At 59.1% G+C, this 43,982-nt stretch carries 39 protein-coding genes and 1 pseudogene; 28 read left to right on the top strand and 12 right to left on the bottom strand.

Annotated features, from left to right (window positions below):
• Window positions 1-542 precede the first annotated feature (542 nt).
• The 5 genes from HV744_RS32455 to HV744_RS32475 all read right to left on the bottom strand — a co-directional run bounded on the left by HV744_RS32455 (window position 543) and on the right by HV744_RS32475 (window position 4,707).
• Window positions 543-1,412, bottom strand: a complete 870-nt coding sequence (locus HV744_RS32455) for an amidohydrolase family protein (protein ID WP_175153405.1) — start codon at window positions 1,410-1,412, stop codon at window positions 543-545.
• A 116-nt stretch (window positions 1,413-1,528) separates the two neighbouring features.
• The gene (locus tag HV744_RS32460) at window positions 1,529-2,050 is read right to left on the bottom strand and encodes a cupin domain-containing protein (protein ID WP_175153406.1); all 522 of its coding nucleotides are present in this window, start codon (window positions 2,048-2,050) and stop codon (window positions 1,529-1,531) included.
• 69 nt (window positions 2,051-2,119) lie between these two features.
• The gene (locus HV744_RS32465; RefSeq protein WP_217469182.1) at window positions 2,120-2,854 is read right to left on the bottom strand and encodes a maleate cis-trans isomerase family protein; all 735 of its coding nucleotides are present in this window, start codon (window positions 2,852-2,854) and stop codon (window positions 2,120-2,122) included.
• Complete coding sequence (locus HV744_RS32470) at window positions 2,855-4,399, bottom strand: solute symporter family protein (protein WP_175153407.1); 1,545 nt, start codon at window positions 4,397-4,399, stop codon at window positions 2,855-2,857. It lies immediately after the preceding gene.
• On the bottom strand, window positions 4,396-4,707 hold the full coding sequence (locus HV744_RS32475; RefSeq protein ID WP_175153408.1) for a DUF485 domain-containing protein: 312 nt from the start codon (window positions 4,705-4,707) through the stop codon (window positions 4,396-4,398). Before HV744_RS32475 ends, HV744_RS32470 begins: the two co-directional genes overlap by 4 nt.
• A gap of 303 nt (window positions 4,708-5,010) precedes the next feature.
• Between HV744_RS32475 and HV744_RS32480 the strand changes: the two genes are divergently transcribed.
• Window positions 5,011-5,769, top strand: coding sequence for an IclR family transcriptional regulator (locus HV744_RS32480; protein ID WP_175153409.1), 759 nt, complete (start codon window positions 5,011-5,013; stop codon window positions 5,767-5,769).
• A 156-nt stretch (window positions 5,770-5,925) separates the two neighbouring features.
• On the opposite strand, the gene HV744_RS32485 is transcribed toward HV744_RS32480, so the two are convergent.
• Both HV744_RS32485 and HV744_RS32490 read right to left on the bottom strand, forming a co-directional pair.
• Complete coding sequence (locus HV744_RS32485; protein WP_217469183.1) at window positions 5,926-7,281, bottom strand: alpha-hydroxy acid oxidase; 1,356 nt, start codon at window positions 7,279-7,281, stop codon at window positions 5,926-5,928.
• A 49-nt stretch (window positions 7,282-7,330) separates the two neighbouring features.
• The gene (locus HV744_RS32490; protein WP_175153410.1) at window positions 7,331-8,296 is read right to left on the bottom strand and encodes a PDR/VanB family oxidoreductase; all 966 of its coding nucleotides are present in this window, start codon (window positions 8,294-8,296) and stop codon (window positions 7,331-7,333) included.
• 272 nt (window positions 8,297-8,568) lie between these two features.
• On the opposite strand from HV744_RS32490, the gene HV744_RS32495 reads away from it, so the two are divergent.
• The 8 genes from HV744_RS32495 (at window position 8,569) to nadC (ending at window position 18,426) form a co-directional block, all read left to right on the top strand.
• The gene (locus HV744_RS32495; protein WP_175153411.1) at window positions 8,569-9,906 is read left to right on the top strand and encodes an MFS transporter; all 1,338 of its coding nucleotides are present in this window, start codon (window positions 8,569-8,571) and stop codon (window positions 9,904-9,906) included.
• A gap of 43 nt (window positions 9,907-9,949) precedes the next feature.
• On the top strand, window positions 9,950-10,942 hold the full coding sequence (locus HV744_RS32500) for a PhnD/SsuA/transferrin family substrate-binding protein (protein ID WP_175153412.1): 993 nt from the start codon (window positions 9,950-9,952) through the stop codon (window positions 10,940-10,942).
• Between the two features lie 755 nt (window positions 10,943-11,697).
• Window positions 11,698-12,696, top strand: coding sequence for an ABC transporter substrate-binding protein (locus HV744_RS32505; RefSeq protein ID WP_175153413.1), 999 nt, complete (start codon window positions 11,698-11,700; stop codon window positions 12,694-12,696).
• A 22-nt stretch (window positions 12,697-12,718) separates the two neighbouring features.
• The gene (locus HV744_RS32510; RefSeq protein WP_246279298.1) at window positions 12,719-13,531 is read left to right on the top strand and encodes an ABC transporter permease; all 813 of its coding nucleotides are present in this window, start codon (window positions 12,719-12,721) and stop codon (window positions 13,529-13,531) included.
• Window positions 13,532-13,541: 10 nt separating this feature from the next.
• Complete coding sequence (locus HV744_RS32515; protein ID WP_175153414.1) at window positions 13,542-14,324, top strand: ABC transporter ATP-binding protein; 783 nt, start codon at window positions 13,542-13,544, stop codon at window positions 14,322-14,324.
• A 283-nt stretch (window positions 14,325-14,607) separates the two neighbouring features.
• Window positions 14,608-16,593 carry an ABC transporter substrate-binding protein gene (locus tag HV744_RS32520; RefSeq protein ID WP_175153415.1) on the top strand — a complete coding sequence of 662 codons (1,986 nt, stop codon included), beginning with the start codon at window positions 14,608-14,610 and terminating at the stop codon, window positions 16,591-16,593.
• Between the two features lie 181 nt (window positions 16,594-16,774).
• Window positions 16,775-17,365, top strand: coding sequence for a MarR family winged helix-turn-helix transcriptional regulator (locus HV744_RS32525; protein WP_175153416.1), 591 nt, complete (start codon window positions 16,775-16,777; stop codon window positions 17,363-17,365).
• A 203-nt stretch (window positions 17,366-17,568) separates the two neighbouring features.
• Window positions 17,569-18,426: a carboxylating nicotinate-nucleotide diphosphorylase gene (gene nadC, locus HV744_RS32530; RefSeq protein WP_175153417.1), complete on the top strand. Its 858-nt coding sequence runs from the start codon at window positions 17,569-17,571 to the stop codon at window positions 18,424-18,426.
• A 49-nt stretch (window positions 18,427-18,475) separates the two neighbouring features.
• Here nadC and HV744_RS32535 read toward each other — a convergent pair whose 3' ends face one another.
• The 3 genes from HV744_RS32535 to HV744_RS32545 form a co-directional block, all read right to left on the bottom strand.
• Window positions 18,476-19,651: a Gfo/Idh/MocA family protein gene (locus HV744_RS32535; RefSeq protein WP_175153418.1), complete on the bottom strand. Its 1,176-nt coding sequence runs from the start codon at window positions 19,649-19,651 to the stop codon at window positions 18,476-18,478.
• Window positions 19,652-19,671: 20 nt separating this feature from the next.
• Window positions 19,672-20,997 (bottom strand): Rieske 2Fe-2S domain-containing protein, encoded by a 1,326-nt coding sequence (locus tag HV744_RS32540; protein ID WP_175153419.1) that lies wholly within the window; start codon window positions 20,995-20,997, stop codon window positions 19,672-19,674.
• 474 nt (window positions 20,998-21,471) lie between these two features.
• Complete coding sequence (locus HV744_RS32545) at window positions 21,472-22,818, bottom strand: citrate synthase (RefSeq protein WP_246279299.1); 1,347 nt, start codon at window positions 22,816-22,818, stop codon at window positions 21,472-21,474.
• A 61-nt stretch (window positions 22,819-22,879) separates the two neighbouring features.
• On the opposite strand from HV744_RS32545, the gene HV744_RS32550 reads away from it, so the two are divergent.
• Window positions 22,880-24,691 (top strand): thiamine pyrophosphate-binding protein, encoded by a 1,812-nt coding sequence (locus HV744_RS32550; protein ID WP_175153420.1) that lies wholly within the window; start codon window positions 22,880-22,882, stop codon window positions 24,689-24,691.
• Between the two features lie 26 nt (window positions 24,692-24,717).
• Entirely contained in the window at window positions 24,718-26,217 is a 1,500-nt protein-coding gene (locus HV744_RS32555) for an aldehyde dehydrogenase family protein (RefSeq protein ID WP_175153421.1), read from the top strand.
• A gap of 473 nt (window positions 26,218-26,690) precedes the next feature.
• On the opposite strand, the gene HV744_RS36885 is transcribed toward HV744_RS32555, so the two are convergent.
• On the bottom strand, window positions 26,691-27,059 hold the full coding sequence (locus HV744_RS36885; protein WP_217469184.1) for a hypothetical protein: 369 nt from the start codon (window positions 27,057-27,059) through the stop codon (window positions 26,691-26,693).
• Between the two features lie 111 nt (window positions 27,060-27,170).
• Window positions 27,171-27,440: pseudogene (locus tag HV744_RS37815) on the bottom strand (DDE-type integrase/transposase/recombinase); the annotation flags it as partial.
• Between the two features lie 653 nt (window positions 27,441-28,093).
• On the opposite strand from HV744_RS37815, the gene HV744_RS32565 reads away from it, so the two are divergent.
• The 17 genes from HV744_RS32565 (at window position 28,094) to HV744_RS32645 (ending at window position 43,703) form a co-directional block, all read left to right on the top strand.
• Complete coding sequence (locus tag HV744_RS32565; RefSeq protein WP_175153422.1) at window positions 28,094-29,311, top strand: NAD(P)/FAD-dependent oxidoreductase; 1,218 nt, start codon at window positions 28,094-28,096, stop codon at window positions 29,309-29,311.
• Between the two features lie 64 nt (window positions 29,312-29,375).
• Window positions 29,376-29,786: a nuclear transport factor 2 family protein gene (locus HV744_RS32570; RefSeq protein ID WP_175153423.1), complete on the top strand. Its 411-nt coding sequence runs from the start codon at window positions 29,376-29,378 to the stop codon at window positions 29,784-29,786.
• 37 nt (window positions 29,787-29,823) lie between these two features.
• Window positions 29,824-30,627 (top strand): 2-oxo-hept-4-ene-1,7-dioate hydratase, encoded by an 804-nt coding sequence (gene hpaH, locus HV744_RS32575; protein ID WP_175153424.1) that lies wholly within the window; start codon window positions 29,824-29,826, stop codon window positions 30,625-30,627.
• 4 nt (window positions 30,628-30,631) lie between these two features.
• Window positions 30,632-31,438 carry a 4-hydroxy-2-oxoheptanedioate aldolase gene (gene hpaI / locus HV744_RS32580; RefSeq protein WP_175153425.1) on the top strand — a complete coding sequence of 269 codons (807 nt, stop codon included), beginning with the start codon at window positions 30,632-30,634 and terminating at the stop codon, window positions 31,436-31,438.
• Between the two features lie 227 nt (window positions 31,439-31,665).
• A complete protein-coding gene (locus HV744_RS32585) occupies window positions 31,666-32,610 on the top strand; it encodes a LysR family transcriptional regulator (protein ID WP_175153426.1) in 945 nt (314 codons plus the stop codon).
• A 265-nt stretch (window positions 32,611-32,875) separates the two neighbouring features.
• Window positions 32,876-33,199 carry a non-heme iron oxygenase ferredoxin subunit gene (locus HV744_RS32590; protein ID WP_246279301.1) on the top strand — a complete coding sequence of 108 codons (324 nt, stop codon included), beginning with the start codon at window positions 32,876-32,878 and terminating at the stop codon, window positions 33,197-33,199.
• Window positions 33,200-33,316: 117 nt separating this feature from the next.
• Window positions 33,317-34,177 carry a fumarylacetoacetate hydrolase family protein gene (locus HV744_RS32595; RefSeq protein WP_175153427.1) on the top strand — a complete coding sequence of 287 codons (861 nt, stop codon included), beginning with the start codon at window positions 33,317-33,319 and terminating at the stop codon, window positions 34,175-34,177.
• 16 nt (window positions 34,178-34,193) lie between these two features.
• Window positions 34,194-35,192, top strand: coding sequence for an ornithine cyclodeaminase family protein (locus HV744_RS32600; protein ID WP_175153428.1), 999 nt, complete (start codon window positions 34,194-34,196; stop codon window positions 35,190-35,192).
• A 46-nt stretch (window positions 35,193-35,238) separates the two neighbouring features.
• Window positions 35,239-36,336, top strand: a complete 1,098-nt coding sequence (locus tag HV744_RS32605; RefSeq protein WP_175153429.1) for a cupin domain-containing protein — start codon at window positions 35,239-35,241, stop codon at window positions 36,334-36,336.
• 6 nt (window positions 36,337-36,342) lie between these two features.
• Window positions 36,343-36,861 (top strand): aromatic-ring-hydroxylating dioxygenase subunit beta, encoded by a 519-nt coding sequence (locus HV744_RS32610; RefSeq protein WP_175153430.1) that lies wholly within the window; start codon window positions 36,343-36,345, stop codon window positions 36,859-36,861.
• Between the two features lie 19 nt (window positions 36,862-36,880).
• Window positions 36,881-38,131, top strand: coding sequence for an aromatic ring-hydroxylating dioxygenase subunit alpha (locus HV744_RS32615; protein ID WP_175153431.1), 1,251 nt, complete (start codon window positions 36,881-36,883; stop codon window positions 38,129-38,131).
• A 40-nt stretch (window positions 38,132-38,171) separates the two neighbouring features.
• Window positions 38,172-39,395 carry an ABC transporter substrate-binding protein gene (locus HV744_RS32620; RefSeq protein WP_175153432.1) on the top strand — a complete coding sequence of 408 codons (1,224 nt, stop codon included), beginning with the start codon at window positions 38,172-38,174 and terminating at the stop codon, window positions 39,393-39,395.
• 61 nt (window positions 39,396-39,456) lie between these two features.
• Entirely contained in the window at window positions 39,457-40,320 is an 864-nt protein-coding gene (locus HV744_RS32625; protein WP_175153433.1) for a branched-chain amino acid ABC transporter permease, read from the top strand.
• Between the two features lie 20 nt (window positions 40,321-40,340).
• Window positions 40,341-41,312 (top strand): branched-chain amino acid ABC transporter permease, encoded by a 972-nt coding sequence (locus HV744_RS32630; RefSeq protein ID WP_246279300.1) that lies wholly within the window; start codon window positions 40,341-40,343, stop codon window positions 41,310-41,312.
• Window positions 41,309-42,052, top strand: coding sequence for an ABC transporter ATP-binding protein (locus HV744_RS32635; RefSeq protein ID WP_175153435.1), 744 nt, complete (start codon window positions 41,309-41,311; stop codon window positions 42,050-42,052). Before HV744_RS32630 ends, HV744_RS32635 begins: the two co-directional genes overlap by 4 nt.
• On the top strand, window positions 42,052-42,747 hold the full coding sequence (locus HV744_RS32640) for an ABC transporter ATP-binding protein (protein WP_175153436.1): 696 nt from the start codon (window positions 42,052-42,054) through the stop codon (window positions 42,745-42,747). The genes HV744_RS32635 and HV744_RS32640 overlap by 1 nt, the downstream gene beginning before the upstream one ends.
• Before the next feature lie 281 nt (window positions 42,748-43,028).
• On the top strand, window positions 43,029-43,703 hold the full coding sequence (locus tag HV744_RS32645) for a carboxymuconolactone decarboxylase family protein (RefSeq protein WP_175153437.1): 675 nt from the start codon (window positions 43,029-43,031) through the stop codon (window positions 43,701-43,703).
• Window positions 43,704-43,982: the final 279 nt, after the last annotated feature.

Genomic DNA, 43,982 nt, shown 5'->3' on the forward strand with positions numbered 1-43,982 from the left:
TGTCTCCAGAAGTTGATGAACTGAAAATTAAACTTAACCAGCCGGAACATCTAATCCGTGGTGGCGCATGCGTTCTTCAAGGCGTTCGCAACGTCGCCGTGGTCAGGCGAGATCACGTTCGTGGGCGTTCGTTTTTATTAGATTGCTAATTATGAAGTCTAGTGTCGTTGCTCGGAGAAAACACTACGGTGAAACACTGAGACGGTGCACCACATGAACACGAGTTCGGTGAGTGGCACCGCAGGTCCGACGGAGTGCCAGATTTAAGATGGTGTACTTCAGGAGGGACCCGCCACCAGCGCCTCCATCTGATCCGGCGGAGTCGAGCTTGCGGGCAACCCTCAGGTACTCGAGGGCAAAAAGTTGGTGAGCCGTTGACAGTCGTAAGCGAAAAGGACCCGACAGTAAAAGATCAACCAAGCACTGTCGGGGGAGACAACACGCGCGGAAGGTTCTTCCTGAACACTTGCAGTCCGGGCGAGAAAGCTGGCGCGCGGCGTTGGTCAGGAGAACCCTGCCTTCAGTTGTCCAACGCGCTCGGCTCAAAATTTATAAAGATGCGCCGGGTTATCGACCAGGACCCCGGCCCGCTGCTCTTCGTCCGGTATCCACGTCAGCAGTTGATCGAGAAGGTCTGTCGTGTTGGGCATGTTTCCCCTGAACGACACGTGCGGCCAGTCGCTGCCCCATACCAGACGATCTGGTCGCACGGAGAGCAGCCTCTGTACGAAGGGAATCATATCGGCATAGGGAGGAGCGTTGGATACCCGGTACGCCCCAGACAGCTTTACCCAGCAACGACCCGTGTCGACCAGCCGCAACAGCGATTCAAAGCCCGGTTGCGACAGTCCACGGTCTGGGCGGATGGAGCCGAGGTGGTCAATAACGACTTCGGTTGCCAGTTCATGGAGTGTCGCCTCCATCTCGGTGAGCGGGCTGCCGCCACCATCGTTCATGACATGCAGTTGTACGTGCCACCCGTATTCGGCGATCCGTTTTGCGAGGACCGGCATTTCGGCCAACGGAGCTGCACCTGCGTGACCGATCGTATAACGGACACCCCGAACCCCGCATTCGTGCATCTGTCTGATTTCAGAGGTGCTTGTATCTGCACGAAGCGAAGCGATCATTCGAGCGGGTCTTCCCATTTCGCCGAGCGCCTCGAGGTGACGACGGTTGTCGAGACCGTATCCGCTGGGCTGAACCAATACGACCCGGTCAACCCCTAGTCTGTCAAGCGCGGAAGCGAGCGTTGTCGGCAGAGCTTCGGGCACGTCGAAAGCGCGCGTCGTCGCCACTGGGTATCTGCTATCTGGTCCGTAGACGTGGACATGGCAGTCCGTCGCACCGGAAGGCAGGCAGAACGCAGGCGGGCGGACAAATGGATTGGGAGGTTGGCAGAGTTCGGTCATTGGTATTCCATTTGCTGAACCAGTTAGCTGATCGAGTTCGCGGTTGAGCAGGGCGTGACGCGAACAGAGGTGTGAGCATGTCCGAACGCAATGGACCTCCGGACGCACTCAGGCGGTTACTCGAACCAGGCATTTTCGTGAAGCACGACCGACACTTCCTTGTTTTTCTCGGAATAGCCGTCAAACGGCTTACCGTGCTCGTCGATGCGGGCGAGGATATCAGTTGATGGATCAATTGCTGCGCCAACTCTCAGCATCACCAGCGGTTTGCCTTCGTTCGCGTGAAATGAATACAGTGCTCCAGCAGGAACCAATACGCAGTCATTTTTCGCGACGGAGCGCTCTTCGCCTCGCGGTCCGAAGAAGGTCGCTCCACCTTGCAGCACCACAAATACGTGGTCTTCGTTGGTGTGCGCATGAATTTCGTTCTCGCCGCCACTCGCGTACGTCTTTAACACCACGTTCATATAGGTGGATGCGCCCAGCACCTGGTTCGTGCGTCCCTGTAGCGGGAGTTGGGCGCGGATATGGAAGAAGCTTGGAGTCTTGCGCTCTGCCATTTTTGCCATTGCTTCGCGCCATTCCTTGGCGCTGTTCGCGATAGGTGCGACGTCCCGGGTTGACGTAGTTGATTGCATGTTGCCTCCTGTAAAAAAGGTTGTGTCGATATGGTGCTGCACTCTCCGTGTGGTCGGTTCAAATGGATATCAGGTCGCGGAGTTCAGGAGAAGCTGGCCAGCGCCTGCCACCGCTTCCCTAATCCCTGCGAGACGAAGCGCGTGCCAGGCCATTGTCTGGTTGCTGGTGAGGACAGGGCGTTGGAGCTTCTGCTCCAACTGCTCGATGACCTCGAGCGTGCGTATCGCGGTGCAACTAATCAGATATGCCTCTGCGTCGGGATGACGAGACTGCAGTGCGAGCTCAACCCACGCACGCGGATCAACAGCGAACATTTCGTGCGGACCTCGCAGTCCCAGGCCCTTGCAAACCAAAACGTCTTTGCCGTGGTGTCGCAGAAACTGGACTTCCCGATCATTAATCTCATCGATGTACGGCGTCAGAAGCACGATCTTCTTCGCCTCGAATCGTTGCAACGCCTGAATCAGGGCGGTGGCTGTCGTCGTGGTACGGATTCCCGTCGCCGCCTGGACGCGCTCGGAAAGCTGCACATCCGTCTGGGAGTCCCACGTCGAGACTGCGGTGCAATGGAAGACAAGAAGATCGGGCCGGACATCCTTGAGAAGCTGGCCGGCTACTTCAACCTGAACCGTCATGCCGAGCAGTTCGTCCTTGCTACTTCCCGCGAGGGGCAGGCGGGTTGTGCAGCACGCGACGCCGTACGGCATCATCGCAAGCAGCTCCGGCTCGGCGGCCATATTGCCCGAGGGCAAGAGCACGCCGATTCGGGCCCGTGTTCCGTAGTTTGGTATGCGACGTGACATTCAAGACTCCGTCGCGCCGAGAAGAATGCGCTGCTCGATCTGTTCATATCGGCGTGGATCATTACGCTTCTGCGAAAGAAGCGAGGCCGCAATGCTGACCACGAAGCTCAGCGGTACGCATACGATCGCAGGGTTGCGCAGCGGAATTGCCGCGCTGGCATGTTTGAACACATCGACCTGGATCGTCGGTGAAAAATAGATGAACACCAGGCTGGCGAACAGGCCCACGAGCATTCCCCAGATGGCACCTGTTGCCGTGTATCGCCTCCAGTAGATTGCAAGGAAAATCGCCGGGAAATTGGCCGCAGCTGCAACCGATGTTGCCAGGCCGACCAGAAACGCTACGTTCTGCCCGCGCAGCACCAGACCCAGCACGATCGCAATCAAGGCAAGCGTCACGGTTGCCGACCTGGCGACAAACATGATCTGTTCCTGGGAAGCGCTGCCTCGCTTTAAAACTGCATCGAACAGGTCGTGCGAAACCGTCGTGGCCCCTGTGATCAACAGTCCAGACACGACTGCCAGAATGGTTGCGAACGAGACCGCGCAGATGAATCCGAGGAAGGACTGACCGCCAAGTTTTTCGGCGAGAAGAGGGATCGCCATGTTGCCGCCTCGGTCCATCCCGGAGATCGCTGCCTTGCCGACCAGCTGCATCGCGGCGAAGCCGAGAATGAAAGTGAGCATCAAAAAGATGCTGATGATCGTGGTTGCGTAGACCAGCGAGCGTCGCGCGGCCCGGCCGTCAGGCACGGTGAAGAATCGCATGAGGACATGGGGAAGACTAGCCACGCCCAGCGCGAGTGCCAGACTTACCGAAATCGCGTCAAGCGGGTTTGAGATAAGTTTTCCCGGAGAAAGCACCGCTGCACCGTTTGTCGATGCGGCAACAGCAAACAGCTTGATTGGGCTCAGATCGAATTGTCGAAGTGCGAGATAGGTCATCGTTACGGCCGCCATCGACATTAATACGGCCTTGATAATCTGTACCCACGTCGTAGCGAGCATGCCGCCGAAGATCACGTAAACCAGCATGAAGCCACCGATGACCCAGATCGCGACGCCATAGTCGATGCCAAAAAGAAGATGCACCAGATCTCCTGCGCCAACCATCTGCATGACGAGATAGCAGATCGTGATGCCGAGCGTAGTTATGCCTGTTACGATCCGGATCCGTGGTGCATTGAGTCGGTAGGCCAACACGTCGCCAAAGGAGTATTTCCCGAGATTGCGTAGCGGCTCACCAAACAGGAAGAGCATCACCGGCCATCCGATGACGCCACCGATCGCATAGATAAGTCCATCGAAGCCGACTAGAGAGACAAGCCCCGAGATGCCGAGAAAACCTGCGGCTGCCACGAAGTCGCCTGCGAGAGCAACCCCGTTTTGCAGCGGGCTGATACTGCTACCGGCGGCGAAAAAGTCGTCTGAAGTCTTGGTTCGCCTTGCCGCCCACCAGGTAATGGCGAGGCTTGAGCAGAGAAACAGCACGAAGAACGTCATCGAGGCAAAGTTGGCCCGACTGGCGGTCAGAGCTGGATTCATTTGGCATCTCCTGCTCGCAGTTCCCGCACGGCCTTATCGTGTACGCGATCAACCCAGACCACGAAGCCGAACGTGAGAAAGAGGGCGAATGCAACTGTGAGAACGCCTGCGGCGATCGCGATCGACAGCCCGGGCGTCAATTGATACGCGAGCTGCGATTTGAAGAAGGCGATCGATACAACGAAGGAAAAATGCGCGGCGAGAAGCACTGCGGTCACGCCCAGAGAAACGCGTTGGCGACGTATGGCGATTGACCGTAACCGGCTGATTGCCGGACGGAGGACATGATTCGACGTGATTGCCTGCATGACGTGTCTCCTGTGAAACCTGGATATGTAATTTTTGATGCGTGCGCCTTCTTTGGCGCGTTACATACGAAGAGCAGTTCAACGCGATGGTGGGAGGTGAACCGCCGTGCTGCTTCAGAATCGTTAGCTCTCTAATTTAGGCTGTGCCTATTCTGGCTAAGGTCAGGTTGAAAACTCCAGAAAAACTTGCGCGTTGCACATATTGCAACGGGCTTGCGGCTGCTTGTGAGTGGCCGTGCCGACAGCTATAAAGGCTCAAGAGATGCCTTCAAAAATCACGTTGTTGCAATTAGAACAATTCTTATGAAAACGATTAAAACTGCTTTGCAGGTGCTTGAAGCGTTCAACGAAGGGAGTGAACGAAGGACTGTGGGAGAACTCGCGGAACGGTTCGGGCTTCCGCGAAGCCAGATATCAAGGATGCTGAGTAGCTTCAGAGATGCGGGATGGCTGGAACAGGACCCTCGGTCGCGTTCATACGCGGTGGGTTTGTCGGCGTACGTGTTCGGCGCGAGGTTCGTACAGTTCCATCCGCTCACGCGCCAAGCGTTCCCGATCCTGAGGGGTGTGGTTGATCAAAGCGGTTTTAACACGACGCTCTCGATTCTTGACCACTTAAAGCCGCTGTACCTCTTGGGGATCGCTGGCTCTGTCCCTGTGGATCTGGCGTCAAACTTCGGTTCTTATTTCCCGTTCCATGCCACCGCGGCCGGGAAGGTGCTCGCGGCATACTCGGATGAGGCGACTCGCAGTCGGATGCTGGAAGGCGGGCCTTTCGAACGGCTGACCCGTCGCACGATCGTTGACCCGGCGGATCTCAAAAAGGAACTCGACTCCGTTTTCCGGCAAGGCTATGGCACGTCAGATGGCGAGCGGGTCGCGGGAATCGGCGCACTCGCCGTTCCAGTCATCGGCCCGGAGGGGGAACTCGTCGCAGCACTGGGCATCGCATTTCCGGCGAAAATGGTCCCTCCCGAGGACTACGAGTACCAGGCTGCGATTCTTAAGAGCGGTGCATATACGTTGGCGGAGCGGATCAACGGGACGTCGGCGCGGCGCTAGGAAGACGGCTGGATTTAACTGAAGGTTGGCGGACCTAACAGTCCGATCGTTGCACCGCATTGCTGCGCGATACAACCCATCCGGGACGTATACGCCGGCGCGAAAATGATTGACATGTGCGCTGGGCGCTGCCGCGAGTGCTCTCGCGTGCCAGGCTTACAGCGTTGGCAAACCCGCATCTTCCGTGCAATGCCGTGCCATATCGCCGATGGCCGATGGAATGGATGTGTTCGCGACTTCTACATGGTCTCGCCCAATGTCCGCGGTCGTGCGCACGCCAATCAATCCCATGACGCGGTCGGTTTCCTCGCGGAGGATATCGAGGGTTCGCTTGATGCCCGCTTCTCCCCCTGCGGCCAGCCCAAAAAGTGCGGCGCGCCCGAGCAACACACCCGTGGCTCCCAGTGCGAGCGCCTTCACAATATCCGAGCCTCGCCGGAAGCCGCTGTCCACGAGTACGGTCTGATGTCTCGCCGCTTCGACTATCTCCTCAAGCACGTCCAGGGTGGCGGGCGCGCCGTCGAGTGCCCGGCCGCCGTGGTTAGAGACGACCACGCCATCGGCGCCGTTCTCGAACGCGAGGCGTGTGTCTTCGGCGGTGAGCACGCCCTTGATCAACAGCGGTCCGTGCCAGTTAAGGCGGACCCACGCGATGTCCGCCCAACTGTAGAACGGATTGCGTTGCGTGCGCGTATAGGCGGCAAGGGCGTATGCGCTGGAGCGTTCCGGCAGAAATTCGGAGATGTTCTCGAAACGCGGCATTCCGCGCGATAGCCATGTCGACATTAACCAGCTAGGATGCGTGAGTCCGTCCCACAATGTCCGCGGTGTTATGCGAAGCGAGTGGGCAAAGTGATTTCTCGTATCGCGCTCCCGGTTGCCCGGTATCAACGAGTCCACGGTTATGATCAGGGCGCTATATCCTTCATTGGCCGCACGCTCCATCAGTCGGGCCGACAGACTGCGTTCTCCCCACGGATACATCTGGAAGAACCGCGGTCCGCTCGACGTTCGCGCGACTTCTTCGATTGAATTGTTCGATGCTGTTGAAAGCACAAATCCGACACCAGCGGCCGCGGCAACTCGAGACAGGATCAGATCTGCGTCGGGCCAATAGATCCCGTTAAGTCCAGTCGGTGCAATGATGTAGGGGGCAGAAAGCTGCTGGCCGAACAGGGTGATGGACAGGTCGCGTCTGCCATTGCCTGTCACGACGCGCTGACGAAACCGAACGCGCTCGAACGCCTGACGATTCCAGCGCAGCGTCAGTTCGTCCTCAGCGCCCCCTTCCATAAAATCCCAGATGACTTTTGGCAAACGGCGCTTCGCCTTGACCGCCAGGTCCTGGATATTTACCGCTCTTTCAATTTGCATTTTGATACCGTCTTGCCGGAACTCTGGAAGGGATACGAATCCTGAGGTGTCCACCGGTTCAGCAGCGGAATGCGACAGGCACACAGCATTCTGGCGGCAGAACGATGAACTGACCTGTGCGGGCTCGGCGGCGCACATTGTCGCGTTCTTTCGAGGGACAGCGGGACGCAACTGATCGGCGATGCTCTTACAGAGCAAGCACCAATTCGCCTGACGACGCGCGCGAAACGCAGACCATGATCTGGGTAGTTCTTTCGTCTTCCTGCAACACGAGGTCGCGATGATCGGCGGTCCCAGCGCACAATGTGGTCCGGCAGGAGCCGCAGGTGCCGCTTTCGCACGAGCTAGGCACCTTCACACCAGCGTCGCGCAACACCTCCAGAATGGTTCTTTCTGCCGGGATCTCGAACGAGGCTCCGCTTTGTTTCAACGTGACCTTGAAGGGCTTGTTCTGTTTAAGAACGGATCCGGCGATGCCGAAACTCTCAAAATGGACGCTACCGGGGGGCCAATGGCCGGTCATGTCTTTCACGCCATCCATTAGCGGACGCGGCCCGCAACAATATATGTGGGCCTTGGTCGGACGCTCGAAGACCGGCCAGAAGTCGAACGACCTGGACAGATCTCCGTAGTCGTGGTGAATCTTCACGGAGCTTCGCCAGTCGTCGCCAACCAGTTCCTCCAGAAAGGCTGTTGCCTCCGGGTGGCGGGAGACATAGAACAGCTTGAACTTGCGCGTGCCTTCCGACCGGAGGTGTCGCATCATCGACAGGATAGGGGTGATGCCTATGCCGCCCGCGACGAAGATGAATTCTTTCGCGCGCTCGTCAAGCGGGAAGTCGTTCTTCGGCGGCTCGACGACGATTTCACTACCTTGCCGTGCGTCGTCGGCCATGCTCATGGAGCCGCCGCGACCCATCGCATCGCGCTTGACTGCGATGACATAACGGTCCTGCTCTGCAGGAGCATTACACAGGGAATAGCGCCGGCGTGCGCCATTCGGTACGTGCACGGTGAGATTCGAACCCGCTTCGAACGCGGGAAGGCTTTTCCCCTCCGGATCGCGGAGCTCAAACCGCCAGATGTCGCGAGCGACCTCATTTTTCTCACTGATAACGAGCCGCAGTTGGGTGTCGTCTTGAGGGGTAGCCATCAATGTCTCCAGTTCGCGCGGTTCTGTGTTCGAACAACGCATGTGAGTAAAATACTATTAGATATCTAATTATACAAGTCCGGGCCATGGCTTGTCGGACGTGCGTGCGTCAGTACAAACCCTTGGTTGCCATTCCGGCTAAGGTCCCGTAGTCTAATTATTAGACGTCTAATTATGAGCAAGGCGATCGGTCTGATTATTCGACTGCATCGTTGCGAGAGTCAGCATGCAGTTCGATGGACTGCCAGGACGAGACCCCCACGGAGACGTAAATGACAGATTCCGCGCTTGGCATCAGCCAGCCATCATCGAGAAGCGAAGCAGAGGAAGTGCTCGTGGAAGCGACGTACCGAAAGGTGACGTGGCGCCTGATGTCGTTCCTTTTCGTCTGCTGGGTATTGAATTACATTGACCGGGTGAACGTCAGCTTTGCCCAGCTCCAGTTGAAACACGATCTGGGCTTGAGCGATGCGGCGTACGGCCTCGGTGTGAGTCTGTTTTTCATCGGGTACATCCTGTTCGAGGTTCCGAGTACGTTGCTGCTCAAGCGCATTGGCGCTCGCAAGACAGTCACGCGGATTATGATGCTGTGGGGCGGCATCACGGTATCGATGGCATTTCTCACGTCGCCCTGGCAGTTCTATCTCGCCCGGATTCTCCTTGGTGCCGCTGAGGGTGGGTTCTGGCCGGGCATTATTCTTTTCCTCACGTACTGGTATCCGGCGGCGCGGCGGGCACGCATTACATCCCGTTTCCTGCTTGCTATTGCTGTTGCAGGCATCATTGGTGGCCCGCTCTCCGGATACATCCTGCAGAATTTTTCCGGCGTTCTCGGCTTTCGTAATTGGCAGTGGCTGTTTTTTCTGGAAGGCCTGCCTGCAGTTGTAGCAGGCGTGGTTGCATTTTTCTATCTGACCGACAAGCCGCAGCACGCGAAATGGCTGAGCAATGATCAAAAGAGGATCATCCTGCAGGCACTGGAAGCTGACGAAAGGCAGAAATCCCTCCATGCACCGAGCAGGCTTCTGGCAGCCCTGTGCGACGTTCGCGTCTACATTCTTGCGGCGGGTTGGGCAACGGTGCCGCTATGCGGCACCATCCTCAACTACTGGACCCCAACGATCATCAAGCAGACCGGTGTCACCGACATCCTGAATATTGGCCTGCTTTCCGTGCTGCCTTATATCGTCGGCGCTGTCGCGATGCTGGTCATCGCCCGCAGCTCCGACCTCACCCTCGAGCGGCGCTGGCACTTTGCGGCGTCAACCACCGCAGGCGCTGCGGGAGCCGCGCTGTTGACGCTGGTTACCGGCGAGTGGCCAGCCGCGATTGCCTGCCTGAGTCTTGTTTCTATCAGCTACTTCGCCGCCGCCGCGATCATCTGGTCCATTCCGCCATCGTATCTGTCAGGAGACGCGGCAGCGGGCGGCATCGCCGTTATCAGCGGCCTCGGGCAAGTGGGGGCGTTCTTCGGCCCGATCATGCTTGGTTGGGTAAAGACATTCACCGGGAGCTTCTCGACCGGCCTGCTCGTGGTTGCCGCGTTGGTGCTGACTGGCGGCGTCCTGGTGTTGCTGGGCGTGCCGCGTCCAGCAGTCCGCCGGCAATGATCGTCGTCAGAATTCGTCCCACCTGTTTTCGAAAGGAAGCGTTATGAGCAAACTTCAGCTTTCCATAGCTGTCGGCCCCTACGACCGTATGCGACCACTGGTTGACGGCGAGGTACAGATCGACGGCGTGGACCCGATCTTCATGCTGCAGGAGCCCGAGGAGATTTTTTTCAGGGCCTTCCGGCACGCGGACTACGATATCTGCGAACTGTCGCTGAGCAGTTATTCGGTCAAAACAGCAGCAGGTACTTCACCGTATATTGCTGTACCGGTTTTCCCGTCTCGGGCCTTCCGGCACACATCGATCTATGTCCGCACGGATCGGGGTATCAATTCGCCCGAGGATCTGAAAGGCAAGCGTATTGGAGTGCCCGAGTACCAGTTGACGGCCAATGTCTGGGTCCGTCTGTTCCTGGAGCAGGAGTATGGCGTCCGACCGTCGGATGTTACGTGGATTCGGGGTGGCTACGAAGATGCAGGTCGCGTCGAAAAGATAACACTGAAGCTTCCAGACGGGGTGCGGCTCGAAAATGCGCCTGAAGGTAGGACTATTTCCGGGCTGCTCGAGTCTGGCGAAATCGATGCTGTCATCGGCCCGCGCGCACCGTCGTGTTTTGACCGTGGGCACCCGCAGGTGAAGTATCTCTTTGATGATCCGCAAGCCACTGCCGCGGCGTGGTACCGCCGTACCAGACTGTTCCCGATCATGCATACCTTGGGTATCAAGCGGGAGCTGACAGAGCAGCACCCGTGGTTGCCGGGAGCCTTGACCAAGGCCTTCGAAAAATCCAAGGCACTCGCGCTGGCGCGACTCACCGATACTTCCGCGACAAAGATCACATTGCCATTCGTGGAAGAGCAGTTACGAGCCGCGCGCCAGCTGATGGGGCATGATTTCTGGTCGTATGGCTTCGCCGAAAACGAACACGTCCTCAATCGCTTTCTGGTACAGCACCATAAAGAAGGGCTCTCCAGTCGGCAACTGGAAGCGAAGGAGCTTTTCCATCCCGCGAGTCTCGAGAGCTTCAAGATCTAACAGCAGTTAGAGGGGCGTTTGCTCCACCATCTGATGCGCATGGCAGACGCGGTTCCGGCGTCTGCCATGTGCGCGCAAAAAGAACACTACGTGCCACGCACGCTATCTCAAGTGTGTAGTCCTGTTGCCGTCTTCGGAATCGGGGGGCGGACGTATCGAGCGACGCGACGATGGTCAAATATCCGCAATGCCCCCGGACGATGCCGCCGACGCCGGACCTCCGCCCTGCTTCGCAGCGAAACGATCTGGCGCGAGCTTCAGATTGATCAATACTGTAGGCGCGTTAGAGACCGCTGCACGGGCTTCTACCGCCAACTGACTCCGACAAGGCGGCCGCGGCTCTGTCAGAGACTGCAGGCGATGGCCATCGCATCAGCCGGCGCGATTGCCTGTCATCTGCCAGACGTGGCGCACTAGCCGCCTGTCGTCGGAAGAGTAGGCGCAACTCGAACTCTTGTCCGTCTTGCCTGGCCTCGACAAACGCGTCTCGCCCACACGAACAGCCCTTGCGGCACAGCCGTGTCGCCACCAATGCTCGCGTCGCCGCAATGGCTCTCGCGTGGCGTAACGCGGTATTCACGGGAGGGGGTGCTATCGGTACTTCTCCTAGGCCGATAACATTAGACATCTAATCATGCTTTGACTATAGTCAAGACGTCGGTGGAAATCAGAAATCATTCGCCAAGGGCGCGGTGGGGTATAACGCCAGCGCGACAAGAAGCACAAATCCTATTTATATATTTGGAGACCTTACGATGACGGGTCAAAGAAGCTTGCTTCCCAATGCGCTTCGCGTAGCAAGCGCTTTGTTGTGTGCTGTCGCCTTCAGTTCGTCGGCCTTCGCTGACAACACGCGAATCCGTGTCGGGTACACGATTACGACCGATATTGCCTCGGCCGCATTGTTCAGTGCTCAAAAGAAAGGTCTGTTCGCAAAAGCCGGACTCGATGTAGAGGCACAGCCATTTGTTCAGGCCAGCCAGAAGTACGACGCATTCAAAGGCAAGGCAATCGATCTTGATATCAACGCGGGCGGCATAGAAGTAGGGCAGCTTTTTTCCGCGGGTGTCCCGATCGTCGTACTGAAAGCGATCCAGCCGGCTGATTTCTGGGCGGTCGTTGTCAAATCGACCTCTACTGCAAAAGCGCCGCTGGACTTTAAAGGCAGGCCTTACGGGGTGGTGTCGCTCTCCGGGACGAACTTTGGTGCGACGTATCTTGCCTTCAAGATAGAGAACATCGATTTGATGCGCGACGTGAAAGTGTCAGTGTTGCCGCCGGCGGGCCTGATTGCCGCTTTGCAGAGTGGCTCAATTGAAGGAGCGACGCTTTATGAGCCGTATCTGAGTCAGGCGCTTCGATCTGGGACTATGAAAGAGATCTTTCGCCCGATCACGCTTTATCGCCGGCACTATGGCACCACGTTATTTGCACTCAATGTGACGGCCCGCAAGGACTTCCAGGGCGAGAACAAAGCGGCCGTCGCCAGGTTCATGTCGATCTTGCAGAGCGAAGCAAAAGCGCTGCCACAAAACCTGCCGCAGGCCTCGCAGGCGTTGTCGGAGAGCGTGCCTGCACTCAAAGAGACACCACAGCAGGTTGAGACGCTCCTTAAGCCCTACGCGAAGGATTACATCGCCGATGAAAACGATCCGGCGTTCCTGAAGCAGGTGCAGGCGTACTACGACCGGGTGTACGAGATCAAGCAGATCCCGCGTCAGCTCAACGTGGCAGATTTTTGGATAAAACCGTAGTGGCGTATCAGGAGACAGCCTCGTGAAAGTAGCACTGAGTTCATTCAACGGTATGGGCGCCGCGTTCCGCAGAGGGTGCGGAGGCGCAAGGTACGGCCGGCTAGTTGCGGCCACGGCGTCATTTGCGGTGCTTCTGCTTGCATGGCAGCTTTTCTCGCTGACGCAGCCGTCGTATGTGTTTCCGTCGATACCGCATATCTTTAGCGATATCGCGGCGTTCGCGGCGGACGGTACCTTGGCTCGGGCAACATTCGCAACCGTTAAATCGGTCGCGGCGGGGGCGGCCTTATCGCTGATCGTAGGCACGCTTGCCGGCTTTGCGCTCTGGAGATTCGAAGCCTTCTTCGCGCCTTTGCTCAATTTCGCCCAAACAGTTCCGTATGTGGTTTGGGCGTTGATGTCGATGATCTGGTTTGGTCTGACGCAAGTGTCGGTCATCTTCACGATCTTCATTGCCGGCTTCACTGTCATTGCCTTCAATGTCGCTGCGGGCCTTCAGCAGATTGACCAGCAACTCATTGAAATGACTGAGTCGGTCCGCGCAAGTCGGTACATGACGTTCCGGCACATCACGCTTCCTAGCCTGACACCCTACCTTGTCAGCGGCTCACGCACGATGATCGCGGTGTGCTGGAAGATCGTCGTGCTTGCGGAGCTGTTCGCCGGCGGAGCCAGTGGCGGCGGCATCGGATACAACCTCTATGTCGGGTGGGAGTTCAATAGGACCAACGAAGTGTTCGCCTGGACGGTCTGGCTGGTCGTTCTGATGATGCTTACCGACTGGCTTGTGATTGCGCCGATCGAGCGTTACGCGACGCGGTGGAAAAGGAACTGAGGATCATCCCATGAGTAACATCATTATTTCGGGTCTGACGAAGGTGTTCGAGACAGCCGGTGGACCCATCAAGATCCTCGATAATATCGACTTGACGGTCGGAGAAGGGGAGTTCGTCTGTCTGCTTGGACCGTCCGGCGCTGGCAAGTCCGTCACGCTCAACTGTATTTCCGGTTTTCTGACGCCGACGGCCGGCAACATCGCCGTTGATGGGTTTCTTGTGACCCAGAAACGGCCACACTATGGCTATGTGTTTCAGCAGCCCCGCCTGATGAAATGGCGGACCGTGGAAGAAAACCTGCGGTTTGCTCTCCGCGCGGAAAGTGGCAAGCGCGTCAAGGACGAAGACACGCGTATCAAAGACGTGCTTGAGCTCGTGAATCTGACCGGATACGAGAACTTTTACCCGCACCAGATCTCCGGGGGTATGCAACATCGTGTCGGGATCGCCCGCGCCTATATCCGGGACCCAGGTCTGCTGCTCATGGATGAACCGTTCGGAGCCTTGGATGAGATTACCGCGCGCCGGCTGCGTGCCGAACTTGTGAATACCTGGATGCGTGATCGCCGCACCGTGGTATTTGTCACGCACGACATCATTGAAGCCTGTTATCTGGCCGACAGAATCGTCGTCTACACACCAAAGCCGACCCGGATTGCATCGATCATCAACGTCGACCTGCCTCGTCCGCGGGAGTATGGCAGCCCCGAGATGCATGAAGTCGAATCACGCGTGCTCGCGGTCTTCGAGCAGAGCATGAAAGACTTTCTTGACGCGGAACAGCCTGCGTAATTCGTCGGCACTGGCCCGCGATTAGGGAGATGGCGCCGTGCCTGCCTTTCAAGGATGGTCGATGCCATTCTTCATCTAGACAGAGAGCCGTATGGCGGCAGGGAATGGTATGTCATGGACGCAAATCTTGTGTCGCGCGGCATCGTGCGACCTTCCGTGGTACTGAACCGGACCTGCATCTGTGGTACTTGGTTGGTCGACCCGCGCTGCATGCACCTGGAGTTTCGTTTAGGACAGTGAATCGCAGCCGCAGGTCTATAAATCAATAATCAAAGGATGGTATATGCAGATGTCGCGAAAAGTTCAAAAGAGGCGTGCGAGCAATATCATCCTCGCGCTAGCGACGTTACTCGCCTTTCTGTTGCCCATCGGCGCTCGAGCGGAAGCAGTCAAGATTGCGATCGTCTCACGAACGGTCTTCTACGTTCCGTTATGGATTGCCGACGAACACGGCTTTCTGAAAGACGAGGGTATCGACCCGACGATCGAGGTGTTTGACAGCGCAGAAAAGATCAACGATCAGCTACATGCCGGACAAACGCAAATCGCAATTGCAACGCCTGAGAGCGTGATCCTCGACGCCTACAAGGGCGGTCCATTGCGGATCGTCGCCGGCAACGCGAAAAAGCTACCGCACTTCATCATTACGAAGCCGGAGATAAAGACTCTGGCGCAATTGCGTGGCGCCAATTTCGGCGTTCTTTCGATGCAGGAAGGAACGACGTATCTGGTCAATGAGGTGGCGAAGGCGATTGGACTGTCGAAGGGGAATTACATCGTTACTGCGGTAGGCGGCGCACCGACCCGATGGAAGCTGCTGAAGGAAGGAAAGATTGACGTAGGACTGCAGCCGTTTCCTTTGACTTACGAGGCGGAGGCGGCAGGCTTCTCGAATCTGGGGCCCGTCTCGACCTATGTGCCTGATTGGCAGTTCACCAGTGTCAACGTTGACGATCATTGGGCACATTCGCATCGTGCCACGGTAGTCGGCTTCTTAAGAGCGCTGAAGCGCGGGCAGGACTACATGGCAGCCCATCCCGACGAAGCGGCCCGTATCGCGGCAAAGGAATTGCGCACTGACGTTCCCCTCGCTCGCCGTGCGCTAGCTGACACGGATCGGCTTGGAATCCTCGATCCGAATCTGGATGTTTCGAATCCGGGCATGGAGCGAGTCTTCGACTCGTTGATTAAGACCGATCGGATCCCGGCGACCGATCGGTTCGACATGGGGAGGGTTGTAGACGAGACATTCCTTCGCGAAAGTCGAGATCCCGTGGTGCGGGACATCGGCAGCTTCTTCGTTGGGGGTGACCAGGTGGAACTGTCTGGAATGCCGACGAGCGAAATCAAATACGCGAAGGACGCACCGCCCCTAAAGCTTGATCCGAACGGGACATACGAGACGGGACAGGTGTATGTGCAGTTCATCCGGCTCGCGCACGCGAGATCCCGGTGGCCCATGCTGTTTCTCAACGGGGGTACGAGCACTGGCGCCATGTGGGAAACGACCCCGGACGGAAGGCCGGGATGGCAATCTTTTTTCCTGCATGACGGCTACGACACGTTCCTGACCGATGGCGTAGGGAAGGGCAGGGCGTCGTGGTCCCGGTACCCAGACATATTCAGGGTTCAGCCTGCGTTTCGCCCCAACGAAGAGACCTGGACATTGTTCCGGATGGGCACACACTACGACCGGGATCCGTCAAGGCGCGAGGCATTCCCCGGCGTGCAGTTCCCGGTCACCAGTTTTGACGAGTTTGCCAAGGCTGGCGTGCCCCGCTTTCCCGGGCAGGACGGGATCGAGCTCAAAGCGTACGAGCAGCTTCTATCGAGGATCTGCCCATGCGTGATAGTGGCGCAAAGTTCAGGTGCGTATTTCGCTATGCAACTCGCCGCAAAGCATCCCGATCTGGTGAAGGCGATCGTATCCGTGGAACTGACTGCCGCGCCTCCGCTCGAAACGATCGATGTTGCTGCACTCAAAGAGGTGCCGCAACTGCTGCTCTGGGGGGATAACCAGCAGCAGTCTGGAAGCTGGAGGAAGATCCGGACGAACATCGATAAATACGTTTCAGACTATGCCCGGCAGGGCGGAAGGATCGACGTGATCGATTTGCCTGCGCGTGGGATCATCGGCAACACCCATCAGATGATGATGGACAGAAATAGCGATCAGCTTGCCGGGATGGTCGCCGACTGGCTGGACAGACAGTTCAGCGTGACAACGGCGAAACAGGTGGCATCGACGACCGCAGAACCGCGACCCTGAGCCGCGCGAAGCGACCCCGGGAACCCGGGCAGCGAGGCGGGGGCTGGGTATTGAGGCGGCGACAAGTCAGTCGATCAAGCTCCCGGGAAAGAATTCGCCCGAAATATGCAACATGTAAAGGTTGTAAGATCCGCGGACGCGATATCATCGATGCATCGTGATCTCTTAAAAGGCTTACCAAATGGCGTCGACACGTTCGTCAGCGAAGAGGGGCGATCCGAATTCCGACCCCATACTTCGACATTGGCGTGAAGCTGTCCCCCACGACCGTCTCGCTCACCTTGTAAAGGACGCCGCGCGGGCGATGGTCCGTGGTCTGCAACTGAGATTGACGCAATATAACGTGTCTTTTGGACACTGGGCTTACCTGCGTATTCTTTGGGAAAGAGACGGTCTGACGCAGAAAGAACTGAGCGATGAAGCCGGAGTCATGGCGCCGACCACGTTCACCGCGGTGAGCGCAATGGAGAAGCTGGGCTATGTGGTCCGGCGGCAGTCTCCCGAAAACAAGAAGAATACTTACGTTTACCTGACCGCAAAGGGTAAAGCTCTGAAGGGAAAGCTCGTCCCGCTGGCAGAGGAGGTCAACGAGATTGGCGTTCGCGGCCTGAAGCCTTCGGAGATAGCTGTTGCGCGAAAAGTGCTCATAACGCTGATTGAGAACATGGCGAAGGACGAGGCAGATTCCAGCGATCCCGCGCGAAGAATCCCGTCGACGCGGGAGCTTGGTAGCCTGATCGCAGCGCGCGGTGAAGAGTACGAAAACAGTTAGGCGGCGGGAAGTCCGCGAGCACAGAGCGCGTCGCCACCCGGGGAGGAGGCACGAATAAGGTGGCTAAAATATTATATATCTAATAATATTGAAGGCGCTCACATTGCCGGGTTCGCATTCTGCGGCCTTCCTGATACTCCTGGTCGAACGGCGGGGCGTCGCACTTCCGCGCGCTGCCTTGATCAATAACCTTTCCCATACATATGGACGCAACGCTACTCGCTGCGGTATCGCGCAATGTGCGCGACGCGCTCGACGAGGATCGAGGAATCATTGACTGGACGTCCCAGTTGATCAACGCGGATACCGAGGCGCACGCCACGCTGATGGTAAGGCAGGAGGCCACATTGTGTGGCAGACCGTGGTTCGACGAGGCGCTATTGCAGGTCGACGACCGGCTTGAGGTTAACTGGTTTGTTGGCGAGGGTGCACCGATGGAGCCTGGCGATGCGGTATGTGAGATCGCCGGACCTGCTCGGGGCATCCTCACTGCGGAACGGACGGCGTTGAACTTCATTCAGATGTTGTCTGCGGTGGCTACGGCGACGAAGTTGCTTGTTGAGCGGATTAGAGGGACGAGGGCTCGCGTATTTGACACGCGCAAGACGCTGCCAGGGCTTCGACTGGCGCAGAAGTATGCTGTAGGAGTGGGGGGTGGTTCAAACCATCGTCTAGGCCTGTATGACGGGATTTTGATCAAGGAAAACCACATCCATGCTAGCGGCGGGATCGCGGCGGCCATCCGTGCTTCTCGAGCGCTCGAAGCGGATGTACCGATTCAGGTCGAAGTTGAAGATCTCGGTGAGCTCGCAGAGGCGCTTGCGCACGGAGCAACATCCATTCTGTTGGACAATTTTTCGCTTGAGCAAATGCGGGAGGCCGTGATGCTCAACGGCGGAAATGCTGAGCTCGAAGTGTCGGGGGGCGTTTCTGATCTGACGATCCTTGCAATCGCACAGACAGGAGTAGACCGCATCTCGGTCGGTGGGCTAACCAAAAACATTCAGGCGGTGGACTTTTCGTTGCGATTCGCGGATACGCCGGAGGCGTCACGACCGTAACCGGTAACCGGCGACGGGCGGCGCCCGTTGCTTCGAATCGCGCAGCACACTAAAGAGCAATGTCCGATCGTTTCTCGCTTGACTCAAGGATGGCCAGGCAAATTTTCAACGTGTCTTTTGCCCAGCGGCCATCGTGCAAAGGTGCTTGACCGAGCACAGCCGCTGCGTAAAGCTCGTCGATGACTTCCGCGCGGGGAACCGCTGGAAGCGCAAGAGGTCGCCGCTCTTTCGCCTCGTTTCCATAGACGTATATCGCGTCAGGTAGCGGGCGCAGATCGGCGTTCTCACAAGACACAACGACAGGACCAAAATGTTGATGCTTGTGGGCGGCACCAACGCTGTTTCGCGGCAACGGTTTATAGGTGTCCCCGCCGTAGGTGCCTGAGGCTTTCAGATGCGCCTCGTCTGCAGCAGATTTTAAGGTATTCAGGCGTCGACGCGCACCGCCGTAGCTCGACGGATCCTTTTGATCGCCCATCTCCCCGGTCCAGTCTGTCCACTCATCCGAGTCGAAATGGCCGTAGCCGTTATACGACAAAGATGCGAACGCACCGTTAGCGAACCAGAGTAGCGCGGAGTATGCGCCCTCTGTCGGACGTGCCGAATCCCACCTTCCGACCTCTGCGCGGAGTCGAATGGCGGGGGCGCCGGCCAGCATCCGGACAATATCAACCTGATGCGCCGCCTGACTGAAAACTGCGCCTCCGCCTTCCGCGGTCGACAACTCTTCCGGGCGGCGGGGGCGATACAGGTAGTCGGTGAAGTTAATCGCCTGAATCATTTTGACTGCACCGAACTGACCGCTCTGGATAAGATTTTTCGTGCTCAAGTAAGGGGTGTCAAAGCTGTGGCAATGGCCAACGATCAAGGATACGCCCGCGGCCTTGCACGCGTTGATCATCCGTTCGCACTCTTCCAGCGTGAGGGCCATCGGTTTTTCGACCAGTACGTGTTTTCCGTGGGCGGCCGCAATTTCTGCGTGTTCCGCATGGAACTGGTGCGGACTCGCAATATAGATCGCCTCGACCCTTTCGTCGGAGGCGAGACCTTGAATATCCGCGTATGTTGATGCGCAAAAGTCGATGGCGAACTGCTGTCGAGCCGCTTCACGAGGATCACACGCCGCGACGAGTTCAACGCGGTGATCGCCGAGAAAGGTCGGCAACATCAGGGAGAACGCGCGGCCCAAGCCTGCAATACCCACGCGTAAGCGGCGCTGTTCCATGCTATCGGCTCGCAGGGTCATCACTGGGAAATCTGATAGTTCGTTTCCACCTGCGGCTCCTTCAACTCCTGAGCGTCACCCCAGACGTACCTGGCTTGATACGCGCGCCAGTCGGTTTCCTTCGGCACGACTGCCTGATACGCGCATACGCTGGAAGGAATCGCGAATTCCCCAGTGCCGACTGCGGTTGATCCATTCTCGAAGTCCTTGAGCGCGTCCAGCATCCGTTTCCGGAACTCGACGATCGCGACGTCACTTGCACCGAGTCGTTCGTCGGAGCGGTTGGCGATTGGTCCCATTGTCACCCACATGGCAATGTCCTGATTCGGGAACCCTTTAATGCCAGTAAAGTTTCCTGCCGTCATTGACGCGCGGTCCTGCCAGAACCGGTTTTCGTGATTCCGCAGGGGACGGTAGCGCTCGTCGAGATCGACGCCGACCTGTTGGCCGAGGAATTTGCGCCACGTCTCCGTCTCTGGCGTGGTGTTGGGGTCGCCCCAGGCGATGAAATAGAATGCCGTGTTTTCATCGTCCATCGGAACGTTGACGTTTGCTACGTTGTACAGGTTGTTCGGAGGGATCAGGACCGTGGCTGGCGCGACAAAGACTGTTGAGCGAATGTAGTCGTGCGTATTGGCGTTGAAGATTGGCCTGCGAAGAGCAGCGTATCGGAAGCCATATTCTGTGCTCTCAACCACCAGCCGCGGTGCCTTATCAGTCGACGGACGAAGCCAGTTTTTCGAGTTCGCTTCGGCGCCGCCGACGCGAGCAGGCACGAAGTCTGACGAGTGCAGACTGGAACTGTGCGCCGAATCGATCGCGCCCTCCAGTATCTGGGCCCAATTGCACGGAAGCAGTGCTTTCGCGATGCTCACGCGCGTCTTGGCAGTCGGCGCCCACGCTGGAGGCGTGAATTCCGGGATGGCATCTTGGGGGCCCATGTAGGCCCAGACCATCCCGCCCCACTCTTTGGTTTGATATGCCTTGTGCTTGACCTTCTGGGCCATTGAGCTTGCGGCTGGCTCGGACACCATTTCGATGACGTTCCCCGCAACGTCCATTTTCCAGCCGTGGTAGAGGCACCGCAGTCCGCAATCTTCGTTGCGACCGTAAACCAGCGACACGCGTCGATGTGGACAGTACTCGTCCATCACGCCGACTCGTCCTTCGGTGTCCCGGAAAACAACCAGGTCTTCGCCAAACACACGTGCTTTTACAGGTGCGCCGTCGGGCTCACTTACTTCTTCGATGAGGCAGACTGGCGTCCAGTGTCGACGCATTAACTGCCCCATAGGCGCATCACCGTCAACTCTGCATAGCAGTTCGTTTTCCTGATTTGTAAGCATCTGAAGTCTCCTCACGGCAAAAGACGGACAACGTAGATCGTTGGGTTATTGTATTAGATATCTAATAATATTCCAAGATCGCGTGGCCCTGTGAGGGTAGGTACTTGCCCTACCCTGTCGGGTGGGGCGGCGAATGCTGCAAGCGATATTGGTCCAGCGGGCCCGCTGATGGCGGGCGTGTTCACACCGAGAATATTAGCGGCGGTGACGAGGCAAAAACTGAAGGCCGGATTTCAGTCTCTCTTCGTTGCCGTCAGACGGGCAACCGCCAGAGTCCGCTCCATTATTGCCTGCGCGCGGCTTTCGCCATGCTCAAGACTGTAGCCACGTTACGAAAGCGAGGGGTCCGACAGCGCAGCCGGGCCGAGTGCCGAATCCGAGTGCTCAGTTGACGCGCGAATTTGCCGTTTTCGAAACACTCACGTCTCCAACAGCCCCAATGATTTCCCAGCACGAGCGATGATGTCGCATCAACTATGGCAGGATCTGAGAGGCAGCCGCGCTAACAAATCGAGCACGGGGCCTCAGTAGGGAGCCGGAGAGCCGTTGCTCCTGAACATGTGCAATCCAGCCGACAACTCGAGCCATCACAAAAAGGACGGCTGAGACGTGCTTTGGCAACCCCATCGCCCGAACGAGAGCGACGACCGCAAGCTCGTGTCGGGGAAAGATTGAGTCGTTCACTTCCACGTTATTGACAAATGCGTAAATCGCCTTCATTGGTGCCGTCTGGACGGTACGGCGCTTGAGAACGTCGAGCAAGTAAGCCGCACGCGGATCGCCGCGTGGATATAGCGGGTGAACGAATCCGGGGATAGCGACTCCGCGGGCCCGAAGCTTCTTCGCGCGATTGACGAGCACGCTCGCCTTGTTGGCTTCGGCAATGAAATCGTCGATGAGCTCATAGAGCAGTCCGGTTTGCGCGCCTGAACTCGCGCACATCGCTGCCGCGATACAGCTATGCAGGCTGCCGCCGCTGGACGCACAGACCCGCGCAGCCAACGTGCCTGGAGAAAGTTCGTGATCTGCGAGCAAGGTAAGTGTCGCCTCTATCGCCTCGTAGTTTTCGTCGGTGACAGGGACGGATAATGCCTGCAGGAGTCCTGTTACGATCGTCTGACCGTCACGGAGCGGTGTGTACCGGCCTCGCTCCGTGGCGAGGCCGCAAAATCCAACCAGCGTCTGAATGATCTGCCGGCCGGCGTCGACAGTACGTCCGCCGCGGACGCGCTCTGCCACCGATCCACGCAACAAGCCGATCTGCAACGTCACAAGCGCAAAGACTTCAATGATCTGGTCGTACGAGTGAAGGGAGGTCAGCGTGCGGATCATCCGTTTCTGTTCCGCCGGAGCATGTTCAATCGTCCATGCAGGTGCCTTGTCATCCCAAGCGGCGGTCCAGATCAGGTCAGCAACGGACTCGAACGGGGCGCGCATTCTCGCCAGATCGACCGCCAGCCGTCCGCGATAGCGCGGGCCTTCTGCCGTGATTTCCGTGATGGATGTGGGAATAATGGGCTCGCCCCAGTTCATGGCTGACGCTGCCGCGGGGCCGTGCCCTGCGCGGGCCCGAGACCTGTCGGCAATGCGCCTCAGGTCGTCGCGCCAATACAGCCGTTCTCTGCGACCAGGTTGACGGACGCTTCGAATCAGCCCACGGCTGACGTAGGCGTACAGCGTCTGGAGGCGAACATTCAGGATGGCCATGGCCTCATCCGCGCTTGCGAAATCGATGGAAGGGGTAGGGGAGGTATCGTTCATATCGATGGCAGGAGTATGGCAGCCGGCTTTCACATTGATTGTAGATTCAAGATTGATCAATGTGACATCGGAAATTATAGTGTCTCCACAGTTTAGATATCTAATCAGATGGAGCAATTCAATGAGTGGTGAAAAGAGCGCGCTTGTTCGCAGAGATGTTCCGGTGCCCTATGAGGACCAGGGCGTCGTCTGGGGTAGTGATGCGATCGCGCTCGTATTGCGCGCGTTGAAGATCCCCTACGTGCTGTTGAATCCTGGCGCTAGCTTTCGCGGGCTTCACGACAGCATCGTGAACTACCTCGGCAACGAGAAGCCCCAGATGATCGTCGTGTTGCATGAAGAGCATGCCATTGCAATTGCTCATGGCTACACGAAGGTCTCCGGGCAAATGCTTGGTGCGATCGTGCACAGCAACGTCGGGTTGATGCACGCATCCATGGGGATCTTCAATGCCTGGGCGGATCGTGTACCGGTGCTGGTAATGGGGGCGACCGGGCCAGTGGACGCGGCACGTCGCCGACCGTGGATCGACTGGCTGCACACCGCGCAAGATCAGGGCGCGCTGGTCCGGAATTTCACTAAATGGGACGCCCAGCCGGCATCAGTCCCCGCGGCGTTTGAGGCGCTGCTCCGTGCCGCCCAGATCTCCCGTACTGCGCCGTGTGGGCCCACATATGTTTGTTTTGATGTGTCTATCCAGGAAACGCAACTCTCGGAGCGACCATTCCTTCCGGACGTGTCGCGCTATTTACCGGCCGCGCCGTCGCGACCGTCTGACGCAGACGTCGCGACGGCAGCGGAGTGGCTTTCAAACGCAAACCGGCCAGTTATCCTGATGGGCAGGGTATCGCGTGGAGAACAGGAGTGGCGCGATCGTGTCGCGCTAGCGGAGGCATTGGGCGCACGGGTATTGACTGATCTGAAGCTTGGCGCAGCGTTCCCTACCGATCATCGCTTACACTCGGCCGCGCCTGGCTTTTTCCTCTCGAAGGCCGCCGCTGAGGTGCTGAGGTCCGCTGACGTGGTGCTAAGTCTCGATTGGGTTGATCTCGCCGGAACGCTTAAGCAGGCGTGGGGTGGCGACACCGTGGACAGTCGGATCATTCAGGTTTCAGTTGATCAATATATTCATAATGGCTGGTCAATGGATCATCAAGAGCTGCCGCCCGTCGATCTATATCTTATGTCAGAGCCGGCACCGGCTGTCGGAGCGCTGATCGAGTTGGTGCAGGAAAAATCGAAGGCCCGGCCGGAGACTTCCGTTTCTACTGCATCGAATGCTGCTGTCTCCAGCGGTCTCCCGGCATCTGACACAGGCACGATTAGTATTGCGAACCTTGCCCGAACGTTGCGTTGCGCAACGGAGGGTAGCGACGTTTGTCTTATCCGTTTGCCGTTGGGGTGGAACGGCGAAATGTGGGACTTCCGCCATCCGCTTGACTATCTCGGCTATGACGGCGGCGGCGGTATCGGCTCGGGACCCGGAATGGCCGTCGGTGCTGCTTTGGCGCTGAAAGGAACAGGCCGCCTTCCGGTGGCCATCATTGGCGATGGCGACTACATGATGGGCGTGAGCGCACTCTGGACAGCGGCAAACGCACGCATTCCGCTTCTGATCATCGTCTCCAATAATCGGTCGTTCTTTAATGACGAGGTTCATCAGGAGAGGGTTGCAAAAGACAGAAGTAGACCGGTCGAGAATCGCTGGATCGGCCAGCGCATCGCAGATCCTGAGCCAGACCTTGCAACTATCGCGAGAGGTCAGGGGTTAGTAGGGATTGGTCCCGTCGAGCAGCCTGAAGACCTCGACGCGGCGATAGCCGAAGCCGTCGACGCGCTTAGGGGCGGCAAAACTGTAGTGGTGGATGTGCGCGTTACGCCGGGCTACAGCGCGTCGATGTCCACTGGCATGACTCGCTCGCATGCCGCCTGAATCGAATTTCTACAGGGGACAACGCAATGACAATCGAAGCAAAGGACACGAACGATCTCTCCGCTCTTATTGCAGACGTGCTGCCGAAGTCGAGTGGCCTGTACTGGGGAGGCGAGTGGCACTCGCCGGATGGTGCTCAGAAGTTGACAACGGTTAATCCGTCTACCGGCGAAGCTTTGGCGGAAGTCCTGGTCGCTGGGGCGGCAGAAGTGGATGCAGCAGTCGCCGCGGCGAAAGCAGCCGCCGCTGCATGGGCAGCCGTTCCTCCACTGGAGCGAGGTCGCCGGCTGCGATTGGCGGCAGCAAGAATTCGGGAAAATGCACTTGATCTGGCGCTGCTTGATTCGGCAAACTGCGGCAATCCGGTCAGCGCGATGATCGCCGATGCGGAGATTGCAGCGTTCCAACTGGAATACTTCGCCGGGCTCGTACTCGAATTGAAAGGCGAAACAATTCCAACGGGGAACGGGTCGCTCAACTATACGAAGCGTGAGCCACTGGGAGTGGTAGCCCGTATCTTTCCGTTCAACCATCCATTCATGTTCGCGGCGGGGAAGATCGCGGCGCCGCTCGCGGCGGGTAACGCGGTGGTTGTGAAACCACCTGAACAGGCGCCCCTATCAACGATACGTCTGATGGAACTCCTGTCAGACCTGTTCCCTCCAGGCGTCCTCAATTGTTTGGTCGGCGGCCGGGAGACCGGTGCTGCGTTGGCCTCTCATCCGGATGTCGCTGCCATCGCCTTGATAGGCAGCGTGCCCGCGGGCAAAGCTGTACTACACGCCGCGGCAGATAGCCTCAAGCACACGTTGCTCGAGCTCGGCGGCAAGAACGCAATGATCATTTATCCGGACGCCGATTTTGAGAAGGCGGTCAACGGCGCGGTACGGGGTATGAACTTCACGTGGTGTGGCCAATCCTGCGGTTCGACCAGCCGTTTGTTCGTCCACGAGTCGCTTTATGACCGGTTTGTAGCTGCTGTCGCTGCACGCACCCAGGCTGTTCACCGGCCAGGCATTGCAACGGACAGGCGCACCACCATGGGAGCCCTCGCGAGTCAAATCCAGTATGACAAGACGCTGCGGTATGTGCAGGCCGGTCTCGAGGAAGGCGCGACGCTGGTATGCGGTGGGAAACACCCCATCGACCCAATCCTCGTTAAAGGTTTTTTTGTTGAGCCAACCATCTTTGCGGATGTTAAGCCATCTATGACCATTGCCCGTGAAGAGATATTCGGCCCGGTGCTGTCGATCTTCCGGTGGGGTGACGAGGGCGACCTGTTCGCGGCCGTAAATGGATTGGAGTTCGGTCTGACTGGTTCAATCTGGACGAGAGATCTGACACGCGCCCACCGAGCCGCCGCACGCCTCGAAGCCGGATATATTTGGATTAACGATTGCTCCGCACATATTCCCGGTGCCCCATTCGGAGGTTACAAACAGTCTGGGATCGGACGTGAGGAATCGAAAGAAGAGTTATTCGAATTTACCCGAATCAAGAACATCAACGTCGCCCTGAGCGAATGACCAGGCAAGCGGTTATGCAAAATCCACTTTTCGAGAGGTTGGCCCACGCGAAGCATATGTGTCACCGGGCCGGAGCGGCGAAGACGTCGCCTCCGAGATGTTTGGCGACAGCGGCGATTAGGGCGCTTTACGTCGACCGGCGCAGCTTCTCCGCGAGCGCCGGGTTGTCCGCGTCGATGACTTTGGCCACTTTCGCAGAGTATCGCCGCGTTGTGTCCCTAGCCGGACACCGCGGATGCCTGCCGTGCTGTCCTCCCCGAGGCTGCCGACGAGCGGCGTGTCGGGATGCCACCGTGTCGGCGTGACCAGCAGTCTCGTCGCGTTCCACCAGTAGCGGTCAAGCGCGGTGCAGGCAAGCGGCGGCACCGCGATTTGGCCGGCCATTCAGCGTCAATCCTCTAAAGTGATGAAATCGTGGTGAAATTGATACCAACCGTATCATCGCCGCCAATCAAATCAGGATGGGCAATGAGTCAACTCGCAACGTGGTCCTGTTGATGCTTATTCGCGTGCGCACGCAGGCTAAACATCTTTCTGCGCCCCGTTTCAGTGAGTACTCCACGTAGCAGTGCTTCGAAAGTAAAGAAGAAGCGATCTCTTGCTGCGCTGGCTGAATCGTGATATCCGGCCACCTCAAGGCTGCAACGACCATGGACCGTAGCCAATATCGCGTCTGCGGGTACCGTAGCGTCGTCCTTAAGGTTCTTGATCTTTTGGTCGCAGCACTGCATTACTGCATCCAGCAGACGGTGATAGACGGCCCGGTGTACGACGCTCCGTGCCACGGGCGTTGCACGATCTTCAGCAGTTGCTCGTTCTTGCGAGGCCTCTGGAATCGGCATGATTTCGCTCAAGACCAGCGCGCAGTAAGCCGGGTGGTTCTATCACGGTAAGGAAGTTTGGAAGGAAGCATGCGATATAGATAGGATAACTTATATTGCAAGCAAATGGAATTACTCGGCAACGGAGCGCTTCGGTACAGCGCCATTGATCATCTGGCCTTTCGCGATTATATGCATGAGCTCGATTCCACCCAGCAGGATCCGGGCGCAGCGAAATGTCTTGAATCCCAACATGGGTCGGGCACGCCGCTTGATCGCCCGGTGGTCTTGTTCCACGATATCGTCGAGATACTTGATCTGGCGGATCTTGATGGGCGTCTCACGCCCGGCGTTCACGGCATGCAACCTGGCCAGATTGGCACCACTTTTGTCGATGGTTATGATATGCCCAGCCCGAACTTCACCGACCAGCGTCACACCGTTTCGTACGTGAGTTCAACGCTGCGCACAGCCAGCAACTCCTCGAGCATGCGCAGGCTCAGCGGAAAACCGTAATACGGCCACACCGCATAGCCGATAACGTTGGGCGAAAATCGGTGGCGTAAGAAATGGCATCGGTGGCAGGTGTGTTGTATTGCAGGGCGGTTCGTTTCATGCGCGAATTCTGCCGAAATCCCATCAACATGCCAGCAACGTGACATCCATTAGTCGGCCCTTCGTTTCTGTTCCTCATCGGAACAAATGCTGTTCCAGTCAGCAACTTGTTGGCGGATGAGGCGACGGCCAAACTTGTCGAGACGTAGGCAGCTCGGCGTTCGGTCGCTTGTCGCGGTAATCGAACAGATGTCGGATCATTTATCGAGGCACCGTTGCATTGCTCGCCAGACCATAACAATCCACGGAGACGTCGCCATGTGTCGAGTACGACGGCAGTGCAAGCAGCACTGCCCCGGTCCGTTTGCCTGCCGCTCCGGCCGGGCTTTGGCTTTCTCACGACGTAGGTCCACGCGAGTGCGACCGGAGGGCAGCAGCCCGCAGCTGCCTGCGGAATGGCCATACGGACACGACTTTGCCAATCGGAAGGGTCCTTTCTTATGAGCCTCAAAACCGTGATCGTCATAGGCGCAGGACAAGCGGGCGCGTGGGCAGCGCGCACCCTGCGCTCCGAAGGGTTTTCTGGCCGCATCTTGCTGGTGGGCGACGAAGCGTCGCCGCCCTATGAGCGGCCACCTTTGTCGAAAGAGCAATTGCAGCAGACGCCCCCGTCAATGCGATACCTGATGGGTCCGACCGAGTTCGCAACGCTCGACATCGAATGGAAACGCTCGAGCGTGTGCAGCAGCATCGATCGCGTCGCACGCCAGGTGCGGCTCGCCGCAGGCGAATCGATCGGCTATGACAAGCTGATTCTTTGTACCGGAGGGCGCGCCCGGCTTCCGGCCATCTCGGGCATCAATGCGGGCTGCGTGCATACGTTACGCACTATCGAGGACGCCGCCCGTCTGCGCGCGGCGTTGAAAGACGGTGTGCGGTTGTTGGTCATGGGCGGCGGCTGGATAGGTCTGGAGGTGGCCGCGGCGGCCCGTGCGGCCGGCTGCAGTGTGACGCTGGTCGAAGCGGCGCCGCAACTGTGCGCCCGCACCGGGTCATCGCTGCTGTCGTCGTTTCTGGCGCGGCTTCACCGCTCGCACGGTGTGGAACTGCGTCTGGGTGAGAGCGTCGTTGCGCTCGATGAGGCGACCGCAACAGGTTGCCGCGCGGCGCTTACCAACGGGACCACGCAGGAGGTCGATCTTGTCGTAGTGGGCATCGGACTCATGCCGAACGATGCGCTCGCGCGGAACGCCGGACTCGCATGCGAGCGCGGAATTCTGGTCGACCGCCAGTGCCGTACGTCCGATCCGAGGATTTTTGCGGCCGGCGACGTGACCGCGATGCCGGGGTCAGATGAAACGCTGCTGCGCCTGGAGTCTTGGCAGAACGCTCAGGACCAGGCTGTGGCGGCAGCCCGCGCCGTGCTGGGTCAAGATGTCGATTACCGGCCCGTGCCGTTCTTTTGGTCTCAGCAGTATGACGCGCTGGTCCATATTGTCGGGACGAGCACGTCGGGAACGAACGTCGTGGTTCGTGGTGCGGACACTCCCAGGCTTGTGGCCGTCGAAGTGAGCGCAAACGGCCAGATTGCATTCGCGATCTGCACGAACCTGCCGCGCGATTTCCGGCAACTGCGCAAGTTCGTCGCCGAAGGCACGCGTGTCGACGCCGCGCGTCTGTCCGACGCCAGCGTGCCGCTCGCGCAGGCCGTCGCCTAGCCACACTCGCTCAACCGGACGAGCCAGCACCGTTCATAACGATCAACTAGGAAGGAGACACACAATGCCATCTCATGACGTCCATGCTCTGTCGAACGTGGTCTACCGGTTCTTCGGGGGCCTCGACCGGCGCGACCACCAGAGCACCGCGCGGCTGATGGCGCGAAGCGGCACGTGGCACCGGCAGGGAATGGAGATCGTCGGGCCGGATGCCGTCCTCGCCGCGCTGGAAAAGCGCGACCCCATGCGGCAGACCGGTCACCTCGTCACGAACCTGTGGCTCGAGCAGGCGACAGAAACGACCGCGCGCCTGCGCTACTACATGACGGCCTTCGAAACCGTGACCACCGCCGATGGTGCCACGAGCGCGCCGCAAATGCTCGGCGTGCGCGACTGCACCGACGACCTCGTGCTCGAAGACGGGCAGTGGCGCATCGGGTGCAAGAGGAGCCATCTGTTCCTGCCGGCCGCGTAAGCGTCGCGCGATCAACCATAGAGCCACGGTAAACCCCATGCTAGATTCGTCCGTCATTCACTCGCTTGCGCGCGGATTCTTCGATGCAGAAAAGACGCGCACGCCGATCAGGCAGATTTCGCTGCGTTATCCCGACATCACCATTGCCGACGCGTACGCGATCCAGCGCGAATGGGTCAGGATGAAGATCGCCGAAGGCAACCCGCTGCGCGGCCACAAGATCGGCCTGACCTCACGCGCGATGCAGATGGCGGTCGGCATCAACGAGCCCGACTACGGCGCATTGCTCGCGGACATGTTCTTCGACGACGGCGCCACCATCCCGACCGACCGCTTCATCGCGCCGCGCGTGGAGGTAGAACTGGCGTTCATCATGGATCGCCGGCTGGGGGGGCCGCACGTGACGCTCTTCGATGTGCTCGACGCGGTGCGCTACGTCACGCCCGCGCTGGAGATCATCGACTCGCGCTCGCAGATGGTCGATCCGGAAACGAAGCGTACGCGCAAGGTGTTCGACACGATCGCCGACAACGCCGCCAACGCGGGCGTCGTGATGGGCGGACGGCCGGTGCGAGCCGGCGACGTCGATCTGCGCTGGGTTAGCGCCATCCTGTCGCAGAACTCGGTCATCGAGGAAACGGGCGTGGCCGCCGGCGTGCTGAATCATCCGGCGAACGGCGTCGTGTGGCTGGCGAACAAGCTGGCCGCCCACGGCGTCGCGCTGGAGAAGGACCAGGTGATCCTGAGCGGCTCATTCACGCGCCCGGTGTTCGCGAAGAAGGGCGATACGCTGTCCGTCGACTACGGTGCCCTCGGCCCGGTTTCCTGTCATTTCGGGTGATGCCATGAAAGAGAACCTCTTCAAACGCGCACTGGCGCAACGTCAGTCGCAGGTCGGCCTGTGGCTTGGCATTCCGAACGCGTACACGGCCGAGATGCTCGCCGGAGCCGGTTTCGACTGGCTACTAATCGACGGTGAGCACGCGCCCAATACGCTCGATTCCATCCTCGCGCAGCTGCAGGCTGTGGCGGCGTACGCGGTGCAGCCGGTCGTGCGCGCTTCCTGGAACGACCCGGTCGAGATCAAGCGGCTGCTCGACCTCGGCGCACGCAACCTGCTCGTGCCGATGGTGCAGAACGCCGAGCAGGCCGCCGCCGCCGTGGCGGCCACGCGCTATCCGCCGCAGGGCATCCGGGGCGTCGGCTCGGCGCTCGCGCGAGCGTCGCAATGGAATCGCACACCCGGCTATATCGAGCACGCGGGCGCGCAGCTCTGCGTGCTGGTGCAGGTCGAAACGCGCGCGGCGCTCGCCGAACTGGACGCGATCTGCGCTGTCGATGGCGTGGACGGCGTGTTCATCGGACCGTCGGATCTCGCCGCCGATCTGGGGCATCTGGGAAATCCGGGCCATCCGGATGTGCAGCGCGCGGTGGAAGACGCGATCGCCTGCATCTGCCAGTCGTCAAAGGCGGCGGGTATTCTGATCGGTGACGAGGCGCTCGCGCGACGCTACATCGAACTAGGGACGACCTTTACGGCGGTCGGTGTCGATACGACGCTGCTCGCGCGCAGCGCCGAGGCGCTCGCGCGCCGCTTCAGGGGCGAGCGCGTACCGGTCGCACCGAAGCCTGACGGCCCGTGCGTCTACTGATTACCCAGCCACGTTTGCGCCGAAGCCATACGGTCACAATGGATAACCCGAGTTCTCATCGGACGATCGATCGACGACAATTCGCAAGTAAAGCAGCGGTCGGTTATCTGGCCCCGAGTATGCCTGAGATCCCGTGGAGAGGCTGCGCAAGCTCTCGCTGACCCGACAGGACTTCATGGGGCGCCAGAAGATCGTGTACGGGCAGGGGGCGAAGAGCCGGAGGGGCAATGGGTAGCGTGATGACGCAGTTCATGGAATCGCGGGCGCATATCTCAGGAGGGTTCGAGGATCTCACCACGTTGCGCATCTTCGTGCGCACCGTCGAAATCGGCAATTTTTCCGAAGTCGCGCGGCGCATGGGCGCGAATCCCGCAATGGTCAGCAAGCGCATCGCCGCACTCGAAAGCAAGATTGGACAGCGCCTGGTCAACCGCAATACGCGGCGGCTCGTCGTGACGGAAGTCGGGCAACTGCTCTACGACCACGCGATGCGCGCGTTGCAGGAACTCGATCAGGCAGCGGAAGAAATGTCCTGCATGCAGGACCAGGCGACGGGTCATCTGCGCCTCACCGCGCCTTCGATGCTCGGGCAGGCCATCATCGCGCCGCGCCTTGCCGGCTTCATGCAGCAGAACCCGCTCCTATCGATCGACCTCAACTTCTCGATGGAGAAGCTTGATCTCTACAAGGCCGGCATCGACATAGCGGTGCGCATCGCCGATGTCCTCGATCCCGGCCTGATGGCGATCCGGCTCGCGCCATACAGCCGCGTATTCTGTGCCGCTCCAGCGTATCTTCAGACGCACGGCATGCCGGTCGTGCCCGAAGACCTGATGGACCACAACTGCCTGATCACGCGCGGCTATACCTTCAGCACGCGCTGGCAGGTGCAGCACGACGGCGAGATCGGGCACGTTCACGTGAAGGGCAATTTCGCCACCGACAGCGGTCAGACCGTGCGTATGGTGTGCCTCGCCGGCATGGGAATCATGATGGCGCCGCGCTGGCTCGTCGAGCCCGACCTGAGCGCGGGCACGCTCGTCGAGGTGCTGGGCGGCTACGTTCCGGACAACCGCGCCGTGTACGCGGTGCTGGTGCAGCGCAGCGGCACGTCGGCGAAGTTGCAGACGGCCATCGAATTCCTGCGTACCTGTTTCGCGGACATGCAATAGCACGACACGAAGCGCCCGCGATGGCGGGGCACTGCGTCCGCCATCTGCTTCATCCTCACCAAACTTCCTTCGCCAATGTCTGCGCCGCGCATAACGCACGTGTGCGGCCGTCGTTTGCCTCGGCGCGCTCATGTCCTTCATCCGCAACGGAACAGCTATTGTTCCGCAAGGTGTCTTGTCCGTGTCGGCAAGCTATTGCACGATTGATCTCATGGCGCGCCGAGACTTCGCCGCTACCAACGCATATAGAAATGGAGACAAGCCTGTGAACGAGCACTGGGTGGATGTGTGCAACGCCGACGATATCTCTGACGAGATCCCGCTCGCAATGCCCGTCGATGGATATGAAATCGCGCTGTATCGCGTGGACGGTGAGGTCTATGCGACCGACAATCTGTGTACCCACGGTAGCGCGCGTCTTTGCGACGGCTTCCTCGAAGGTCATGAGATCGAATGCCCCCTGCATCAGGGGCGATTTGACGTGCGCGACGGACGCGCACTGTGCGCCCCGCTGACCGCCGACATCCGCACCTACGCGGTGAGGAGGGAAGGCGAACGCGTGTACGTGAGAATCGGTTTATCGAGCTGATCTCGACGGGAACAGATGCTGTTCCCGCTGCGGCGTTGTCCGGCTCCAACTTCCAGCGCACACTGCAATCCATACAAGAGCGGACCCCACAGGCCGCGACAGACGTGGAGACAAGACATGAAGCTCGTCAGTTATTGGGACCATACGGCAGCTACGCCCGAGCCATCGTACGGCGCGGTAGTCGGAGAATCGATCGTCGACCTCGCCACGCCCGCCGTAAGGACTCTTCGCGAGGCGCTGACCACCGAAGGTATTGACGGAATCTCGCGCCGTCTCGCTAAGAAGGGCCCGGCGGAAGGCATTTCGCTGTCGAACGTGAAGCTGCTTCCTCCCATCACCGAACCTCACAAGATCCTGTGCGTCGGCCTGAACTATCTCCTGCATGCGAAGGAGGCGAATCTCCCTGTGCCGACGAGGCCTTCGGTGTTCGTGCGGTTCAGTTCGTCGTTCGTCGGCCATGAAGAGCCCGTGCTGCTTCCTGCCGAGTCCGAGCAGTTCGACTACGAGGCGGAGATCGCCGTGATCATCGGGCGCCGTGCCCGCCGCGTGAGCGAAGCAGAGGCGATGCAGGTCGTCGCGGGTTATTCATGCATGGCCGAGAACTCGATCCGCGACTGGCAGCGTCATTCGAACCAGGCGACGCCGGGGAAGAACTTCGTCGGTACCGGAGCGTTCGGCCCCTGGCTCGTGACGCCGGACGAAGCGCCGGTGCCGGAAGAGATGACGGTGGCAGGACGGCTGAACGGCGAGACGGTGCAGCACGACAGCGGCGCCAACATGATCTTTTCAATCCCGCAGATCATCGCGTACCTGTCGACCTTTACCGAACTGCTGCCGGGCGACGTGATCGCCACCGGCACGCCGGCGGGCGTCGGCATGTCGCGTAAACCGCAGCGCTATCTGCGCGAGGGCGATGTCTTCGAAGTGGCGATCAGCGGACTGGGCGAGCTTCGCAATCCGGTCAGAAACGGTTTCTAGAACAGCAGGAGTGACGATGAGCGAATCGGCTATCTGGTTGAGCGAGGAGGAAATTACCTCGCTCGTCAGTCTCAAGGACACGGTTGTCGCGCTGGAGGACGGCGTGCGGCAGCTCGGGCAGGGTGCAGCATTCAATATCGCCAAGGCGCTCGGCAGCTTCGGCGAGGCATCGTCGATGCATTCGCTCGGCTCCGCGATGGTCACGGCCGGTTTTTGCGGCTACAAGAACTGGATCAACACGCCGAACGGCGCGAAGGCCGTGTTCATCCTCTTCGATGCCAACGAAGGGAAGCTGCTCGCGGTGATCGAGGCGAACTGCCTCGGCCAGTTGCGCACGTCCGCGATCACGGGACTCGGCACAAAATGGATCGCACGCAAGGGCGCCAACGACATGGCGATAGTCGGTACCGGACGGCAGGCGCTTGCTCAGGTTGCGGCGGTCCATCTGGTGCGCCCGCTCGAACGCATTCGCATCTGGAGTCCGACACCGGAGAAACGCCGCGCGTTTTGCAATACGCTTGCTGAGCAGTTCGGCGTTGAGGTCCTCGAAGCCAGCACGCTAGAAGAAGCAACGGAAGGCGCTCCGATCGTCACGACCGTGACCCGCGCGCGCGAGCCGTTTCTTAAGGCCCACATGCTGGCCCGCGGCGCGCACCTGAACGCGGTTGGCGCGATCCTGCCGAACAGCGCGGAGTTCGAACAGGACGTGTTTGCCCGCGTCGGTTTCATGGCAGTCGACGATGTTCCCAATGCGCGCAAGACGTCGCGCGAGCTGATCGACTATTTCGACAGTGGCGCGGGTGCCGGAGACTGGAACCGCGTGCGGCCGCTCGGCAGTGTCATCGCCGATAACGAGACGGTGCCGCCCCAATGCGACATCACGCTCTTCAAGTCGATGGGCATGGGCATTTCGGATCTGACGGTAGCGGCGCTAGCGTATCAGCGGGCGGTGCAAAGCGGCAGCGGCATGCCCTTCCCGCTGACGAACAAGGCTGCCATCCGCTGGAATAGTTAGCTGACGAGGGGCCGCGAGCCCGGCAAAAAGCAGAAAGGAGACATGGATGAACAGCGAAATCACCCTGGTTGACGTGAGCGGCGCGCCGGCGCGCGAGCAGTTCGTCTGGCCTACCGTCGTGCTGCGCAAACCCGCGATCGAGGCGCAAATTGAGCGCCTTGCGAGCATCGATCGCCCCGCGGACGGCCGCCGGGCAGCGGCAGTGAATCATCCGATGAACACGGGTCCGGTGCCGGCCTACGCGCCCGGTATCGACGTGCACATCATCGTGCTCAAGCCCGGTGAAAAGAGTGCGGCGGTGCTGCGCAATTCAAGCTGCGTCGACATGTGCATCGGCGGATCCGGTGTGGTCACGACCGCCGGGAAGACTTTCCACGTCGAGAAATTCGACGTCTGGAACACACCGTCGATGCAGATGCAGACCGTTGAGAACAACGGCAACGATCTCTTCGTGCGCCTGTCCTACAGCAACGCGCCGCTGCTCGAACGTCTGGAAGTGCACTACGTGAACGACAAGCCGCAGATCGCCGCGCAAAATGACGAATCGCGCGAGATGGCCGCGCAGCAGCGCCGCGCGCGCGATGCGTCTACGCCGATCCCGATCGGCTCCGACGGCGCGCAGATGCTCGGCTACGAATGGCTGGTCGATATCGATACGATCGACTCCAAGGCGTTGCACTGGCCTTGGAAGGACATCGCACCGCATCTGGAGAACGTCTACGGCATGGATCTCGCCTACACCGGCCGGCATCTCTACGTCCTCTACAACCCGGCGACCGAACGGCGCATCGGCACGTCGCCGAGCTTCTTCGCGACCATCGCGAAGCTTCCGCCCGGCAAGGTCGACAAACCGCACCGCCATACTTCTGCCGCGATCAACTACATCATGTGGGGTCACGGCAAGAGCGTTGTCAACGGCGAGAAGATCGAGTGGGCGGAAGGCGACCTGCATTTCTCCGCGCCCGGCTGGTCGGTGCACAACCATGCGTCGCGCGAGCAGGGCTTCATGGCGCTCACCATTCAGGATCATCCGTTGCACATCGCCAACGAGTCGCTCTTGTGGCAGGAAACGCTGAAGTCACCGATCCTCAAGCTCGGTACCGATCTCGGCGTTCAGACGAACCTGTCGGCCATCGCGGAGTAACGGCGCATGAAAGACCGAATTGCCCCATTGGTTACGAGCGTGACGCGCAACAGCGAGTTCGTCGCGCTCGCACACGAGGTGAGAAACCTCTTTGACGAAGTCGCGGACCTGCTCGATCAGGACGAGGTGGAACGCTTCCCTTCGTACTTTATAGACGACTGCATGTACCAGGTGGTCTCGCGCGAGAACTATGCGGAAGGGCTACCACAGGCGGCCATCTATTGCGACGGCGTCAATATGGTGCGCGACCGTGTGATCGCGCTGCGCGAAACGCAGGTATATGTGCCGCGCATCTGGCGGCACTTCATCAGCGGTATCCGCATCACCGCCATCAGCGAGGGCGATATTCACGTGCGCTCGAATTTCTTCGTGACCGAAGCGATGTCCGACGCCGATCCGACGGTCTTTCTCGTCGGCCAGTACATCGATGTGCTGGTGCGCGCGGGCGATGGTCTGAAGTTCAAACAGCGCTTGGCCGTCTACGACAATCACCACGTCAGGCGCTCGCTGATCGTGCCGGTATAACGCGATTCAGGAGACAAACATGGAACACACAATGGCCGCCGTGGCGGCAGCGCCGATCGCCAATCGCCACTGGCCCGAGGAAGGCTGGACCCGTGTGCCGTTCTGGGTCTACACCGACGAAGACCTTTACCAGCACGAACTCGAAACGTTTTTCTACGGCCCGAGCTGGAACTACGTCGCGCTTGAATGCGAGATTCCGGAGCGGGGGTCGTACAAGCGCAGTTGGATCGGTGAACGGCAGGTGGTGGTGGTGCGCGGAGAGAACGACGCGATCCACGTATGGGAAAACCGTTGCGCCCATCGCGGCGCGCGCGTGTGCTGGAAGAACAAGGGCAAGGAGGAGTCGTTCACCTGCCCGTACCATCAATGGAACTACGCACTCGACGGCAAGCTGCAGGGCGTGCCGCTCAAGCGCGGCGTGCTGAAGAAAGGCGGCATGCCGTCCGACTTCGACAACAGCCAGCATGGCTTGCGCCCGCTCTCCGTGCATGTGGAAGGCGGGTCCATCTGGGCCAGCTTCTCGGAGAATCCGCTGCCGTTCGCCGAGTATTGCGGCGAGGACGTGATCGTCAACATTCGCCGCCAGTTCCCCGGCAAGAAGCTGAAGCTCCTAGGCTACAACCGCCAGCTCATTCCGGGCAACTGGAAGCTTTACTTCGAGAACCTGAAAGATCCGTATCACGCGACGCTGCTGCACTCGTTCCTCATCACGTTCGGCTTGTGGCGCGCGGACACGCAGTCCGAATCGATCCCCGGCGACTCAGGCCATAGTGTGATGGTGTCGCGTAACGTCGGCAGGAAGAAGACCGACGCCGCAGCGGAGATCGCGCGCTTCAAGGAGGCGCTGGAGCTTCATGACCTCGATACGGTCACGCCACGCACCGAGTTCGAAGACGGCAAGGTCGTTGCGATCACGCACTTCCCGAGTGTCGTGATTCACCAGCAGGCGAACACGTTCGGCATGCGGCACGTCATCCCCAAGGGCACCGGCTCGTTCGAGCTCGCGTGGACCTTCTTCGGCTATGAGGACGACGACGACGAGATGACGCGTCTTCGCGTGCGTCACGCGAACCTTTACGGCCCCGCCGGGTTCGTCGCGATGGAAGACGGAGAAGTGTTGTCGGAATCGCAGTTGGGCGCGCATCACTACGGGCACCGCAACGCGGTGGTCGAGATGGGCGGGCGCGATGTCGAGAAGCAGGACCACATGGTGACCGAAGTCCTGATCCGTGCCTTCTACAAGCACTATCGCAAGATGATGAGGATCTGAGCTGGGCAGCGGTAAGCGATCCATCATAAAAGGAGGTGACATGTATAACGAAACAGATACGAAGGTCGTGGTGGCATCGCGACGCAATTTCGTCAAAGGCGCGGGGGCCTTGGGTGTCACAGCGCTGTTCGGCGGTATCGCGCCCGCGGTGCTCGCGAAATCGACGGCGCTGCTTAAGATCGGTGCGCTCAACACCTATTCGAAGGTATATGCGGCACTGGGGAATGCCAATCTGAACGGCATGAATCTCTACTTCGAACAGATCGGTAATACGATTGCCGGGCGCAAGATCGAGATCATCAGGGAAGACGACGAACTCAACCCGCAGGTCGGCCTCCAGAAGATGAAGAAGCTGATCGAGTCCGATTCGTGCGATATCGTCACCGGCATCCAGGGCAGCAACGTCGCGATGGCCGCCGTTCAGTACATGCGCCAGAGTCAGGCGTTCGTTCTGTGCTCAGGCGCGGGCATCACCGATTTGTCGTACACCGGTCTGCCGTATCTGTTCCGCTGCTCCACTTCGTCTTATACGACGTTGTCGTCGATGGGCGAATGGCTTTACGCCAACCTCTCGAAGCAGGCGGTGCTGAGCGCATCGGACTTCGCCGGCGGCCGCAACGCGATAATCGAATTCAAGTCGGGATTCGTGAAGCGCGGCGGCACGGTGATTAAAGAGATCTATCCGCCGCTTGGCAATAACGACTTCAGCCCATACCTCGCGGATATTCGCAGTACCGACGCGAAGGCCACCTTTGGCTTCTACGCCGGCACGGATGCGGTGCGGTTCGTGAAGCAATATGACGAATACGGCTTGAGCAAGAACTGCCGGCTAACCGGGTCGGGCTTCATGCTCGAGGGAGATACCTTGCCGGCCCAGGGCCGCACCGCCCTGGGCTGCATTAACGCATTGCACTACGCCGATACGCTCGACAACGCCGCCAACAGGAAATTCGTCACCGACTATCAGGCGCGCTACAAGGAGTTTCCGAGCGTGTACGCCGAATATGGCTATGTGGCAGCACACATCATGCACACGGCGATAGAAGCGGTCGACGGCGACACCAGCGACAAGAACAAGCTGCGCGAAGCGATGCGCGCGGTCAAATTCCTCGCGCCGCGAGGACCATTCCGCTTCACGCCGGAAACGCAAAGCCCGACGCACAACGTGTATATCCGCGAAGTCGCTGAGATTGGCGGTCGCATTACCAACAAGGTGATCCACACGATTTCCGAAGTGCCCGAACCGGCCCGGCGTCCCATCTGAAGTCTTGTAAAGAGGCCGGTGTCCTGCCGGCCGAAGTGTTCATCACGTACGAGAAGGCGTTATGGATTTCTTCGTCTCACAGCTGCTTAACAGCCTCGCGCTCGGCGCCCTGCTGTTCGTGACGTCCGCCGGGCTGTCGCTGATTTTTGGCCTGATGAACTTCGTCAACCTTGCACACGGCTCGTTCTTCATGATCGGCGCGTTCACGGCCATGTCGATCATTCAACTGACCGACAACTTCTGGCTTGCACTGGGCGTCGGATGGGTGCCGGCTGCTGCGCTCGCGGTGCTGATGGAGCGCGTCTTCATCCGGCCGATGTACAGTAGCGGCCACCTGAACCAGGTGCTGCTGACGTTCGGTTTCATCTTCGTTTTCGGCGACGCCTGCCGATTCCTGTGGGGCACGGATATTCGCAACGTCGCCCCGCCGGCGCTCTTCGACGGGAGCCTGCATATCGGTGGCGCGATCCTGCCGCTGTATCGCCTCTTCGTCGTGGTGTTTGGCGGCTTGGTCGGTTTCGCCCTGTGGTGGTTTCTCGAGCGCAGCCGTATCGGCGCGATGGTTCGCGCCGGCGTCGACGATGCGCCCACCGCCGCCGGCATTGGCATCAATGTGCCCTTACTCTTCGGCGCGATCTTTGCGCTCGGCGCTGCGCTTTCGGCAATCGGCGGCATCGTCGCGAGCCCGATTCTCGGCACCTATCTCGGCATGGACATCGAAATCCTGATTCCCGCGTTCATCGTGATCGTCGTCGGCGGCATGGGCAGCCTTCGAGGCGCGCTGGTGGGTGCGTTGCTCGTCGCCTTCATCGACACGTTCGGCAAGGCGTATTTCCCGGATTACGCGCTCTTTCTGGTGTACTTGTTGATGGTGTTGATCCTGCTGACCCGTCCGCAAGGGTTGTTCGGCGTCGCGAAGGGGTGACCATGTACCACCGAAATCAAATGCTCATGATTGCGCTGCTGTGCGTGCTGCTCGCCGCAGGCGCCTTCACGAGCGACTACGTGTCGGGTATCGTGGCGGAAATCCTGATTTTCGGGATCTTTGCGATGAGCCTGAACCTGCTCGTTGGCTACACCGGGCTGATGTCATTCGGGCACGCCGCCTTCTTCGGCATGGCGACCTATACGGTGATCGGACTCGGCGTGCATCTCGGCATCTCGGGATGGTGGGGCGCGCTGGCGGCGATAGTCGTCTCCACCGCGCTCGCGGCGCTCATCGGCGCGTTCTGCATCAGGGTCACCGGGATTCCGTTTTTGATGCTCACGATGGCGTTCTCGCAGCTACTGTTCGCGGGCGCGCTGAAGTGGCGCAGCGTGAGCGGGGGTACGGACGGCCTCACGGGATTCGTACCCCCCGAACTGTTCGGCGTAAGTCTCGCGCAAAGCGCGGGGGCGCGCTACGCAGTAGTCGCGGTCGGCTTCCTGCTGGTACTCGTATTTCTGAACTGCCTGGTGCGTTCGCCGCTGGGGTCTATCTTCATTGGCATCCGCGACAACGAGCAGCGCATGCGCGCCATCGGCTATCCGGTGCAGCGCTTTAAGCTGCTCGCGTTCACGATCGCCGGAGGGCTGGCGGGCGTGGGGGGGGCGCTCTACGCGCTCTTCAACGCATACGTATCGAGCGATATCCTGCACTGGCAGCAGTCCGGCGACGCGATGATCATGGTCGTACTCGGCGGCAGCGGCACGGTGATTGGACCGGCGGTGGGCGCGGGAATCTTTCTGCTGCTGAAAACAGTCATCAGTTCCCACAACGAGTATTGGGCACTATGGGTCGGTGCTATCTTCATCGTGTGTGTGATGTTCCTTAGAGAAGGCGTCTGGGGCTACATAGCCGGGCGACTCGGCAATCGAACGATACGTTCGCGTATCGCCCGGGCCCGGTCAGCGCCAACAGCGGAGGCCAGGAGATGACGTTGCTTAGAACCGAAAAGCTTTATAAGGCCTACGGCAATCTTGTGGTGACAAAGGATGTCGATCTCGAAGTTGTGGCGGGCCAGCGGCACATCATCATCGGCCCGAATGGGGCCGGGAAAACGAGCCTTGTTCATCAGCTGACCGGCCAGATCAGGCCGACGTCCGGGCGCATTCTCTTCAAAGGACGCGACGTTATGGGCACGGCACCGAATGTGCTTTGCCAGATGGGCATGGGTCGCACGTTTCAGAAGAATAACCTGTTTGCGAAGCTGTCGGTGCGCGAGAACGTGCGCCTCGCCGTACAGGCGAAACAGGGTGGCTGGTACCAAGCGCTGCGCAGTGTCGGGTCAAGGCGCGCGCAGTGGGAACGCGCCGACCAGATCCTGGAACAGGTTCGCTTGTCGGGCGGATACGAGCACTGCGTGTCGAGCCTCTCCTATGGCGAACAGCGCCAGCTCGAAGTGGCGATCGCACTCGCGGCCGAGCCCGAGCTACTGTTGCTGGACGAGCCCACTGCTGGCATGTCGCCCGCCGAGACCGATCGCATGATCGATCTTGTGCGCGGGCTGCCTGCGTCGCTGGCGGTCCTGATGATCGAGCACGACATGAAAGTCGTGTTCTCGCTGGCCGATCGCGTTACCGTGCTTTATTACGGCGAAGTGCTCGCCTTCGGAAGTCCGCAGGAGATACAGGGCAATGCGCGCGTGCGGGAAGTCTATCTCGGAGGGAAACACTGATGCTCGAGGTGAACGAGATCCATACATACTACGGGAACAGCCACGTGTTGCGCGGCGTTTCGCTACAGGTGAAGCCCGGGTCGGTGACCTCGCTGCTCGGGCGCAACGGCGCGGGCAAGACGACGACGGTGCTCTCGGTCATGGGCTACCTGAAGCCACGCAGCGGGAGCATCGTTTACGGGGGGAAGGCGATCGCCGGCTTGCCTTCGCATCGCATCTCGCGCATGGGGCTCGGATTCGTGCCGCAGGAGCGCGGCGTTTTTCCGAGCCTGTCGGTCGAGGAAAACCTGACCGTCGCCGCGCGGCCGGGGCGCGACAGTCGATGGACGCTCCCGCGCATCTATGAACTCTTTCCGCGCCTGAAGGAGCGCCGGCGCAATCGCGGGTTCCAGCTTTCGGGCGGGGAACAGCAGTTGGTGTCGATCGCGCGGGCACTGATGCTCAACCCGACAGTAATCGTTCTGGATGAGCCGTCGGAAGGGCTGGCACCGCTGATCGTCGACGAGATCGTCGAGATCCTGCACAAGATGAAGTCCGAGGGGATCGCCATTCTGCTGATCGAGCAGAATCTCAGTGCTGCGCTGGATCTGGCAGACATGCACTATGTGTTGTCAAAGGGCGAGGTGTGTTTCAGCGGAACGAGCGAGACGCTGCGCAATAGTGAACGCGTGCTGAGCGATCACCTGAGCGTGTAGCCGCTTGCATCGAAGCGCAGTGAGCCGGACATGTATTGCGTGACATTTCTGCTCTTCGTTTTCCTGGTGTTGGGTGGGATGGCAAAGATCAACGTGATTTAGCATGTCTAATCTGATTCGATATCTTAGAGTGACGAACTGGTTATCGTTTTGAGCGCGTATTCATCTGAATCAGCGCTGCCTCGCATTATGCAGAAGCTTGAGCGTTCAGGTGCGGACAAGTCAGTTGTCGGGCTAGATTCCGACTGGATATTCCTTCAACCTCGCCGGCTTCGCATTCAATGATCGGTTATGTCGAAATCACCACCTGGAGAGACTTTGTGAGGAAACTTGCTTACGCTTCGTTGTTTGTTGCACTAACCTGGGCGGCCCAGGCCGATTCATTCGGGACCGAGAATGCGCGGCTGCCACCGGTTGCAGATCAACCATCGGACCCGATCGTCGCCGCCATTTTTGAGGGCATTCGACGGCGCGGGGCCGAGCCACTTAACATGCACAAGACCTTGGCCTACTCGCCAAAGGTATTCAAAGCTTACGTTGACTTAGCCTACGCACTTCGAGCATCGGCAAAAGTGCCCCGAATCTACCGAGAGTTGATCATCCTCCGCACGGCTCAATTGTCGCATGGTGACTACGAACTCGCTCAACATGGGCCCATGGCATTAAGCTGCGGCATATCAAAAACACAACTTGGTGAAATTGAACAATGGAAGACATCTTCTCTTTTCGACGCCAAGCAAAGAAGTGTCTTGGCCTACGCCGACGCCATGGCACGTTTTGACGGCGTCGACGATGCAACGTATGAAGCGTTGTCGCAAAACTTCGACGCGCAGGAAATCGTTGAGTTGACTCTAACTGCCGCGTTCTACGAGGGCGTTTCCCGTACTACACGGACTTTAAGAATACCGATTGAAGAGTCTACAAGAGATCAGAAGACACAGTACGGAAACTGCTAGACCTCAGCGACGACGGACCGTAGCAGCGGTGCGACACTCGGTTGTGAGATAGAACATGGAACTATAGGCGATATTGGATAGACATCATTTTTTCCCTATGGTGACTCCAGCTGATCTGATGAGTAGATTGCGACGTCTGAATGTGAATACCATTGTTCCATGAGATATCTATTTCATAGGCTTATCTCTTATTGAGACGGAGCATTTCCCGTGCGCGAATACCTCGATTATCGCTGGTTGAGATAGGTTGGAATTATTTTCTGTTTATTAAAGGATACT

This window comes from Paraburkholderia ultramafica, from assembly GCF_902859915.1.
Classification (GTDB): domain Bacteria; phylum Pseudomonadota; class Gammaproteobacteria; order Burkholderiales; family Burkholderiaceae; genus Paraburkholderia; species Paraburkholderia ultramafica.

Excerpts from the sequence above, each read along its gene's own strand:
- HV744_RS32625 (WP_175153433.1), top strand. The coding sequence starts at position 39,457 with ATGGATTTCTTCGTCTCACAGCTGCTTAACAGCCTCGCGCTCGGCGCC.
- HV744_RS32570 (WP_175153423.1), top strand. The coding sequence starts at position 29,376 with ATGCCATCTCATGACGTCCATGCTCTGTCGAACGTGGTCTACCGGTTC.
- HV744_RS32505 (WP_175153413.1), top strand. The coding sequence starts at position 11,698 with ATGACGGGTCAAAGAAGCTTGCTTCCCAATGCGCTTCGCGTAGCAAGC.
- HV744_RS32600 (WP_175153428.1), top strand. The coding sequence starts at position 34,194 with ATGAGCGAATCGGCTATCTGGTTGAGCGAGGAGGAAATTACCTCGCTC.
- HV744_RS32465 (WP_217469182.1), bottom strand. The coding sequence starts at position 2,854 with ATGTCACGTCGCATACCAAACTACGGAACACGGGCCCGAATCGGCGTG.
- HV744_RS32640 (WP_175153436.1), top strand. The coding sequence starts at position 42,052 with ATGCTCGAGGTGAACGAGATCCATACATACTACGGGAACAGCCACGTG.
- HV744_RS32455 (WP_175153405.1), bottom strand. The coding sequence starts at position 1,412 with ATGACCGAACTCTGCCAACCTCCCAATCCATTTGTCCGCCCGCCTGCG.
- HV744_RS32615 (WP_175153431.1), top strand. The coding sequence starts at position 36,881 with ATGGAACACACAATGGCCGCCGTGGCGGCAGCGCCGATCGCCAATCGC.
- HV744_RS32585 (WP_175153426.1), top strand. The coding sequence starts at position 31,666 with ATGGGTAGCGTGATGACGCAGTTCATGGAATCGCGGGCGCATATCTCA.
- HV744_RS32485 (WP_217469183.1), bottom strand. The coding sequence starts at position 7,281 with ATGTGCGCCGCCGAGCCCGCACAGGTCAGTTCATCGTTCTGCCGCCAG.
- HV744_RS32480 (WP_175153409.1), top strand. The coding sequence starts at position 5,011 with ATGAAAACGATTAAAACTGCTTTGCAGGTGCTTGAAGCGTTCAACGAA.
- HV744_RS32555 (WP_175153421.1), top strand. The coding sequence starts at position 24,718 with ATGACAATCGAAGCAAAGGACACGAACGATCTCTCCGCTCTTATTGCA.
- HV744_RS32520 (WP_175153415.1), top strand. The coding sequence starts at position 14,608 with ATGCAGATGTCGCGAAAAGTTCAAAAGAGGCGTGCGAGCAATATCATC.
- HV744_RS32610 (WP_175153430.1), top strand. The coding sequence starts at position 36,343 with ATGAAAGACCGAATTGCCCCATTGGTTACGAGCGTGACGCGCAACAGC.
- HV744_RS32565 (WP_175153422.1), top strand. The coding sequence starts at position 28,094 with ATGAGCCTCAAAACCGTGATCGTCATAGGCGCAGGACAAGCGGGCGCG.
- HV744_RS32635 (WP_175153435.1), top strand. The coding sequence starts at position 41,309 with ATGACGTTGCTTAGAACCGAAAAGCTTTATAAGGCCTACGGCAATCTT.
- HV744_RS32605 (WP_175153429.1), top strand. The coding sequence starts at position 35,239 with ATGAACAGCGAAATCACCCTGGTTGACGTGAGCGGCGCGCCGGCGCGC.
- nadC (WP_175153417.1), top strand. The coding sequence starts at position 17,569 with ATGGACGCAACGCTACTCGCTGCGGTATCGCGCAATGTGCGCGACGCG.
- HV744_RS32500 (WP_175153412.1), top strand. The coding sequence starts at position 9,950 with ATGAGCAAACTTCAGCTTTCCATAGCTGTCGGCCCCTACGACCGTATG.
- HV744_RS32495 (WP_175153411.1), top strand. The coding sequence starts at position 8,569 with ATGACAGATTCCGCGCTTGGCATCAGCCAGCCATCATCGAGAAGCGAA.
- HV744_RS32550 (WP_175153420.1), top strand. The coding sequence starts at position 22,880 with ATGAGTGGTGAAAAGAGCGCGCTTGTTCGCAGAGATGTTCCGGTGCCC.
- HV744_RS32595 (WP_175153427.1), top strand. The coding sequence starts at position 33,317 with ATGAAGCTCGTCAGTTATTGGGACCATACGGCAGCTACGCCCGAGCCA.
- HV744_RS32525 (WP_175153416.1), top strand. The coding sequence starts at position 16,775 with ATGGCGTCGACACGTTCGTCAGCGAAGAGGGGCGATCCGAATTCCGAC.
- HV744_RS32515 (WP_175153414.1), top strand. The coding sequence starts at position 13,542 with ATGAGTAACATCATTATTTCGGGTCTGACGAAGGTGTTCGAGACAGCC.
- hpaI (WP_175153425.1), top strand. The coding sequence starts at position 30,632 with ATGAAAGAGAACCTCTTCAAACGCGCACTGGCGCAACGTCAGTCGCAG.
- HV744_RS32460 (WP_175153406.1), bottom strand. The coding sequence starts at position 2,050 with ATGCAATCAACTACGTCAACCCGGGACGTCGCACCTATCGCGAACAGC.
- hpaH (WP_175153424.1), top strand. The coding sequence starts at position 29,824 with ATGCTAGATTCGTCCGTCATTCACTCGCTTGCGCGCGGATTCTTCGAT.
- HV744_RS32535 (WP_175153418.1), bottom strand. The coding sequence starts at position 19,651 with ATGGAACAGCGCCGCTTACGCGTGGGTATTGCAGGCTTGGGCCGCGCG.
- HV744_RS32490 (WP_175153410.1), bottom strand. The coding sequence starts at position 8,296 with ATGGCTACCCCTCAAGACGACACCCAACTGCGGCTCGTTATCAGTGAG.
- HV744_RS32645 (WP_175153437.1), top strand. The coding sequence starts at position 43,029 with ATGATCGGTTATGTCGAAATCACCACCTGGAGAGACTTTGTGAGGAAA.
- HV744_RS32540 (WP_175153419.1), bottom strand. The coding sequence starts at position 20,997 with ATGCTTACAAATCAGGAAAACGAACTGCTATGCAGAGTTGACGGTGAT.
- HV744_RS32470 (WP_175153407.1), bottom strand. The coding sequence starts at position 4,399 with ATGAATCCAGCTCTGACCGCCAGTCGGGCCAACTTTGCCTCGATGACG.
- HV744_RS32620 (WP_175153432.1), top strand. The coding sequence starts at position 38,172 with ATGTATAACGAAACAGATACGAAGGTCGTGGTGGCATCGCGACGCAAT.
- HV744_RS32630 (WP_246279300.1), top strand. The coding sequence starts at position 40,341 with ATGCTCATGATTGCGCTGCTGTGCGTGCTGCTCGCCGCAGGCGCCTTC.
- HV744_RS32475 (WP_175153408.1), bottom strand. The coding sequence starts at position 4,707 with ATGCAGGCAATCACGTCGAATCATGTCCTCCGTCCGGCAATCAGCCGG.
- HV744_RS36885 (WP_217469184.1), bottom strand. The coding sequence starts at position 27,059 with ATGCCGATTCCAGAGGCCTCGCAAGAACGAGCAACTGCTGAAGATCGT.